At 68.5% G+C, this 56,691-nt stretch carries 56 protein-coding genes and 3 tRNA genes (1 of these 59 only partly in view); 23 read left to right on the forward strand and 36 right to left on the reverse strand.

Going from position 1 to position 56,691, the window contains the following annotated elements; genetic code table 11:
* Positions 1-1,116, reverse strand: the 5' portion of a protein-coding gene (locus VYI76_RS11315) for a pectate lyase family protein (RefSeq protein ID WP_326524847.1). 270 nt of this gene lie to the left of the window's left edge; the window shows 1,116 of its 1,386 coding nt (coding positions 1-1,116); its start codon is at positions 1,114-1,116; its stop codon lies off the left edge, out of view.
* A gap of 290 nt (positions 1,117-1,406) precedes the next feature.
* Here VYI76_RS11315 and VYI76_RS11320 point away from each other — a divergent pair, with 290 nt between their 5' ends.
* On the forward strand, positions 1,407-4,307 hold the full coding sequence (locus tag VYI76_RS11320; protein WP_443018930.1) for a TonB-dependent receptor: 2,901 nt from the start codon (positions 1,407-1,409) through the stop codon (positions 4,305-4,307).
* 61 nt (positions 4,308-4,368) lie between these two features.
* On the opposite strand, the gene VYI76_RS11325 is transcribed toward VYI76_RS11320, so the two are convergent.
* The 12 genes from VYI76_RS11325 to VYI76_RS11380 all read right to left on the reverse strand — a co-directional run bounded on the left by VYI76_RS11325 (position 4,369) and on the right by VYI76_RS11380 (position 14,081).
* Complete coding sequence (locus tag VYI76_RS11325) at positions 4,369-5,007, reverse strand: glutathione S-transferase family protein (RefSeq protein WP_326524848.1); 639 nt, start codon at positions 5,005-5,007, stop codon at positions 4,369-4,371.
* Between the two features lie 14 nt (positions 5,008-5,021).
* Entirely contained in the window at positions 5,022-5,894 is an 873-nt protein-coding gene (locus tag VYI76_RS11330) for a dienelactone hydrolase family protein (protein WP_326524849.1), read from the reverse strand.
* A gap of 159 nt (positions 5,895-6,053) precedes the next feature.
* Entirely contained in the window at positions 6,054-6,734 is a 681-nt protein-coding gene (locus tag VYI76_RS11335) for a DUF1013 domain-containing protein (protein WP_326524850.1), read from the reverse strand.
* Positions 6,735-6,832: 98 nt separating this feature from the next.
* Positions 6,833-7,852, reverse strand: coding sequence for a glycosyltransferase family 4 protein (locus VYI76_RS11340; RefSeq protein WP_326525101.1), 1,020 nt, complete (start codon positions 7,850-7,852; stop codon positions 6,833-6,835).
* Positions 7,852-8,724 carry a UDP-2,3-diacylglucosamine diphosphatase gene (locus tag VYI76_RS11345; RefSeq protein WP_326524851.1) on the reverse strand — a complete coding sequence of 291 codons (873 nt, stop codon included), beginning with the start codon at positions 8,722-8,724 and terminating at the stop codon, positions 7,852-7,854. The genes VYI76_RS11340 and VYI76_RS11345 overlap by 1 nt, the downstream gene beginning before the upstream one ends.
* A gap of 92 nt (positions 8,725-8,816) precedes the next feature.
* Entirely contained in the window at positions 8,817-9,428 is a 612-nt protein-coding gene (locus VYI76_RS11350) for a glutathione S-transferase family protein (RefSeq protein WP_326524852.1), read from the reverse strand.
* On the reverse strand, positions 9,425-11,152 hold the full coding sequence (locus VYI76_RS11355) for a flotillin family protein (protein WP_326524853.1): 1,728 nt from the start codon (positions 11,150-11,152) through the stop codon (positions 9,425-9,427). The genes VYI76_RS11350 and VYI76_RS11355 overlap by 4 nt, the downstream gene beginning before the upstream one ends.
* Before the next feature lie 12 nt (positions 11,153-11,164).
* Complete coding sequence (locus VYI76_RS11360) at positions 11,165-11,767, reverse strand: YqiJ family protein (RefSeq protein ID WP_326524854.1); 603 nt, start codon at positions 11,765-11,767, stop codon at positions 11,165-11,167.
* Positions 11,768-11,842: 75 nt separating this feature from the next.
* Positions 11,843-12,136: a hypothetical protein gene (locus VYI76_RS11365; protein ID WP_326524855.1), complete on the reverse strand. Its 294-nt coding sequence runs from the start codon at positions 12,134-12,136 to the stop codon at positions 11,843-11,845.
* Positions 12,137-12,403: 267 nt separating this feature from the next.
* Entirely contained in the window at positions 12,404-12,886 is a 483-nt protein-coding gene (locus VYI76_RS11370) for a DUF192 domain-containing protein (RefSeq protein ID WP_326525102.1), read from the reverse strand.
* Positions 12,887-12,897: 11 nt separating this feature from the next.
* Complete coding sequence (locus VYI76_RS11375) at positions 12,898-13,440, reverse strand: cold-shock protein (protein WP_326524856.1); 543 nt, start codon at positions 13,438-13,440, stop codon at positions 12,898-12,900.
* Positions 13,441-13,562: 122 nt separating this feature from the next.
* Positions 13,563-14,081, reverse strand: coding sequence for a regulatory protein RecX (locus VYI76_RS11380; protein ID WP_326524857.1), 519 nt, complete (start codon positions 14,079-14,081; stop codon positions 13,563-13,565).
* 171 nt (positions 14,082-14,252) lie between these two features.
* On the opposite strand from VYI76_RS11380, the gene VYI76_RS11385 reads away from it, so the two are divergent.
* From VYI76_RS11385 to nusG, 6 genes are all read left to right on the forward strand, one after another.
* Entirely contained in the window at positions 14,253-16,028 is a 1,776-nt protein-coding gene (locus VYI76_RS11385) for a fatty acyl-AMP ligase (protein ID WP_326524858.1), read from the forward strand.
* 141 nt (positions 16,029-16,169) lie between these two features.
* A complete protein-coding gene (locus VYI76_RS11390; protein ID WP_326524859.1) occupies positions 16,170-16,661 on the forward strand; it encodes a hypothetical protein in 492 nt (163 codons plus the stop codon).
* 127 nt (positions 16,662-16,788) lie between these two features.
* Complete coding sequence (locus VYI76_RS11395) at positions 16,789-19,149, forward strand: putative bifunctional diguanylate cyclase/phosphodiesterase (protein WP_326525103.1); 2,361 nt, start codon at positions 16,789-16,791, stop codon at positions 19,147-19,149.
* Between the two features lie 57 nt (positions 19,150-19,206).
* A tRNA-Trp gene (locus VYI76_RS11400) sits at positions 19,207-19,283 on the forward strand.
* 247 nt (positions 19,284-19,530) lie between these two features.
* Positions 19,531-19,728 (forward strand): preprotein translocase subunit SecE, encoded by a 198-nt coding sequence (secE, locus tag VYI76_RS11405; protein WP_326524860.1) that lies wholly within the window; start codon positions 19,531-19,533, stop codon positions 19,726-19,728.
* A 10-nt stretch (positions 19,729-19,738) separates the two neighbouring features.
* The gene (nusG, locus tag VYI76_RS11410; RefSeq protein ID WP_326524861.1) at positions 19,739-20,275 is read left to right on the forward strand and encodes a transcription termination/antitermination protein NusG; all 537 of its coding nucleotides are present in this window, start codon (positions 19,739-19,741) and stop codon (positions 20,273-20,275) included.
* 159 nt (positions 20,276-20,434) lie between these two features.
* Here nusG and VYI76_RS11415 read toward each other — a convergent pair whose 3' ends face one another.
* The 8 genes from VYI76_RS11415 to VYI76_RS11450 form a co-directional block, all read right to left on the reverse strand.
* Positions 20,435-22,225: a monovalent cation:proton antiporter-2 (CPA2) family protein gene (locus VYI76_RS11415; RefSeq protein ID WP_326524862.1), complete on the reverse strand. Its 1,791-nt coding sequence runs from the start codon at positions 22,223-22,225 to the stop codon at positions 20,435-20,437.
* Between the two features lie 75 nt (positions 22,226-22,300).
* Positions 22,301-23,716, reverse strand: coding sequence for a mannitol dehydrogenase family protein (locus VYI76_RS11420; RefSeq protein WP_326524863.1), 1,416 nt, complete (start codon positions 23,714-23,716; stop codon positions 22,301-22,303).
* A complete protein-coding gene (gene uxaC / locus VYI76_RS11425; protein ID WP_326524864.1) occupies positions 23,713-25,128 on the reverse strand; it encodes a glucuronate isomerase in 1,416 nt (471 codons plus the stop codon). Before uxaC ends, VYI76_RS11420 begins: the two co-directional genes overlap by 4 nt.
* Positions 25,129-25,214: 86 nt before the next feature.
* A complete protein-coding gene (locus tag VYI76_RS11430; RefSeq protein ID WP_326524865.1) occupies positions 25,215-26,243 on the reverse strand; it encodes an ABC transporter ATP-binding protein in 1,029 nt (342 codons plus the stop codon).
* Between the two features lie 11 nt (positions 26,244-26,254).
* Positions 26,255-27,844 carry an ABC transporter permease gene (locus tag VYI76_RS11435; RefSeq protein WP_326524866.1) on the reverse strand — a complete coding sequence of 530 codons (1,590 nt, stop codon included), beginning with the start codon at positions 27,842-27,844 and terminating at the stop codon, positions 26,255-26,257.
* A complete protein-coding gene (locus tag VYI76_RS11440; RefSeq protein ID WP_326524867.1) occupies positions 27,835-28,881 on the reverse strand; it encodes an extracellular solute-binding protein in 1,047 nt (348 codons plus the stop codon). Before VYI76_RS11440 ends, VYI76_RS11435 begins: the two co-directional genes overlap by 10 nt.
* 111 nt (positions 28,882-28,992) lie before the next feature.
* A tRNA-Gln gene (locus VYI76_RS11445) sits at positions 28,993-29,067 on the reverse strand.
* A 51-nt stretch (positions 29,068-29,118) separates the two neighbouring features.
* Positions 29,119-30,201 carry a branched-chain amino acid aminotransferase gene (locus VYI76_RS11450; RefSeq protein ID WP_326524868.1) on the reverse strand — a complete coding sequence of 361 codons (1,083 nt, stop codon included), beginning with the start codon at positions 30,199-30,201 and terminating at the stop codon, positions 29,119-29,121.
* 58 nt (positions 30,202-30,259) lie between these two features.
* Here VYI76_RS11450 and VYI76_RS11455 point away from each other — a divergent pair, with 58 nt between their 5' ends.
* Positions 30,260-30,757, forward strand: a complete 498-nt coding sequence (locus tag VYI76_RS11455) for a MarR family winged helix-turn-helix transcriptional regulator (protein ID WP_326524869.1) — start codon at positions 30,260-30,262, stop codon at positions 30,755-30,757.
* A gap of 88 nt (positions 30,758-30,845) precedes the next feature.
* Here VYI76_RS11455 and proC read toward each other — a convergent pair whose 3' ends face one another.
* The 6 genes from proC to VYI76_RS11485 form a co-directional block, all read right to left on the reverse strand.
* Positions 30,846-31,649, reverse strand: a complete 804-nt coding sequence (proC, locus tag VYI76_RS11460) for a pyrroline-5-carboxylate reductase (protein WP_326524870.1) — start codon at positions 31,647-31,649, stop codon at positions 30,846-30,848.
* On the reverse strand, positions 31,646-32,152 hold the full coding sequence (locus tag VYI76_RS11465) for a YbjN domain-containing protein (protein ID WP_443018947.1): 507 nt from the start codon (positions 32,150-32,152) through the stop codon (positions 31,646-31,648). Before VYI76_RS11465 ends, proC begins: the two co-directional genes overlap by 4 nt.
* 102 nt (positions 32,153-32,254) lie before the next feature.
* Complete coding sequence (locus VYI76_RS11470) at positions 32,255-32,527, reverse strand: accessory factor UbiK family protein (RefSeq protein ID WP_326524872.1); 273 nt, start codon at positions 32,525-32,527, stop codon at positions 32,255-32,257.
* Between the two features lie 14 nt (positions 32,528-32,541).
* Positions 32,542-33,096 carry a TspO/MBR family protein gene (locus VYI76_RS11475; protein WP_326524873.1) on the reverse strand — a complete coding sequence of 185 codons (555 nt, stop codon included), beginning with the start codon at positions 33,094-33,096 and terminating at the stop codon, positions 32,542-32,544.
* A gap of 32 nt (positions 33,097-33,128) precedes the next feature.
* On the reverse strand, positions 33,129-33,896 hold the full coding sequence (locus tag VYI76_RS11480; protein ID WP_326524874.1) for a TlyA family RNA methyltransferase: 768 nt from the start codon (positions 33,894-33,896) through the stop codon (positions 33,129-33,131).
* 18 nt (positions 33,897-33,914) lie between these two features.
* Complete coding sequence (locus tag VYI76_RS11485) at positions 33,915-34,769, reverse strand: outer membrane protein assembly factor BamD (RefSeq protein ID WP_326524875.1); 855 nt, start codon at positions 34,767-34,769, stop codon at positions 33,915-33,917.
* Positions 34,770-34,893: 124 nt separating this feature from the next.
* On the opposite strand from VYI76_RS11485, the gene VYI76_RS11490 reads away from it, so the two are divergent.
* Together VYI76_RS11490 and VYI76_RS11495 are read left to right on the forward strand one after the other, a co-directional pair.
* Positions 34,894-35,733, forward strand: a complete 840-nt coding sequence (locus tag VYI76_RS11490) for a class I mannose-6-phosphate isomerase (RefSeq protein ID WP_326524876.1) — start codon at positions 34,894-34,896, stop codon at positions 35,731-35,733.
* Positions 35,734-35,813: 80 nt separating this feature from the next.
* Positions 35,814-36,380: a glycine zipper 2TM domain-containing protein gene (locus VYI76_RS11495; protein WP_326524877.1), complete on the forward strand. Its 567-nt coding sequence runs from the start codon at positions 35,814-35,816 to the stop codon at positions 36,378-36,380.
* Between the two features lie 58 nt (positions 36,381-36,438).
* Here the strand turns inward: VYI76_RS11495 and VYI76_RS11500 are convergent, their stop codons facing one another.
* Positions 36,439-36,660 (reverse strand): hypothetical protein, encoded by a 222-nt coding sequence (locus tag VYI76_RS11500; protein ID WP_326524878.1) that lies wholly within the window; start codon positions 36,658-36,660, stop codon positions 36,439-36,441.
* 94 nt (positions 36,661-36,754) lie between these two features.
* On the opposite strand from VYI76_RS11500, the gene VYI76_RS11505 reads away from it, so the two are divergent.
* Genes VYI76_RS11505 through VYI76_RS11535 form a run of 7 tightly spaced genes read left to right on the forward strand, consistent with a single transcriptional unit; the run spans position 36,755 to position 41,393 of the window.
* Positions 36,755-37,492 carry a hypothetical protein gene (locus VYI76_RS11505; RefSeq protein WP_326524879.1) on the forward strand — a complete coding sequence of 246 codons (738 nt, stop codon included), beginning with the start codon at positions 36,755-36,757 and terminating at the stop codon, positions 37,490-37,492.
* Positions 37,493-37,549: 57 nt separating this feature from the next.
* Positions 37,550-37,924 (forward strand): fluoride efflux transporter CrcB, encoded by a 375-nt coding sequence (gene crcB / locus VYI76_RS11510; RefSeq protein ID WP_326524880.1) that lies wholly within the window; start codon positions 37,550-37,552, stop codon positions 37,922-37,924.
* A complete protein-coding gene (locus tag VYI76_RS11515; protein WP_326524881.1) occupies positions 37,921-39,198 on the forward strand; it encodes an RluA family pseudouridine synthase in 1,278 nt (425 codons plus the stop codon). Before crcB ends, VYI76_RS11515 begins: the two co-directional genes overlap by 4 nt.
* A complete protein-coding gene (locus VYI76_RS11520) occupies positions 39,198-39,800 on the forward strand; it encodes an FMN-binding negative transcriptional regulator (RefSeq protein ID WP_326524882.1) in 603 nt (200 codons plus the stop codon). The genes VYI76_RS11515 and VYI76_RS11520 overlap by 1 nt, the downstream gene beginning before the upstream one ends.
* On the forward strand, positions 39,797-40,483 hold the full coding sequence (locus VYI76_RS11525; RefSeq protein ID WP_326524883.1) for an HAD-IA family hydrolase: 687 nt from the start codon (positions 39,797-39,799) through the stop codon (positions 40,481-40,483). The genes VYI76_RS11520 and VYI76_RS11525 overlap by 4 nt, the downstream gene beginning before the upstream one ends.
* Complete coding sequence (locus tag VYI76_RS11530; protein ID WP_326524884.1) at positions 40,480-40,701, forward strand: hypothetical protein; 222 nt, start codon at positions 40,480-40,482, stop codon at positions 40,699-40,701. The genes VYI76_RS11525 and VYI76_RS11530 overlap by 4 nt, the downstream gene beginning before the upstream one ends.
* Positions 40,698-41,393, forward strand: a complete 696-nt coding sequence (locus tag VYI76_RS11535) for an ATP12 family chaperone protein (RefSeq protein WP_326524885.1) — start codon at positions 40,698-40,700, stop codon at positions 41,391-41,393. The genes VYI76_RS11530 and VYI76_RS11535 overlap by 4 nt, the downstream gene beginning before the upstream one ends.
* Positions 41,394-41,800: 407 nt before the next feature.
* Here VYI76_RS11535 and VYI76_RS11540 read toward each other — a convergent pair whose 3' ends face one another.
* Positions 41,801-43,840, reverse strand: coding sequence for a S9 family peptidase (locus VYI76_RS11540; RefSeq protein ID WP_326524886.1), 2,040 nt, complete (start codon positions 43,838-43,840; stop codon positions 41,801-41,803).
* A gap of 118 nt (positions 43,841-43,958) precedes the next feature.
* On the opposite strand from VYI76_RS11540, the gene dinB reads away from it, so the two are divergent.
* Positions 43,959-45,038: a DNA polymerase IV gene (gene dinB, locus VYI76_RS11545; RefSeq protein ID WP_326524887.1), complete on the forward strand. Its 1,080-nt coding sequence runs from the start codon at positions 43,959-43,961 to the stop codon at positions 45,036-45,038.
* 6 nt (positions 45,039-45,044) lie between these two features.
* On the opposite strand, the gene VYI76_RS11550 is transcribed toward dinB, so the two are convergent.
* The 3 genes from VYI76_RS11550 to VYI76_RS11560 form a co-directional block, all read right to left on the reverse strand.
* A complete protein-coding gene (locus tag VYI76_RS11550; protein ID WP_326524888.1) occupies positions 45,045-46,289 on the reverse strand; it encodes a hypothetical protein in 1,245 nt (414 codons plus the stop codon).
* 110 nt (positions 46,290-46,399) lie between these two features.
* Positions 46,400-48,727, reverse strand: coding sequence for an ATP-dependent Clp protease ATP-binding subunit ClpA (gene clpA / locus VYI76_RS11555; RefSeq protein WP_326524889.1), 2,328 nt, complete (start codon positions 48,725-48,727; stop codon positions 46,400-46,402).
* Positions 48,728-48,859: 132 nt separating this feature from the next.
* Positions 48,860-49,054 (reverse strand): DUF1192 domain-containing protein, encoded by a 195-nt coding sequence (locus VYI76_RS11560; RefSeq protein WP_326524890.1) that lies wholly within the window; start codon positions 49,052-49,054, stop codon positions 48,860-48,862.
* Positions 49,055-49,136: 82 nt separating this feature from the next.
* Here VYI76_RS11560 and VYI76_RS11565 point away from each other — a divergent pair, with 82 nt between their 5' ends.
* Positions 49,137-50,117 (forward strand): NAD(P)H-quinone oxidoreductase, encoded by a 981-nt coding sequence (locus tag VYI76_RS11565; protein WP_326525104.1) that lies wholly within the window; start codon positions 49,137-49,139, stop codon positions 50,115-50,117.
* Between the two features lie 285 nt (positions 50,118-50,402).
* Here the strand turns inward: VYI76_RS11565 and VYI76_RS11570 are convergent, their stop codons facing one another.
* The 3 genes from VYI76_RS11570 to VYI76_RS11580 all read right to left on the reverse strand — a co-directional run bounded on the left by VYI76_RS11570 (position 50,403) and on the right by VYI76_RS11580 (position 52,628).
* On the reverse strand, positions 50,403-50,615 hold the full coding sequence (locus tag VYI76_RS11570) for a DUF1289 domain-containing protein (RefSeq protein WP_326524891.1): 213 nt from the start codon (positions 50,613-50,615) through the stop codon (positions 50,403-50,405).
* A gap of 8 nt (positions 50,616-50,623) precedes the next feature.
* Positions 50,624-52,042, reverse strand: a complete 1,419-nt coding sequence (locus VYI76_RS11575; RefSeq protein WP_326524892.1) for a DEAD/DEAH box helicase — start codon at positions 52,040-52,042, stop codon at positions 50,624-50,626.
* A gap of 88 nt (positions 52,043-52,130) precedes the next feature.
* Positions 52,131-52,628 (reverse strand): hypothetical protein, encoded by a 498-nt coding sequence (locus tag VYI76_RS11580; RefSeq protein ID WP_326524893.1) that lies wholly within the window; start codon positions 52,626-52,628, stop codon positions 52,131-52,133.
* An 83-nt stretch (positions 52,629-52,711) separates the two neighbouring features.
* Between VYI76_RS11580 and VYI76_RS11585 the strand changes: the two genes are divergently transcribed.
* Together VYI76_RS11585 and VYI76_RS11590 are read left to right on the forward strand one after the other, a co-directional pair.
* The gene (locus tag VYI76_RS11585; RefSeq protein WP_326525105.1) at positions 52,712-54,145 is read left to right on the forward strand and encodes an FAD-binding oxidoreductase; all 1,434 of its coding nucleotides are present in this window, start codon (positions 52,712-52,714) and stop codon (positions 54,143-54,145) included.
* Between the two features lie 64 nt (positions 54,146-54,209).
* Positions 54,210-54,770, forward strand: coding sequence for a cytochrome b (locus VYI76_RS11590; RefSeq protein WP_326524894.1), 561 nt, complete (start codon positions 54,210-54,212; stop codon positions 54,768-54,770).
* A gap of 170 nt (positions 54,771-54,940) precedes the next feature.
* On the opposite strand, the gene VYI76_RS11595 is transcribed toward VYI76_RS11590, so the two are convergent.
* A complete protein-coding gene (locus VYI76_RS11595) occupies positions 54,941-55,789 on the reverse strand; it encodes an N-formylglutamate amidohydrolase (protein ID WP_326525106.1) in 849 nt (282 codons plus the stop codon).
* A gap of 107 nt (positions 55,790-55,896) precedes the next feature.
* On the opposite strand from VYI76_RS11595, the gene cpdR reads away from it, so the two are divergent.
* A complete protein-coding gene (cpdR, locus tag VYI76_RS11600) occupies positions 55,897-56,274 on the forward strand; it encodes a cell cycle two-component system response regulator CpdR (RefSeq protein ID WP_326524895.1) in 378 nt (125 codons plus the stop codon).
* 56 nt (positions 56,275-56,330) lie between these two features.
* Positions 56,331-56,405: transfer RNA gene (locus VYI76_RS11605), tRNA-Val, on the forward strand.
* The last annotated feature ends 286 nt before the right edge of the window (positions 56,406-56,691 follow it).

Consider the following 56,691-nt stretch of genomic DNA (forward strand, 5'->3'; position numbering starts at 1 on the left):
CGTCTCGACATCGCGCGCGGGCAGCACCGGCAGGCCGGGCCACCATACCACCGGTTTCTCCACCTCGATCAGCTTTGCCCTGGTCTCGCCGTAGCGGCCGAACATCGGCAGCGGCTCGCCATGCAGGTCGACGGCGATATTGTCGCGTCCGTGGTAGCGCAGGTCGCCGTCGCCGCCGAGCATCAGGAACGGCACCCGCCCCTTGGTTGACGGGCCGCCGCGATAGACGTTGCCGACCGCGCTGATCTCGCCCGTCACATAGGGTTTCCCCTCCCACTCCAACGCCATCAGATTGTAGTGGAGCGCGCGGTAGCCGGGATCATAGACCAGGTTGTTGACGAACACGCCCTGCGCGCCGCCCTTGAACAGCGCGTTGCGCTCCACATTGTGGGCGTAGAGGTTGCGCCAGATGACGATGCCGGTGGCATTGTCGTGGATCAGCGAGCCCTTGGAATGTTCGCCCTTGGGGTGCGAACTGTCGGCCAGCCCTTCATAGGCGGCGTTGTAGCTGAAGGTGATGTTGCGGCTGGTGCCGTTGCGCCAGTCTTCCACCGTATTGCCGGTGAAGCGCGGGCCCGACGCCGACATGTTCTCGTCGACCGCCCAGCTGAAGCTGTTGTGGTCGAGGATCACGTTGCGCGCGGCGACCGTGGAGAGAGCATCGACCTCCCAGCCCGACCTTTGCGCCTCGCCGTTCGCGCCGGTGCGGATGCGGATATGACGCATCACCACATCGTGGGTGCGGATATCTATGCCGCCCTTGATGAGCGTGATGCCGGGCGACGGCGCGGTCTGGCCTGCGATGGTCACGAAGGGTTCCCTGATGTCCCAGGCCTTCATGCCCATGTCGATCACGCCGCCGACCTCGAACACCACGATGCGCGGGCCCTTGGTGTCGAGCGCCGCCTTGAAGCTACCGGGGCCATCGGCGTTGAGGTTGGTCACGCGGATGATGCGGCCGCCGCGCCCCCCCGGCGTCGTCGCGGCCGGGCCGACCGCGCCGGGAAAGGCGAGCTGCGGCGCGGCGGGCTGAGGAGCGGATCGAGGCGCGTGGGCGGATACCGCGGGCCCGATCCCGATAGCCAGCGCCATCCCGCAAATCATCGCCTTGGCCATCGCCCACTCTCCCGAAACATGATTTCCGCGCAGCTTGACATGTCGCGCCGCCGGTTCCAAATGCGTGACTGACACCGGTTTCCAAAAAAGACAAGGGCCGGCGATCGAGAGCGCGGGAAACGCGCCGGGCGAGAGGGTGGCTGACGATCGTGCCCCTTGGGCGCATGCTCCCCCGACCGACCGGACGCGTAGCAACGACGCTGTCGACGACCAGCCTGCGGCGATTCCGCCGCCACCGGTGTCAGAAACTTGCCGGCGCGGCCGGATATGGGACCGGGAGGAAAATGGGCATGGCGAAGGACACGACATTGCGGCGCTGCGGCGCGGTTTCCCTGGCGGCGCTGGCGATCGCGCTGGCGATGCCGGCGACGGCGCAGACCGCCCAGCCCGCCCCGCCGCAGGAGGAGGACACCAGCGGCGACGTCGTCGTCACCGGCTTCCGCGCCTCGCTCGACGCAGCGCTCGACGTGAAGCGCGATTCGATCTCGGCGGTCGATGCGATCGTCGCCGAAGATATCGCCAAGTTCCCCGACCAGAATCTGGCCGAATCGCTACAGCGCATCCCCGGTATCTCGATCCAGCGCGACGGCGGCGAAGGGCGCGCGATCACCGTGCGCGGCCTCGGCTCGCAGTTCACCCGCGTCCGCGTCAACGGGCTGGAGACGATCGCGACATCCTTCGACGGCCAGGCATCCAACCGCGACCGCGCGTTCGACTTCAACGTGTTCGCGTCCGAGCTGTTCAACTCGATCGTCGTCCACAAGACCGCTTCGGCCGGACTCGATGAAGGGTCGCTGGGCGCGGTCGTCGACCTCAACACCGGCAACCCGCTGGGCGGCAAGACCGGCTTCACCGTCGTCGGATCGGCCAACGGGTCGTACAACGATCTTGCGAAGACCTGGGGGCCACGCGTCGCCGGGCTGCTCAGCTGGAAATCACCGTCGGGGTCGTTCGGCGTCGCGGTGTCCGCCGCTTACCAGAAGCTCAAGACACTCGAACTTGGCAACAATACTGTGCGGTGGAGCCAGGCCTATTTCGACTCGGTGGGCGGGACGCCGTGCTTCCGTAACTCGACGAGAGACCAGACAACCGGCGTCGTCACCTACACCACCGCCGCATCCAATTCCGGCGGCAGCTATTTCCCGAACGCAGCCTGCGATCAGGCCGCACTCGCCTTCCACCCCCGTATTCCACGTTACGGGGAAGTCGCACACACACGTGATCGCTTGGGTCTTACCGGCAGCGTGCAATGGGCACCTTCGGACGCCACCAAGGTGTCGATCGACGGGTTGTTCTCACGTTTCAAAACCGCCCGCGAGGAAAAGTGGGGCGAGGTGCTGCTGCGCTCCAACGAACGCTCGATCGACATCACCAACCCGGTGTATGATTCGAACAACAACATGATCGCGGCGACGCTCAACGACGCCTGGGTCCGCACCGAACATTATCTCCGTCAGACCAGCACCAAATTCTATCAGCTCGGCGGAACCTGGGACCAGGATGTCGGCGACAATTTCCGCTTCACCCTGCTCGGCGGCTTCTCCAAGTCCGATGCCGACGTGCCGCGCGAAACGACCTTCGTCTTCGACGACCGCGACGCGCAAGGATACAGCTACGACTATCGCGACATGCGCTTCCCGAAGTTGACCTTCGGCACCAGCGTCACCGATCCGGCCAATTTCCAGCTCGCCGAAATCCGCGACCGTCCGTCGAACGTCGCCAACAAGTTCCGCACGGCGCAGCTTCGCACCGAATGGGACCTGGTGCCCGACGCCCTCACGGTGAAGACCGGCGCGGTCTATCGCAAGTTCAGCTTCGCATCGCAGGCGTTCACCCGCGATACCGTGGTGTGCGGCAACGGCGGCGTCGATCGCGTGCTCGGCACGCTGACCTGTTCGGCGTCCAGCCTGTTCGGCCCGACCGCGGTTTACGGCTTCCCCGCCGGCACCATGGGCGAGCTGTTCACGATGCGCGATGCCGGCCAGCCGAGCGGCACGACCAACCAGTTCCTGATCCCGAACCTCCAGGCGTCGGCCGACTTCACCAAGCTGTACAGCCGCACCCCGGCTGTCGACGCGGGCAACACCCGCAGCGTGTCGGAAGAAGTGAAGGGCGGCTACCTCCAGTTCGATGCCAAGGGCGAGCTGCTGGGCCTGCGCTTCGCCGCCAACGCCGGCGTCCGCTACGTGCACACCGACCAGTCCTCGACCGGCCTGTCGAGCGGCACGGCAGTGACGGTCGGCCGCACCTATGACGACTGGCTGCCGTCGATGAACGTCGCGCTGTTCCCGCACAAGGATTTCATCATCCGCGGCGCGATCGCCAAGGTCATCACCCGGCCGTCGCTCGGCAGCCTGACGCCGGGCGGATCGGTCGACGGATTCAACTACAACGTCAGCTTCGGCAACCCCTTCCTGCTGCCGTTCCGCGCGACCGCGTTCGATCTGGCCGCCGAATGGTATTTCGCGCCGCAATCGATCTTCTCGGTCGCGTTGTTCCAGAAGGATGTCGAAAGCTTCCCGATCGGCCAGACGCGCAGCGGCACCTTCGCCTCGACCGGCCTGCCGACGTCGATCATCCCGCCGTCGAGCCCCGCCGCGATCAATCCCGAAGGCCGGCTGTGGAACATCACGTCGATCACCAACGGGACCGGCGCAACGCTGAAGGGCGTCGAGGTTGCGCTGCAGCTGCCCTTCACCTTCCTGCCGGGTATCCTCAGCAACTTCGGCGGGATCGTGAACGCGACCTTCATCAAGTCGGACGCCACCTACCGCGTCAACGGGCCGATCCAGAACGTGTGCGTGCGCAATGCGACGACCGGCCTGTGCGCGCTGGGCCCCAACGTGCAGGCCGATCGCACCTCGACGTTGTTCGGCGTGTCGAAGAAGGCGTTCAACGGCACGCTCTATTATGAGGACAAGAAGTTCTCGGCCCGCGTCAGCGCGTCGTATCGCGGCCCCTATGTCGACGCCAATTCGGCGACCGGCAACGTGTTCGAAGGCTATGGCAGCACGGTGAACGTCGATGCGTCGGTTCGCTACAAGCTGACCGACTGGGTCGAAGTGTCGGTGGAGGGCGTCAACCTGACCGACGAATACCGCTATCGCTACACCGATTTCGACGCGCAGCGGAACTACGAGAACAACCACTTCGGCCGCACCCTGCTCGTCGGCGCGCGCTTCAAGCTGTGATCTGAGCGACTCCTCGTGAGCCCAGCGGGCGCGCCTTCGTCAGGAGGGCGCGCCCGTTTTTCTACGCCGAAGCGGCTGCCTTCATCCCCGCCACCAGCGCGTCGTCGATCTCGGCCGCGCGCCTTGCCGCCGGCCGGGCGTTGACCCGCTCGACGAACGCCATGAAGGCGTCCCGCTTCGGGATCGTGCCGAAGCCCGTCCCCCACGTCAGGTGCGCGCCGACATACAGGTCGCAGGCGGTGAAGTGATCCGCCGCCAGCCAGCCGTCGCTGGCCGCCTTCACCGCGCCTTCCAGCGCGTCGACAACGCGGTCGTAATCGCCGAAACCAAACATTCGCTGCTGCTCGGCGGTCGGCGTCCAGCCGGCTGTACGACTGGTGACAGCCTGTTCGAGCGGGCCGGCGGCGAAGAACAGCCAACGGTAATAGTCGGCGCGTGCATCGGTTGCGGGGGCCAGCCCGGCGTCGGGAAAAGCGTCGGCCAGATAGGCGCAGATCGCCGCGCATTCGGTGACGGTGCGCCCCTCGTGAACGATCGCCGGCACCTTGCCCATCGGGTTGATCGCCAGATAGTCGGCCGCCTTCATGCTGTCCTCATACCCGAGCAGGACGGTTTCATAGGGTTGCCCGACCTCCTCGAGCATCCAGCGCGCGATCCGTCCGCGCGACATCGGATTGGTGTAGAGGGTGAGATCGCTCATGATAGGGCCTTTCGTCAAAGCTGCGTCTTGAACAGGGCGAGCATCCGGTCCCATGCGCGATCGGCCTGGGCGGCGTTGTAGACCCGGCTATCCGGCGGGCACCAGCCGTGCATCGTGCCGATATAGACCTCGATCTCCGCCGGCAGCTTCGCCGCGGCGAACGCCTCGCGGACCAGCTCCTTTTCCTTCGGGTTGCGCTGGTCGTCGTTCTCGGCGACCGCGAACAGGAAGCCGGCCTTCATCTTCGGGACCAGCAGGTGCGGGCTGTCGGGCTTGTCGGTGGCAAGCCCGCCGCCGTGGAAGCTGGCCCCCGCCCTCACCCGGCCCGGATGGTCGGCGGCGGTCAGCATCACCATCGGCCCGCCCATGCAGTAACCGGTCGAGGCGAGGCCACGCTTCGAATCGACCTGCTTCTGCTTGTCGAGCCAGGTGATGAAGGCGCTCGCATCGCGCCGGGTGGCGTCCTGCGTCAGCGACGCCCGCCACGGCATGATCCTCGCGCGCACCTCAGGCTGGTCGAAGCTCTCACCCGCCTTCAGGAACGGCGCCTTCACCGATCGATAGAACTGGTTGACGGTCAGCACCGCATAGCCCGACTGGGCGAGCCGATCGGCCATCTGGCGGAAGGCGGGCCGTAGCCCCATGATGTCGGGCCAGACCAGCACCGCCGGATGCCGCCCCTTGGCGGGCGCGACGAAATAGGCGTCGCAGGTGCCGTCGGGCGTGGTGATCGTGACGTCGCGGCCGGAAATCGCCTGGGCATTGGCGGGCCGGGGCAACATCGCCACCAGCCCCGCCGCGCCGGCGATCGCGGCGAACCGCCGCCGGCTGACCGCTGCGTCGGTCAGGTAGAGTTCGTTGTCGTGGGCGGTGTGTTCGTCGCACATGCGCTCGCTCTCCCGGTCGCCGATGAGTCGGCGGATGGGGAAAGGCTAAAGCAGGAACATCGTTCCGTCACGCCACGCCGTCAGACGGGATCGCTTACGCGACCCCTCTGCCCGTCGTGGCGAGTCCGCGATTTGCTGGCGCAAATCGCCGGCCGCCCGTCAGTTCTTGAACAGCGTCTCCGCCGTGTGCTCGACCGGCGCGGCGACTTCGCCGTTCTCGGCCGCCTCGGCATCGCGGGCGGCCTGTTCGCGCTCGGCCCGCAGCTGTTCGAGCAGCGCCTCGCGGTCGCCCTCCAGCCGGGTGTCGGTCGGCGCTTCCATGCCCGCGGCCTTCGCCGCCTTGGTGACCAGCGCGTCGAGTTCGCGCTGGCTGGTCAGGCCGAGCGTCACCGGATCCTTCGCCACGATGTTGGCGATGTTCCAGTGGGTCCGGTCGCGGATCGCCGCGATCGTGGTGCGGGTGGTGCCGATCAGCTTGCCGATCGCGCCGTCCGAAATCTCCGGGTGGTTCTTGATGATCCAGGCGATGCCGTCGGGCTTGTCCTGGCGCTTCGAAACCGGGGTGTAGCGCGGCCCCTTGGTGCGGCGGACCTGTTCCGGCCCCTTCAGCATCACCAGGCGGTAATCGGGATCGGCCTGGCCCTTCTCGATCTCGTCCATCGTCAACTCGTGCGCGCGCACCGGATCGCGGCCGGTCAGCTTGGTCGCGGCGGTATCGTCGGCGATCGCCTGCACCTCCAGGATGTGGAGGCCGCAGAAATCGGCGATCTGCTCAAAGCTGAGCGCGGTGTTGTCGACCAGCCAGCTGGCGGTCGCATGGGGCATGAGCGGCTGGGCCATGCGGAGTTCTCCAGAAACGATAAGGGCCGCCCCATCGAAGGAGCGGCCACATTGCCCGATGCGACTTAGTGCGGATGACCGCGCTAGGCAAGGCGCGATCAGGCCGCCCGTGCGATCGCCGCCGGAACCAGCCCTGCCAGGAACTGCCGGGCGCTGGCGGCCCAGGTGAAGCCCGCGGCATGGTCCGCGCAGGCCGCGCGGTCGCAGGTCAGGGCAGCGGCGATCGCCGCATCCAGATCGGCGTCCATCGCGCCGACATCCGGGGTCAGTACGTCGATCGGGCCGGCCACCGGATAGGCGGCGACCGGCGTGCCGCAGGCCATCGCCTCGATCATCACCAGCCCGAAGGTATCGGTGCGGCTGGGGAAGACGAGCACGTCCGCCGCTGCATAGGCGCCGGCCAGCGCCTGACCGAACAGCGCCCCCATGAAGATCGCGTCCGGGAAGCGCGCTTCGAGCCCGGCGCGTGCCGGGCCGTCGCCCACGACGATCCGGGTGCCCGGATGCCCGCTTTCCAGGAAGGCGGCGATATTCTTTTCCACCGCGACCCGGCCGACGCAGAGCTGGATCGGCCGCGGCAGATGAAGCAGCGCGGGATGCGGCGCGACGCCGGGATGGAAGGCGGCGAGATCGACGCCGCGCCCCCAGTGCGCGGCATGATGCAGGCCGTGCGCCGCCAGCGTCGCGCGGATCGACGGGGTCGAGGTGAGGATCGCCGCCGCGGGGGCGTGAAACCAGCGGATGTAGCGCCAGATCCACTCCGCCGGAATCCCGGTCCGCGCCGATACATAGTCGGGGAACTGGGTATGATAGGCGGTCGTGAAGGTCTGCCGCCGCGCCAGGCACCAGCCGCGCGCGGCGAGGCACAATGGCCCTTCGGTCGCGAGGTGCACCGCATCCGCGCCGAATTCCGCCAGCATCGCGCCGACCGTCGATCGCCGCGCGAAGGCCAGACGGATTTCGGGATAGGTCGGACACGGCATCGACGCGAAACGATCGGGCGACACGATCAGGACGGCATGGCCCATCGCCTCCAGTTCGGCGCGCACCGCCGTCAGCGTGCGCACCACGCCGTTGACCTGCGGCGCCCAGGCGTCGGTGACGATCGCTATGCGCATCACGCCGCCAGGGCTACGACCGTAGCCGCCTCGCGCGCGGCGATCTCTTCGGCCCAGTGGAGCAACTCCATGCGGCCGTCGTGATGCTCGACCAGCGCGGTGCAGCCCTCCACCCAGTCGCCGTCGTTGTAATAGGCGATCCCGCCAATCTCGCGGATCTCGGCGGTGTGGATGTGCCCCGCGACGACGCCGTCGACGCCGCGCCGCCCCGCCGCTTCCGCGACGACATCCTCAAAGCGCGAGATGAACTCGACCGACTTCTTGACGCGGTGCTTGGCGTGCTTGCTGAGCGACCAATAGGGCAGGCCCGCGCGGCGGCGATAGGCGTTGACCCAGCGGTTCGCCCACAGCGCCAGTCCATAGGCCGCGTCGCCCAGATGCGCGAGCCAGCGGTGCGACAGCATGATCGCGTCGAATTCGTCGCCGTGCAGCACCAGCAGGCGGCGGCCGTCGGCGGTCTCGTGGATCGCCTGGCGCCGGATCGAGACACCGCCGAAGCTCAGCCCGGTAAACTGGCGGAACATCTCGTCGTGGTTGCCGGGGATGTAGACGATGCGGGTGCCGCGCTTCGCCCGTTTCAGGATGCGCCACACGATGTCGTTGTGCGCATCGGGCCAGTAGAATTTCCGCTTGAGCCGCCAGCCGTCGATGATGTCGCCGACGAGGTACAGAGTATCGCTGTCGACATGGTCGAGGAAGTCGATCAGCAGTTCGGCGTTGCAGCCGCGCGTGCCGAGATGGACGTCGGAAATCCAGATCGTGCGGTAGCGCCGCCGCGCGACGTCGCGTTCCGGCGTGCGGGGCCGCGAATTGGCGAAATCGGCGATGCTCGATACGTCGCCGTCGAAAGGAAACGTCAGGATTCCGCTCATGGCTCACCCCCTGCCGGTCGGTCCTGGGGCGGCAATGCCTTGGCGATGTTACGCTTTTATGCGGACGCCGTCATCGCACCGTCATGATCGCGTCAGAAATTTGGCACCCCGGGCAGCGATGCCACCCGGCGAAGCCATGCCTGCACCGCGGGATAGCGGTCGAGATCGAAGCCGCCCTCTCCTGCCCGCGCGGTATAGGGATAGAGCGCGATGTCGGCGAGCGTCACGCCGTCGCCGACGAACCAGTCGCGGGCGACGAGATGTTCGTCCATCAGCGCCAGAGCCGCGTCGCCGGCCGCCCGCTTGCCGTCGAGCTGCGCGGCCTGCGCGGCGGAGAGGTTGTCGAGCCCGACCCATCCGGTCCAGAACCTGAGCGTCGCCACGTTCGGCTCGTGATTATATTGTTCCCAGAACATCCAGCGCAGCATGTCGGCGCGGTCGAAGGCCTCCGCCGGGACCAGCGCGGTGCCATCGGCCAGATAGACACACGCCGCATTGCTTTCGGGCAGGAAGCGGTCGCCGACCTGCAGCACCGGAATCCGGCCGTTGGGGTTGACGGTCGCGAGGAACTGCGGCGTCCGCGTCTTGCCCTTCACGATGTCATATTCGCGCCGCTCGATCGCGCGCCCGGCGAGCGCGGCGGTGGCGCGGATCTTCCAGCAATTCCCCGACGCCGCATATTCATGCAGGATCAGCGTGGTCACGCCGCCCCGCCCTTCCTTTCCTGGGCCGGCTTCGAGGGCTTGACGAGATCGGCGGCCGATTTCGGCACCGATGCCGCTGCCGCGCCCGACACCAGGCTTTCGAGCGACCCGCCGTCAAAGCCCAGTTCCTTCATCAGCCCGTCGATCACCGGCGCCTGCGCGCGGTAGCGCAGCGCCGCGCTGACGGCGGAGCTGGCGAGGTTCCGGTCGCCGCCATCGCCAGCGCCCGCTTCGGCGGTGGCGGCGGTGCCGCCCTGTCCGGTCAGGCCGTCGACCTGCACGATGCGGATGCTGTCGATCGCCTCCATCGGCTTGGCCGCCTCGCGCACCACCTCGGGCAGCACCTTGAGCAGCGCGAGCTTGGTCTGGAGCGAGATCTGGTCGGACGACAGCAGGTTCGCCGCCTCGTTCACCGCACGCTGACCGGCGGCCTCCACCTCGAAACGGACGCGGTCGGCCTCGGCACGAAGCTTGGCGGCCTCCGCCTCGCCCTCCGCGACCAGCCGCACCGCCTCCGCACGGTCAGCGGCGGCGGCCTTCTCCGCCTCGGCCTGGACGCGCAGGCCGATCGCGGCGCGTTCCGCCTCGCGCGCGGCGTCGATCAGTTCGATCCGCTTGGTACGTTCGGCGATCTCGGCATCGCGGGCGGTGACCACCTCTTCCTCGGCCACCACGGCTTCGGCGCGGGCGCGATCGGCCTCGGCCTTGGCCTGGCTTTCCTCACGGCTCTTGTTCTGCACCGCGATCTGCTGTTCCTGCCGGGCAAGTTCGAGCGCCTGGGTCTGCGCTATCTGAGCCTCCTTAACGGCGCGATCGGCCTCGATCTGCTGGCTGTCGACCAGCTTCTTGGCCTCGATCCGTGCCTGATCGGATTCCTGAGAGCGCAGCGCCTGCTCGCGCGCGACCTCGGCGGCCTGCACCGCGCGCCGCATCTCGACCTCGCGTTCCTGTTCCAGCCGGGCGAATTCGGTATCGCGGCTGATGAGGAACGACTGGCGCTGCGCCTCCAGGTTCTTGCTCTCGATCTGGACGCGGGTATCCTGCTCGATGTCGTTGCGCGCCTTCTTGCGCAGTTCGATCTGCTCGGTCAGCTTGGTGAGACCCTCGGCGTCGAACGCGTTGTTGGCGTTGAAATGCTCGATCGACGTCTGGTCGAGCCCGGTCAGGGAGACCGATTCGAGTTCCAGCCCGTTCATCGCCAGATCGACCGATGACACCTGCTGCACCTTCTGGACGAAATCGCTGCGCTGCTCGTGGAGCTGGGCCATCGTCATCCCGGCGGCGACCGATCGCAACGCGTCAACGAACTTGCCCTCGACCAGTTCCTTCAGCGCGTCGGGGTTCATCGTGCGCATGCCCAATGTCTGCGCGGCGATCGCGATCGATTGCGCGTCGGGGCGCACCCGCACGTAGAATTCGGCCTTCACATCGATGCGCAGCCGATCGAGCGTGATGAGTGCGTCCATGTTCTTGCGCTCGACCGCCAGGCGCACGGTGTTCATGTTGACCGGCATCGTTTCGTGGAACACCGGCAGCACCAGCGCGCCGCCGTTGATGACGACCTTTTCGCCGCCCAGCCCGGTGCGGACAAAGCCGATCTCCTTCGACGCGCGGCGATAGAGGCGCGCGAGGATCAGCCCGAGCACCAGCAGCGTGCCGAGTCCGATGCCGGCATAGATCAGATAGGGGATCATCGAGCTTCCCTGCGTCGCGACTTCATTCATTCGGCATCATCCTCAAAGCGTCGGCAGGCGGTGGTCGCCGCGGGTGATCGCGCGGAAGGCGTCGCCTTCGCGGCGGACGAGCAGGACGGTTTCGCCCTCCTCGAAAGACTGGCCGGGATTGTCGGGCTCGACCATCACGAAATGGGGCTGGCCGTGGCGATCCTCCGCGCGGGCGCGGGCCGGCGATCCCGGCGTCGCGCGGCCGGTGACGATCACCGCGCCGCGCCCTATCAGGTCCTCGATATCGATCGCCGTCGTATGATCGCGCGGCAGGACGCGGCCCAGCAGCCGCGCCGCGATGCCAGTCACCGGCAGCGCGACAACGGCGGCGGCGGGCCCGGCGAGCCACAGCGGCTGGAGCGTGCCCAACAGATCGGCCGACAGCTGCTGCCCGACCAGCCCGATCAGCCCGAAGGCGGCGAGATAGACGACCAGCAGCATCAGCAGCGGCAACCGCCCGACGCCAAGCCACGCGAGCGGCGCGGCGTCGATGTCGGCATCCGCGCCCACGTCGAAATCGCCGAGCCCGATCAACTGGACGACGCCGATCAACACGGTCAGCAGGATCGCGGCGGAAAAGAGGACGTTCGGCGCCGCACCCAGGAATTCAAGCAATTTGCCCCTCCGATTCGTCGGGAGGATAGGGGCGGCGCGGCGACGCCTCCAGAGGAATCGGGAGGGCCCGCGCCGCTATCGCGGCTGCCCCTCGACGGTGTTGACGTCGGCGGCCGGCGGTGCGCTGGGCGCGACGCCCAGTTCGGCCAGCGGCTCGTTGGCAGTGACGTTGGCGACCGGGCCGGTCGTCATGTTGGCGACGACATCTGGCTTGGCCGCGCCGATCGCAGTGACCGGCGGCTCGTCGCTGGCATAGTTGAACACCGCGCTGGCCACGCCGATCAGCAGGATGACCGCCGCCAGGCCGGTCATCGCCACCCGCACACGCTGCATCGACTGGGACGCTTCGGAACTGTTGGTATCTGGCACTGTGGCAGAAATGTAACGCAAGACCCACGCGCTGTCGAGCCGTTGCTTGGTGGTGGAGCGGGACATAGAGATTGGGACCGGGTCACGTTTACCGATTGGGGCAGCGCGGCTACATCGCAAGGATCTGGACCCAGGACCCAGGCCGGCTCATCGTCAACCCGATCCACCAGATGACGGGGCTGAACAGCTAACGCCGTTTCTCATGTCAGCGATTGAAACGTTTGCCGAGCCGCCGCTGCAGAGCAGACATTCGCTCAGCCCACGCCCCTACCGCGGCCACTCCACCTTGTCGCCCTCGCCGATCCCCAGCTCCGCCGCGCGGCCGCCCAGGATTTCCAGCACCGCCGCGACCGGCTCGCCGCTGGGGATCGGATCGCGCGAGAATGGGACGGTGTTCTCCGCGATCCGCGCGATCGTGCCGTCGGCGCGGATGTAGACGATGTCGAGCGAGGTCGGCGTGTTCTCCATCCAGAAGCTCGCCTCGCGCGGGGGGCCGCCCTCGGGTGGATAGGGCGCGAACAACATGCCGCCGTCCTTCGCGATATCGGTGCGGTACATCAGCCCGCGCTGCTGTTCGGCGGCGGTCTTCGCCACCTCGACCCTGAAGGCGTGCGCGGCGCTCGCCGTGCGGATGGTGACGGTGACCTGCCCGGCCTGCGCGCCCTGCGTCGCGGCGGCATCGCCGCCTTTGCACCCCGCGCTCGCCAGCACCAGCCCGAGCGCGACGAACGCCGCCGGCACGATCCGCATAGCCATCGATCCTATTCCTTCTCGACCGCGACCGCGAGCGGCCCCTTCTCGCCCTCGACGATGCGAACGCGCATGCGGTCGTCGGGCTCAGCTTCGTCGATGCCGGCGCGGCGCAGCGTTTCCATGTGGACGAACACGTCGCCCGGCACCGCGTCGCGGATCAGGAAGCCATAGCCCTTCAGCCGGTTGAACCATTTGACGGTCGCGCCCTCGAACGGGCCGGCGTTCTCCACCGCCTTCAGCCGGTCGATCCGGTCGCCGCCGGCGCGCCCGCGCACAGGCTCTATCGCGGAGGACAGGTCGATCGACAGGATCGCGTTGGCCTGGACGCCGCGCTCGCGCCGCACCGTCTCGCACACCACGCGCGCGCCTTCGGGCAGGCTGCGGCGACCGTGATCGTGGAGGACGGAGAAATGGACGAGGATATCGCCGACCAAAGGATCATCGGCGACGACGAACCCGAAACCGCGCGTGACGTCGAACCATTTGACGACACCGCCGTGGACGTCGGACGCGGCGTGTTCAATCGCGGCGCCGGTGGCCAGATCCGCCACGACTTCGCTTCGACCTTCGCCGGACTCACGCAACTCTGTACGCATCCTACTTCCCCCGGATGCACATCTAACACACAGCGGCCAAAGCCTGCAAAGTCTTTGGTCTGCCCCCGATCCGGCGGTTATGGCTCGTTCTGATCCAGATCGTCGGCGGTCAGCGCCAGGATTCGGCGGCTGCGGTCGATGTCATGGCCGGCGCGCAGCATCGCGGCGAAGGCGCGCGCCTGTGCGTCACGGTCCATGGCCACGCGGGCGAAGGGGCCGATCCGGCGGCGGCGGGCGAAAGCGAGCGCGCTGGCCTCTGCCGCTTCGTCGTCGAGCGTCGCCCGATCCTCCTCGGCGATTCCCGCCGCGTGCATCGCCAGTGCAATCCGCCGCGCGCCCAGCCCGCGCCGGCCCATCGCCGCCGCTCGCGATTCAGCGAAGCCGCGGTCGTCGATGTAGTGCAGCTCCGCCATCCGCTCGGCCAGCGCGGCGACATCGGCCTCCCCCTCCCCCGCCCAGCCGCGTTCGCGCAGCTTGCGGTTCAGGTAATCGCGCAACCTGCCCCGCGTTGTCGCATATCGTTCGACATAACGCAGCGCGAGCCGCTCCAGCGCGGCGCTCTCCAGCGGTGTCGGCGGTCGGCGATCACGGGGCATGCGCCATGATTGTGCCACAGTGGGAACCGAATTTGAACGCCGGGACGGAGCAGGGCGAAGCGTTGACGTGCGCGTGACCGACCGTATCGGGACCGCGCGGGAGCGATTTTGCACGGCTCCGGATACGAGACCGGACAATTGGGCCGGATATAAGGGACGCGAGAACGATCGATGATTTCGGCTGATCTGGCCAAGGATGCGGACACCGCACTGGCGCCGACCCCGACCGAGGACGCGCAACCGCGCCGCTTCGCCGACTTCGCGACGCTGGGCGACGCGCTGGATTATGCCGCGAACGGCGATCGCGGGCTGAACTTTCACGACGCGCGCGGCGCGCTGACGCGGCCCTATCCGTTTGCCGAACTGCGCGAAGATGCGCTGGCGATGGCGCGACGGCTGGTGGCGATGGGCGTGCGGCCACAGGATCGCATCGCGCTGATCGCGGAGACGGCGCCGGAATTCGCCTCGCTGTTCTTCGGCACGATCTACGCCGGTGCCTGGCCGGTGCCGCTGCCCCTGCCGACCAGCTTCGGCGGGTCGCAGTCGTACATCGATCAGTTGCGCGTCCAGCTCGACAGCTGCGATCCGAAGCTGCTGTTCTTCCCCGCCGAGCTGGAGGCGATGTGCGGCGAGGCGGCGCGTGTCGCGCGCGTCGATGGCCTGTCGTTCGAGGCGCTGGCGGAACGCGCCGCGCCGGCCGTCGAACTGCCACGGGCCGGCACCGACGACATCGCCTATCTGCAATATTCCAGCGGATCGACCCGTTTCCCGCATGGCGTTGCGATCACCCACCACGCGCTGCTCAACAATCTCGCCGCGCACGCCCACGGCATGAAGCTGGAACCGGCCGATCGCTGCATATCCTGGCTGCCCTGGTATCACGACATGGGGCTGGTCGGCTGCTTCCTGTCGCCGGTCGCCAACCAGGTCTCGACCGATTACCTGAAGACCGAGGATTTCGCACGACGCCCGCTCGCCTGGCTCGACCTCATCAGTCGCAATCCGGGGACATCGCTCAGCTATTCGCCAACCTTCGGCTACGATATTTGCGCGCGGCGCATGTCGAGCCAGACCAAGGCGAGCGACCGGTTCGACCTGTCGCGCTGGCGCGTGGCGGGGAACGGCGCCGACATGATCCGGCCGGACGTGATGCAGTCGTTCGTCGACGCGTTCGCCGACGCGGGCTTCAAGGCCAGCGCGTTCCTGCCCAGCTATGGCCTCGCCGAGGCGACGCTGGCGGTCTCGATCATGCCGCCGGGCGAAGGGATCATCGTCGAGCTGGTCGAGGAAACCCAGCTGTCCGGCGTCGCCGCGGGCGAGGACAGGCCGCAGCGCTTCCGCGCGATCGTCAACTGCGGCAAGCCGGTACGCGACATGACGGTCGAGGTGCGCGAGGAGGACGGCACGCCGCTCCCCGAACGCGCCGTCGGCAAGGTGTGGTGCAAAGGGCCGAGCGTGATGGTCGGCTATTTCCGCGATCAGGCGGCGACCGACGCGTGCATGACGCCCGACCCTGCCGGCGCCGGCGTCTGGCTCGACACAGGCGACATGGGGTATCTCAGCGACGGCTATCTCTACATCGTCGGCCGCGCCAAGGACATGATCATCGTCAACGGCCGCAATCATTGGCCGCAGGACATCGAATGGGCGGTCGAGCAGCTGCCCGGCTTCAAGCAGGGCGACATCGCCGCCTTCGCGATCACCACGCCGGGCGGCGAGGAAACGCCGGCGGTGCTGGTGCAATGCCGCACATCGGACGACGACGAGCGCGTCCGCCTGCGCGATGCCATCCGCGAGCGGGTGCGCGCGGTGACTGGAATGCACTGCGTCGTCGAACTGGTGCCACCGCGCACCCTGCCGCGCACGTCGTCGGGCAAGCTGAGCCGGGCCAAGGCGCGCAACTTGTACCTGACGGGCGAGATCAAGCCTTACGCGATCGCGGCGTGATCGTGCCCGGATTTGCGTGAGCAAATCCGGGACCCGACACACACACACGGGCAGCGGGGCGGCGCAGCCGTCCCGTCTGACGGGCGCGGTGCCGGTCCTATCGCTCAATTGCGGATATTCGGCCTCGCGCTACAAAGAGGAATGGGGGACACTCTCAACTGGCTCGATGAAGTGGTTGTCCTGAATGAGAGCCGCGACGAGAACGTCCCGGGCGATGTCTCGATCTATCGCAGTGAAGGCGAGGCTTTCTCCAAAATCGAAGATTGGTGGATAGAGAATGGCGAAGGCTTTGCCTTCACCGCCACCGGTGTACGCTTGGTCTTGGGGGTCGATGGCGGCGTCGCGACCGTGATTTGTCGAGAACAGTGCGCCGATGGCCAGGCTATCGTTCTGAATTGGTTGCAAGCACTTGCGCAGACGACCCTGGCGGCGCGTAACCGGGCAGCCCAAGGTCAAGGGGCCATTCTCAGCCAAGCCGAGGAAGACGGAGCTTTGCCGACAAGCGTCGAAGGCCTGATTGGTTATATCGGCTTTCCGTGGGTGGCTCCCCGCAACCGGTTCATGCCCGGCTGCACCGTGTTGTCAGCGCTCATTGCGTTGTTTGCGGCGGTCGTCCTGGTGAAGCTGCTCTAACATTCGCTTCCACCCCAATCCCCGCCCCGCGGTCAGCCGAGGCGAGTCCGCGATTTGCTCGCGCCAATCGCCGGCAGCCCGCTCCTAACCATCCGTCAACCTCCGCTCCCTAAACCGCCTCCCCGTGATCGCGTCGCCACCCACCTCTCAATTCGCGGCCCCGCGCATCGACGCGCGGGCGCTGCTCGGCCTCTATGATCCTGCCGATGCGACCGACTGGGCGCCGATTCGGGCGGCGCAGATGAACGCGGGCTCGCAGCTCGCGCTGTTCATGCTCGGCGCCAATCTGATCGGTGCCGCCCTGGTGGTGATGATCTTCGCGCAGGCCGCGCCGCTGTGGCAGATCGCGGGATGGAGCGTGCTGCTCGGCGTCGTCGCGACGGCGGTCGCCGTGCGGCGCCTCGCCTCGCGCCATCGCACCGCCAGCGACGCCAGCCTGTCCGACGTCCGCGACACCTTCATCGACGGCATCGCGCTCGGCGCGGTCTGGTCGGTCGCGCCGCTCCTGTTCGGCACCGATTCGGATCACGGCGCGCTGCTGGGCCTGTACAGCGTGCTCGCGGTGCTGATGGCATCGGCAGCGGTCGCGATGGCCGCGTTGCCGCTCGCGACGCTGCTGTTCCTCGGCATCGTGGGCGGCGCGACCACCGCGTCGTTCATCGTCATGGGGCTGGAGAGCGTCGCGGCGACCACCACGCTGTTCACCGTGCTGTTGATGATCGGCTGTTTCGCGCGCGGCCGCGCCCTTGTGGTCATTCGCGCGGGCGAGATCGCGCTCGCCGAGCGTGACGAGACGGTCAGTCTGCTGCTGCGCGAGACCGAGCAGGAGAATAATGCCGACTGGCTATGGGAGATCGACGCGCAGCGTCGCGTGGTGCGCGCCAGCCCGCGTTTCGCCCGGTCGATCGGCGTCGATCCCAATTCGATCAACGGCCGCGGCTTTCTGGAGATCCTTGCCGGCCCCACCTGGGAGGCGGGGAATTTCGCGGGCGGCCTGCGCGACCTGGCCGGCAAGCTGAAGGCGCGCGAGGCGTTCCGCGACCTGTTGCTGCCTGTCTATGTCGATGGCGAGGAACGCTGGTGGGAAATGTCGGCGAGCCCCCGCATCGCCGAGGATCGCGGCTTCATCGGCTTCCGCGGCGTCGGATCGGACGTGACGGAGCGCCGCGCGTCGGCCGACAAGATCACCCGCATGGCGCGCTACGACACGCTCACCGGGCTGCCCAACCGCCTGCTGATCCACGAATCGCTTGGCCACGCGATGGCCGAGGCCGAGAAATGGGGCTCGCGCTGCGGCTTCATGATGATCGACCTCGATCGGTTCAAGGCGGTCAACGACACGCTTGGCCATCCGGTCGGCGACCGGCTGCTCGGCCGCGTATCGGAACGCCTGAAGCTGTTGATGACCGACAATGAGATGATCGGCCGGCTGGGCGGCGACGAGTTCGCGGTCGTCATCCGTGACGCGTCCGACAGTACCGCCATTGAGCAGCTCGCCCGCACGATCATCACCTCGCTCAGCGAGCCCTATGACGTCGATCAGTACACGCTCTACATCGGCGCGTCGGTCGGCGTCGCGGTCGGTCCGCGCGACGGGCGCACGCCGGAAATGCTGATCCGCTCGGCCGATCTCGCGCTCTATCGTTCAAAGGATGCCGGCGGCGGCACCTTCCACGCCTATGAGCCGCATCTCCACCTGCAGGCCGAGGAACGCCGCGTGCTGGAAATTGCGCTGCGCGGCGCACTGGACAAGAACGAACTGCACCTCGTCTACCAGCCGGTGGTCGATGCCGGCACCGGCCTGCTGACCGGATTCGAGGCACTGCTGCGCTGGACCCACCCCGAACTGGGCCCGATCAGTCCGGGCAAGTTCGTGCCGCTGGCCGAGGACGCCCGGCTGATCGTGCCGATCGGCGAATGGGTGCTGCGCACAGCCTGCGACGAGGCGGTGCGCTGGAGTTCCGACGTGCGCGTCGCGGTCAACGTCTCGGCCGAACAGCTTCACGATCCGGGCTATGTCACGGTCGTCGCCCAGGCGCTGGCGCAATCCGGCCTGCCCGCCAACCGGCTGGAGCTGGAAGTGACCGAGAGCGTCTTCATGCGCGAGGGCACGAATGCGACCAGGACCCTCGAGCGGCTGCTCGACCTCGGCATTCGCCTCAGCCTCGACGATTTCGGGACGGGCTATTCCTCGCTGGGCTATCTCAGCCGCACGCGCTTTTCGACGATCAAGATCGACCGCAGCTTCGTCCAGGGCGCATCGAAGGGCGTGAAGGAAGCGCTGGCGATCATCCGCGCGGTGGTCGCGCTGGCGCAGTCGCTGGGCATGGCGACGACGGCCGAGGGCGTGGAGACGGAAGACGAACATCTGATGGTCCAGCAGCTCGGCTGTACGAAGGTACAGGGCTTTTATTTCGGCCGCCCCCTGCCCGTCGCGGAGGCGCGTGCGCTGGCGGTCGATCCGGCCAGCACCGCGCGGGCGGCGTAACCCGGCCGATTCCCCGTTGCCCCCCGCGGCCCGGATCGCTACATCGCCGATCCGCACAGGGGCGTAGCTCAGCTGGTTAGAGCGTCGGTCTCCAAAACCGAAGGCCCTCGGTTCGAATCCGAGCGCCCCTGCCACGCCGAGCGCGGCAGAGCCTGCGCGAACGGCCGGCGGACGCGGCATCGCCGCGATCCACGTCACGGGATTTACTCCCGTGACGGCTCCCTCCCGATCCTGCCCCCTCCCCGCTTGCGCACCGCCCGCGCACTCGCTAGATACCCGGCCCAATCCTACAGCGTGGATGGACTGGCCGGTTCCCGAAAAGGGACCGGGCAGAGAGCCCATGTCCGCTGAAAGGCAACGATTTTTGAAGCGAGGCCAGCAGTGGCGAAGATCAGCCCCGTCGAGTTCATCAACCAGGTGAAGGCAGAGACCAAGAAGGTCGTGTGGCCCACGGGCAAGGAAACCTGGATGACCGGCGTCATGGTGATGATCATGACGACGCTGCTCGCGCTGTTCTTCCTGGGCGTCGACAGCGTGTTCCGCACGATCGTCGATTTCCTTCTCGGCATGGCGAAATAAGGGGTTAGCAATGGCGCGCTGGTACATCATCCACGCCTATTCGGGTTTCGAGAACAAGGTTCGCGACCAGATCCTGTCCGACGCGACGCGCCTGGGCCTGGAACAGCTGGTCGAGGCGGTCGAGGTTCCCGTGGAAACCGTCACCGAGGTGCGCCGCGGCAAGAAGGTGCAGTCGGAACGCAAGTTCTTCCCCGGCTATGTCCTCGCCAAGCTGGCGATGACCGACGACGTCTACCACCTCGTCAAGAACACGCCGAAGGTGACCGGCTTCCTCGGATCGTCGGGCAAGCCCCAGCCGATCAGCGAGGCCGAGGCCGCGCGCATCCTCAACACCAAGGAGGAAGCCGCCGCCGCGCCCAAGCAGCAGATCAAGGTCGATTACGAGATCGGCGATTCGGTCAAGGTGCTGGACGGTCCGTTCGCGACGTTCAACGGCCTGGTCGAGGAACTCGATTTCGACAAGGGCAAGGTCAAGGTCGCGGTGTCGATCTTCGGCCGCGCGACGCCTGTGGAGCTGGAGTTCGAGCAGGTCGAACGCTCGAAGTGAGCAACGCTCACGTCCGCACGTAAATAGCGGCGCTATTTACGAGACGGGCGAGCGACGGCTGGCGGCGCGCCAGCGCCGACCGACGAGGCGCCGAATTCACTTCGGCGCCGCCGCCCCTAACAAGATTTGGTCCCGCGCTTTCGCCAGGATACCGCGACCTCAGGCCGCCTCACCCTTTGGCGGCGGGAAGAACGGCTCCGGCTCGGGCGTCGTCATGTTCCCGCGCAGCATCTTACGGCCTGCCTCCAGCCCGCCGACCAGTTCCAGCTCGACCCGCTGCTCGTCGCGTTCGCGGACGTCATCGACCGCGTCGCGCGCCTGATCCTCGTCAAAGCCGAGCCCGGTCAGCACCTCGTGCCCGAAGACGAGCGCCGATTCGAACAGCTCGCGAATCTGGAATTCGACGCCGGCCTTGATGAGTCTCAGCGAGTGGCCACGATCGAAGGCGCGGACGTAGAGCTTGGCGAGCGGAAATTCCGAACGGCACAGCTCGACGATGCGGTCCGCGGCCTCGGGCTTGTCGACGCACACCAGAATCGCCTCCGCCGTCGCCGCGCCGGAGGCGTGCAGCACGTCCAGGCGGGTGCCGTCGCCGTAATGGATCTTGAACCCGAAATTGCCGGCGGCGCGGATCATGTCGACGTCCGTCTCGATCAGCGCCAGTTTGACGCGCCGGGCAAGCAGGGTCTGGCTGACGACCTGCGCGAAGCGGCCGAAGCCGATCACCAGCACGCGCCCATGCAGGTCGCTTGCCGCATCGATCCCGTCCAGCGAGACCGGCGCCGCACGGCGCATCCGGTTCGAGACGATCAGCACCAGCGGGGTCAGGGCCATCGACAGGATGACGACCGCGCTCATGATCGCGCCTACCCGCGCATCGAACAGCCCGACGCCGAGCGCGGCGGCATAGAGCACGAAGGCGAACTCGCCGCCCTGCGCGAACAGCGCCGCGCGGTGGATCGCGTCGCGGTGCGTCGATCCCGCGATCCTCGCGATACCGTAGATGCCCGCCGCCTTCACCACCATGAACGCGATGACCCCGCCCAACACCAGCCGCCATTCGGCCACCACCGTGGCGAGGTTGAGCGACATGCCGACGCTAAGGAAGAACAGCCCCAGCAGCAGCCCGCGGAACGGCTCGATATCGGCCTCCAGCTGGTGGCGAAAATTTGATTCCGACAGCAATACCCCGGCCAGGAATGCCCCCATCGCCATCGACAGGCCTGCCGCCTGCATGAACAGCGCCGATCCCAGCACCACCAGCAGCGCGGCGGCGGTCAGCACCTCGCGCGCGCCGGCCCGCGCGATCAGGCCAAAGAACGGGTCGAGCAGCCAGCGCCCGGCCGCGATCAGCGCGGCGAGCGCCCCGAGTGCGATGCCCAGATCCATCCAAAGCGGCGTCGTACTCGCTTCCGCGCGGCCGTTGACGACCGCCCAAAGCGCGACGAGCGCGAGCAGCGGCACGATCGCCAGATCCTCGAGCAGCAGGATGGCGATCGCACGCTGGCCTTCGGGCGTCGCGGTCTCCCCCTCCTCCTCCAGCATCTGCATGATGACCGCGGTGGAGGAGAGGACGAAGCCCATCGCGCCGACCGCCGCCACCGCCGGCGACAGGCCGGCCGTCATGCCGATGAGGGTCAGCAGCGCGCCGCACGTCAGCACCTGGGCCGCACCAAGGCCGAATATCTGCCGTCGCATCTTCCACAGCTTGCGCGGACGCATCTCCAGCCCGATCACGAACAGGAACAGCACCACACCCAGTTCGGCGATATGCAGCAGCGTCTCGGGATCGTCGAACAGCTTCAGCCCGAACGGCCCGATCAGGAGCCCCGCGGCGAGATAGCCGAGCACCGATCCCAGCCCCAGCCGGCGGAAAAGCGGCACCGCGATAACGCCCGCGGCCAGCAGCACGACGGCATGGCCCAGCCCGAAACCCGACGCGTCGGCCATAGCGTATTCCCTCTTGTTCCGCAGGCCATCACCTTGGCCCGCGAGCGCCACTTCGCGCAACCCCACCCGCGTCGGTCAGCGAACTTCCGCGAGCGCCGACCCCAACGCCGCCCGCAGCCACGGATCGCCGGCCAGATCGCCGAAGATCGCACGGACGCCGAGCAGCGCGTCGACCAGTGCGGCATCGTCCGCCGCCTTCACCGCAAGCGTGGCAAGCTGCGCCGCCATCGGATCGTCGAGCGCGGCGCCCTGGCGGCGGACATGCGCCATCCACCCCGCCACGCCGCGCACCGCGGCGGCCGGGTGGATGCCCAGCCGCCGGCAATCGACGATCGTGCCGAGCAGCCGCTGGGGCAGCTTCTGCGACCCGTCCATCGCGATCTGGATCAGCCGGTGGCCAAGCGCGGGATTGGCGAAGCGATCGAGCAGGTCGGCGGCATAAGCGTCCGGGTCCAGCCCCGCGACCGGCGGCAGCGTCGGCGCGGCCTCGGCACGCATCAGCCTTTCCGCGGTCGCGCGGATCGCCGGATCGGCGACGGCGCGGTCGACCGTTTCATGCCCGGCCGCCAGCCCCAGATAGGCGATCGTCGAATGCGCGCCGTTGAGCATGCGCAGCTTGGCGAGTTCGAACGGACGGACGTCGGCGACGAACTGGACGCCGACATCCTCCAGCCGCGGGCGCGGGCCGGCAAAATCATCCTCGATGACCCATTGGGTGAAACGCTCGGCCTTGACCATGCCCTCGTCGCGCGCACCCAGCCGCGCCGCGAGCGCATCGCGATCCGCGTCGGTCGTCGCGGGCACGATACGATCGATCATCGTCGCCGGGCAGCGGACGTTCGCCGCGACCCAATCCGCCAGCGCCGGATCCGCCAGCGCGAGATAGTCGGCCAGCACCGCCGCCAGCACCGCGCCGTTGTGCGGCAGGTTGTCGCAGCTCAGCAGAGTCACCGGCCCGGCGCCCCCGATGCGCCGCCGCGCCAGTCCCGCCGCGATCAGGCCGATCGCCGACATCGGCATCCCGCTCGCCAGATCGGCGACGATCGCCGGATTGGCCGCATCGAGCCGCCCGGTCGCGGGGTCGTGGCAATAGCCCTTCTCCGTTACCGTCAGCGAGACGATGTGCGTCGCCGGATCGGCGATCGCGGCGATCGCGGCCTCCGCTTCCTCCCGCGCGACGATCACCCCCGCGACCGCACCGATCACACGCGGGCGATCGCCATCCGCGTCACGCTCGATCAGGGTGTAGAGCCCGTCCTGCGGCGCGAGCTGGTCGCGCACGCCGGGCGAACGCAGCGACACCCCGAGAATCCGCCAATCGCCGCCGTAGGCCGCCAGCACATCATCGACATAGGCTGCCTGATGCGCACGGTGGAACGCACCGATGCCGAGGTGTACGATGCCAACGCCGTGCGCGGCCGGATCATAGCCGGGCCGGGCGACGTCCCCAGGCAGCTTGTCCAACGTCGCCGCCGACAGCCGCCCGGTCACAGCCTGTACGCCTGCTTGGCGAGATTATAGGCGAGGTCGTGCGCCAGTTCGACCGCCTCGTCCTCCTCGATACGGTGATCGGCGACGAGGCTGGCGAGGAAGCCGCAGTCCATCCGCCGCGCGACGTCATGCCGCGCCGGGATCGACGGGAAGGCGCGGGTATCGTCGTTGAAGCCGACGGTGTTGTAAAACCCCGCTGTCTCGGTGACGCTCAGGCGGAAGCGCCGCATCCCTTCCGGGCTGTCGTGGAACCACCAGGACGGCCCCAGTTTCAGGCACGGATAATGGCCGGCGAGCGGTGCGAGTTCGCGGGCATAGACGCTCTCGTCGAGCGTGAAGAGGATCACCGACAGGCGGGGATCGTTGCCGAACGCATCGAGCAGCGGCCTCAGCGCGGTCACGAAATCGGTGCGGGTCGGGATGTCGGCCCCCTTGTCGCGCCCGTGACTGGCGAACAGCGCGGCATTGTGGTTGCGGAAACTGCCCGGATGGATCTGGAGCACCAGCCCGTCGTCCAGGCTCATGCGCGCCATCTCCGTCAGCATCTGCGCGCGGAACAGCTCGGCGTCGCCCGCCCGCATGCGATCACCCGCGACGCGGTCGAACAGCGCTTCCGCCTCGGCCGGCGACAAATTGGCGGTGGCTGCGGTCGGATGCCCATGGTCGGTCGAGGTCGCGCCCATCGACGCGAAGAACCCACGCCGTTCCCGGTGCGCGGCGAGATAGCCGCGCCACGTCCGCGTATCTTCGCCCGCCAGCTCGCCGAACGCGTCGAGATTGGCCTGAAACCCCTCGAAATCGGGGTCGACCACCGGATCGGGGCGATAGGCGGTGATGACGCGCCCCGGCCAGCCGCTGTCGCGGATCGCCCGATGATGATCGAGCGGGTCGAGCGGAGATTCGGTCGTCGCGATCACTTCGATGTTGAACCGTTCGAACAGCGCGCGCGGCCGATACGCGTCGGTCGCCAGCGCCGCCGCCATCCTATCATAGTACAGGTCAGCGGTTACCGGTGTCAGTCGCACATCCAGCCCGAACAGCTCGGCGAACACCCAGTCCAGCCACATCCGCGTCGGGGTGCCGCGGAACAGGTGGTAGTGGGCGGCGAACGTCCGCCACACCTCGCGCGGATCGGTGTCGGGCAGGCTGCCGTCGGCGCGCGGCACGCCCAGCGCGTCGAGCGCCACACCCTGCGAGTAGAGCATGCGGAAGATATAGTGATCGGGCGTGATGAGCAGCGACGCCGGGTCGGCGAATTTCTCGTCATAGGCGAACCAGCGCGGATCGGTGTGCCCGTGCGGCGACAGGATCGGCAGGCCAGCGACCTCCGCGTACAGCCGTCGCGCGATCGGCAGCACGTTGGCGTCGGTCGGCAGCAGCCGGTCGGGGTGCAGGGTCAGAGGTAAGGACACGGCAGGCTCCGGGCGGCGAGGGGAACATTTGCGCCATCCAGCCATCCCCCATCCGGGCTTGGCCGGTCAAGCCGGGCCACCGCCGATCAGTCACGAACCAGATGCAGGCAGGCGCGCTCGGGGTCGAGCGCCAGCGCAATCCCGGAACCCGGCGCGGGCGGCCGGACGATCGTGCGCACGCTGATCGCGACCCCCTCGACTGTCGCCTCGATCCGGTATCCGGCCCCGGCGAACCGCACCGCATGGACCCGCGCCGCGACACCCGCCGGATCGATGCGCAGCCCTTCGGGGCGGATCAGTGCGCGGGCCGGGCCGTCCGCCATCCCTTCGGCCGCAAAGCGCCCCAGCGCCGTCTCCGCCACGCCCCCGGCAATGATTGCCGGCAGCACGATTGCTTCGCCCAGCAACCGCGCGGCGGCCTCCGATCGCGGGCGGCGATAACAGTCCTCGGGCGACCCCGTCTGAACCACGCGGCCGTCCGCCATCAGGATCAGATCGTCAGCGACCGCCATCGCCTCATCGGGATCGTGCGTGACGATCAGTACCGTCGCCCCCGCCGCACGGAGGTCGGCCAGGACGGAGGCACGGACCCTATCGCGCAGATGGCCGTCCAGCCCGGAGAAGGGCTCGTCGAGCAGCAACAGCGCCGGCTCGCGCGCCATCGCCCGTGCCATCGCCACACGCTGCTGCTCGCCGCCCGACAGCGTGTGCGGCCAGGCATCGACCAGCGCCTCGGCGTGGAACCGGCCGAGCAGGGCGACGGCGCGGGCGCGGCGATCGGCGCGCGACAGCCCGGACAGGCCGAACACGACATTGTCGGCGACGGTCAGATGGGGGAACAGCGCGAGATCCTGGAACACCAGCCCGACGCCGCGATCCTCCGGCGGCACCGCGCGACCGGGCGCGGCGACCTCCCGCCCGTCGATCGCGATCGTGCCGGCATCGACACGGTCAAGCCCGGCAATCATCCGCAGCACCGTGCTCTTGCCGCAGCCGGAAGGGCCGAGCAGGCAGGCGATGCGCCCGGCGGCCAACGCAAAGCTGACACCGTCCGCCGCGACGCGATCACCGAACCGGCGCGAGACGGCACGGACGTCGAGAACCGAGAGCTGCATCGCGGACACCGCTACGTACCCGGCCGCGCCAGCGCAATCCGCCGCGTCAGCCACATCACCGCGGGCACCGCGAGCAGGACGATCAGGATCGACGGCAGCCCCGCCGCGCCCAACCGCTCGTCGAGCGCATAGTTGCTGGCGATCACCGCCAGCGTATCGAAATCGAACGGGCGCAGGATCAGCGTCGCGGGCAGTTCCTTCAGCACGTCGACGAACACGATCAGCGCCGCCGTCAGCATCGTGCCCCGCGCAACCGGCAGTTCGACCGCGAGTGCCGCCCCACCCTCGCTGCGCCCCAGAGTACGCGCGGCGTGGACCATCGACGGGGTGACGCGGGTCAGCCCGGCGTCGATCGGCTCGAGCGCCGCCGCCATCAGCCGCGCGGCATAGGCATAGATCAGCAGCGCGACGCCGATCGCGGTGCCAGAACCGGGAAATACCGCCCAGATCGCGCCCGCCGGCGCCAGCAGGCCGATCGCCATCACCGCGCCCGGCGTGGCATAACCGAGGCTCGCCAGACGCCCCGCCAGCGGCAGGCGCCGGGTGCCGAGAGCGAGCATCGTCGCCAGCGTGACGGTGACGATAGCGCCTGCGGTGCCCAGGAACAGGCTGTGTCCGGCGGCGCGGGCGAGGCGCGGCCAGTCGGGTGAAGTCTCCGTCAGGCTCCAGGCCAGCCAGCCGACCGGCAGGATCAGCCCGGCCACGACCAGCGCCGCGCAAAAGGCCGTCGCCCCCCACGCCGCCACGCCGCCCAGCGGCTGCGCCTCGATCGCGCGCCAGCGCCCGCGTCCGCCCTCATGCGCCACCCCGCGCCGGCCACGCCGCTCGATCCACAGCAGCAGCGCGGCGGCGGCGAGCAGCGGCAACGCGAAGCGCGCGGCGCTGACGGTCGATCCATAGACCGACCACGCCCGCACCACGCCCGTCGTCAGCGTCTGGACGCTCAGGAACTGGACGGCGCCGTAATCGGCCAGCGTCTCCATCACAGCCAGCGCTACTCCCGCCGCCAGTGCAGGCCGCGCCATCGGCAGCGCGACCCGCCACAGCGCGGCGCGGCCGCCGCACCCCAGCATCCGCGCCGCCTCCAGCACGTTGACCGACTGGTTCAGGAATGCCGCGCGCATCGCAAGATAGACATAGGGATAGAAGGCGCAGGACAACACAAACGCCGCCCCGCCGGTATTGCGCATCCCGAACGGCAGGTCGAACCCCGCGGCGGCGCGCAGCCACACCCGCAGCGGACTGGCGACGTCGAGCAGGTCGGCATAGCCATAGGCGAGCGCGAAAGCCGGCACCGCGAGCGGCAATGCCAGCGCCCAGGCGAACAGGTCGCGCCCCGGAAACCGGTGCATCGCGACCAGCCACGCGGCGACTGTCCCGACCACCGCCGTCGCCAGACCGACCAGCAACGCCAGCCATGCCGAGGACGCGGCATAGCGCAGCACGTCGCGCGGGGCGATATCGGCGGTGCCCGCCCCCATCGCCGCCGCGACCACGCCGGCCAGCGGCAACGCCACCGCCAGCCCCGCCAGGATGGCGAGGACGACGGGAAGCGACGGGCGCGGATGGCTGTGGACGGCAGGCGCCGTCGTCAGCGCCACCCCGCCGCGCTCATCAGCGACTGCGCCTCGGGCTGACGCGCGGCGAAGGCGGCGGCGCTCATCGGATGCGCGGTGAACTTCGCATAGGCATCGACCGGCGCGGGTGCCGGCACATCGGGAGATGCCGGATATTCATTGTTGTTCTGCGCGATATGGCGCTGGCTTTCGGCCGAAGCGAAGAATTCGAGTAGGCGGACGGCGTTGGCCTTGTTCGGCGCATTGGCCGCGACGCCGCCGCCCGACAGGTTGACGTGCGATCCCTGGCCTTCGAGGCTGGGGAAGCCGAGCTTGACCTTCTGGGTCACCTTGCGGTCCGCCGCGTCGCCGCCGGTCGCCATCCGGACGTAGTAATAGCTGTTGGTCAGCGCGATCTCGCACACCCCGGCGCCGACGGCGCGGATCTGGTCGCGATCACCGCCTTCGGGCGGGCGCGCCATGTTGGCGACGACGCCCTTGGCCCACGCCTCGGCGCGCGGACGGCCCCAGGCCTCGATCAGGGCGCCAACCAGCGACAGATTGTAGACGCTGTCCGACGACCGCACGCACAGCTTGCCCTTGAAGCGCGGGCCGGCGAGCTTGGCGTAGTCGTCGATCTCCTCGGGCTTCACCTTCGCCGCGTCATAAGCGACGACGCGCGCGCGGCGCATGAAACCATACCAGTTGCCGCCGGGCTCACGCAGGTTGGCGGGAATGCGCGCGGTCAGCGTCTCCGACTGGATCGGCTGGAACAGCCCGGCCTGCTGCGCGCGCCACAGCGCCCCGGCGTCGGCGGTGATGAACAGATCGGCCGGGCTGGTCTTGCCCTCGCTGCGCATGCGCGCGATCAGTTCGTCGGGCCGGCCCTCGATCCGATTGATGCGGATGCCCGTCTCGCGCGTGAAGCGGTCGTACAGCGCCTTATCGCTGTCATAATGGCGCGCGGTATAGAGGTTGACGACCTGCTCCCCCGCTTTCGCCCCCGCATCCTTCGCCCCTTCGGAACAGCCGGCGGCGAATGCCAGCAGGAAAGGGAGGGCGAGAAGGCGCGATCGGGACACGACGGGGATCCTTTCGGTGGCTTCGGGGAGAAGCCGGACCCTATCCCAATTGCAAATTATTCTCAACAATACGCCACGATCGCTTGCTGCACGGCGTTCGATCGGGCGGCCTGGCTGGGGCGGAAGGATTCGAACCTTCGGTACACGGTACCAAAAACCGTTGCCTTACCACTTGGCTACGCCCCAGCAGGAGCGCGGGCTTATAGCGGGCTGCGCGCGTCTGAAAAGGCCCGAGGTTCAGGCGATCCGCTGCAGCCAGCCGTGCGGGTCGGGCGCGCGGCCGCGCTGGAGGTCGCTGAGGCGCTGGAGCAGGCGCGCGGTCGTCTGGCCGGTGCCCCCGCTACCGATGGTGAAGGCGTAATCGGGACCCGCGACCTTGCCGATCGGCGTCACCACCGCCGCCGTCCCGCAGGCGAAGCTTTCGGCCAGCGCGCCGCTTTCGGCATCGGCCCGCCACTGGTCGATCGAATACATCTCCTCACGCACCACCAGCCCTTCATCGCGGGCGAGCTGGATCAGCGAGGCGCGGGTGATGCCGGGCAGGATCGTACCGGTCAGCGGCGGCGTCACCAGGCTGCCGTCGGCCATCACGAAGAAGATGTTCATGCCGCCCAGTTCCTCGATCCAGCGGCGCTCCGCCGCGTCGAGGAACACGACCTGATCGTGGCCGCGCTTCACGGCCTCGGACTGGGCGACGAGGCTGGCGGCGTAGTTGCCGCCGCATTTGGCCTCGCCCGTCCCGCCGGGCGCGGCGCGAGTGTAATCATGGCTGACCCACAGCGAAACGGCGCGCGCGCCGCCCTTCCAATAGGCGCCGACCGACGACGCCAGCACGCAATAGAGATATTCGCTGGCCGGCTTGACGCCCAGGAACACCTCGCTCGCGATCATGAACGGACGCAGATAGAGCGCGCCGCCGTCGATTGCCGGGATCCAGTCGCGATCGGCCAGCACCAGCTGGCGGCACGATTCGACGAACAGTTCCTCCGGCAGATGCGCCATCGCCATCCGCTCGGCCGAGGCGCGGAAGCGCGCGGCGTTCGCATCGGGCCGGAACAAGGCGATGCCGCCATCATCGAGGGCATAGGCCTTCAGCCCCTCGAAAATCTCCTGCGCATAATGGAGCACGGCCGTCGCCGGATCGACCGTCAGCGGAGCCCGCGCGACGATCTTCGCATCGTGCCAGCCCGCGTCGGCCGAATAGCGCACCACCGCCATGTGATCGGTGAAGACCCGGCCAAAACCCGGATCGGCAAGCATCGCCGCACGATCGCTGACGCTCACGGGGGTGGGCGTGGGTTCGAACGCGAAGGCGGTCATGGCGTGTGTCTCCAGGATGCTTGCATCGCGGGTATCGGCGGTGGCAGAACAGGTCAACATGGCTGGCCAAAATCCCGACGCGGCGCGCGCCTCTCCGCTGTTCCTGACCGAGCCGGAAATTCGGCGCGGGATCGAGTTGCTGTATTTCGGGCACAGCCACCTCACACGCTCGATCGACGCGGGGCTGGCGGAGCAAGGGCTGGGCCGCGCGCACCACCGAGCGCTCTATTTCATCGCGCGGAAACCCGGGCTGGCGATCGGCGACCTGTTGCAGTTGCTGGCCATCACCAAACAGGCGCTGAACCGCGTGCTGACCGATCTGACGGCGCGCGGGCTGGTCGAGACGCGCACCGGCGACCGCGACCGGCGCCAGCGGCTGCTGCGGCTGACGGCGGAGGGCGCGACACTCGAACGCGAGTTGTTCGCCGCGATGAGCGCACGGATGGCGCAGGCCTATTCACGCGCAGGGCAGGAGGACGTCGGCGGCTTCTGGGCGGTACTGGAAGGACTGATCCCGGAACGGGAGCGCTCGCGCGTGGCGGCGCTGGGGCGGTAGAATAAACAGGGGCGTTAGCGCGGAGGTGCGGAGCGCGGGCATATGGCACGCTCCCTCCCCGCGCTCCGCACCTCCGCGCCAACAAACCTCATCGCGCCGCCGACGCCAGCTCCTCGCTACGTTTCGTGGCAGCCGTCAGCGTCGCGGCGACCAGCGCCTTCATCGCGTCGCCGTCGTCGAGCACGTCGAGGCCGGCACGGGTGGTCCCGCCGGGGCTGGCGACACGATTCGCGAGCGTCGCGGGGCTGTGTTCGGATACGGCGGCAAGCGCGGCGGCGCCCTCTACCGTCGCTATCGCGAAACGCTGCGCCTGATCCGCGGGGATGCCGAGCGCCGCGCCAGCGTCGGCCAGCGCCTCGACGAAGCGATATACGAAGCCCGGCCCCGACCCCGACAGCGCGGTTATGGCGTGGAACAGGCTTTCATCATCCAGCCATTCGACAAGCCCAAGCGGCGCCATCAGCGCTTCGGCGGCGGCACGCGCTTCCATGCTCGCGTCGGACGAATGGAGGGCCACGACGCCCTTGCCCAGAGACACCGGCAGGTTCGGCATCGCGCGTACGATCGCGCCGGCGGAAAAACGCGCGGCGAGCGCAGCTTCCTCGACACCCGCCAGGATCGACAGCAGCAGGCGCGGTCGCACGGACGCCAGCGCCGGCGCGACGGTATCGAGCAATTGCGGCTTGATCGCCAGCAGCAGCACATCGGGACGTTCATCGCCCGGCGGCGCATCGACCAGCCGAACACCCTGCGGCACGACGGAATCGCCTGGATCGATCGCGGTCACCGCATCGGGCGGAACGACGCCGCCGGCGATCCATCGATCCAGCATCGCGCCGCCCATATTGCCGGCGCCGACCAGCCACACCCGGCCGATCGCCTGCACGCTCACGCCTCGCCCTGCGTCTCGATCAGCGCGGCGGCAAGCGCTTCCTTCGGCGATTTGCCGCCCCACAGCACGAACTGGAACACGGGATAGAATCGCTCGCATTCGTCGATCGCGCTCTCGACCAGCAGTTCGGCGCCCGACAGGCTCATCTGCGCCTCGTCCTCGCCGTCCACCATCGCGGCGTGGCGATAGAGCAGGATGCCGCTGGCCGACCACAGCTCGAAATGGCCGATCCACAGCTGTTCGTTGACCAGCCCGATCGCCTCGTACATCGCCGCGCGCCGCTCGTCCGCCACGCGGACATCGGGGAAGGCGAGGAACTGGAGAACCGATTCGTCCTCGCGCCAGATCGCGCGCAGCTCATATTCGGTCCAGCTGCCCTTCACCTTGGCGACGATCTCGTCCTCGTCGCGGCTGTGGGTCCAGCCATGCGCGGCGTAATAGCGCTCGAGCATGTCGATCGGCGCACCGTCGTCGCGGTGGTCCTCAAGTTCGTCGAGCATCAGTGGGTCACCCGGTCCATGCGCGCGCAAAATGCCAAGCGGCGCCGCGGCGCACAAGCACCGGCGACGCCGCCGAAGGCACGAAAGCTGTGGAAAATCGCCGCGTCAGCCCGCTTTCGGCGTCTTGATGGGCTTGGCGAGCTTTGCCTCCAGCGCCTCGATCCGCGCCTTCAGCGCCTCATTCTCGTCGCGCGCGGCGGCGGCCATCGCCTTCACCGCGTCGAATTCCTCGCGGGCGACGAAATCCAGCCCGCCGATCCAGCTCTTGGCGTGTTCGCGCGCGCTCTCGCCCGCCTCGCGGCCCACGCCGGCCATCGTGCCGGCCGCGCCGTTCATGAACTTGACGAAATCGTCGAAGAAGCGGTTCTCGCTCTGCATGTCGGGAAATCTCCTCAGATCTCGATCTGGGTGGTCGAGGACGCCGGCACAAGGTCTTCCGCGTCGGGATTAAGCTGGTGGATGCCCAGCGTCAGCATGCCGGCGAAGCTGATCCATACCATGTAGGGCACCATCAGCCACGCCGCCGCCTTGCGGATACGCGCGAACAGGAACGTCACGCCGATCGAAAGCACCAGCATCGCGCCGATCAGCGCGGCCGCCGCCACCACCTTGTGCGCGCCGAAGAACAGCGGCGTCCAGGCGAGGTTCGCGGCGAACTGGAGCGCGAACAGCGCGATCGCGATGCCCCGCCCCCGCGCGCCGCGCGCGTCGGCGATCATCGCCAGCGCGAGGCCCAGGCAGACATAAAGGGTGGTCCACGCGACAGGAAAAACGAAACCCGGCGGGGTCAGCGCGGGCTTGACGAGGGCGGCATACCACGCGTTCTCCTCACCCGAGGGCACCAGCCGGCCCGAGGCGAAGCCCAGCAGCAGGATCAGCGGCACGGTTACCATCGCCCAGCGCAGGAACGACATCCGCAACTGACCCCTGGACGCAATCTCGCTCACCGGCTGCTCCTTACAGATCGTTTCGCGGGCGGTTAGTGGCCCGGCGCGGACGACACAACGCCCTCCGCGCTCTTTCGTGCCGAAATGAGGAATTCGACATTGCCTTCGGGGCCGGTGATCGGGCTTTCTGTCACCCCCTCGACCTGCCAGCCGCTTGCCGTCAGCCAGTCCGCCACCTCGCGGCAGACGCGCTGGTGGACGGAGGCGTCACGCACCACGCCGCCCTTCCCCACTTCCTCGCGGCCCGCTTCGAACTGCGGCTTGATGAGCGCGACGAGGCGCCCCCCGGGAGTCACGAAGCCGAGCGGCACCTCCAGCACCTTCGCCAGGCCGATGAAGCTGGCGTCGCACACCACCAGATCGACGGCTTCGGGGATGTGCGCGGGGGTGAGGATGCGCGCGCTGGTCTGTTCATGCACGACGACGCGGTCGTCCTGCCGCAGCTTCCACGCGAGCTGGTTGGTGCCCGAATCGACCGCATAGACCCGCGCCGCATCGTTCGTCAGCAGCACGTCTGTGAAGCCGCCGGTCGACGAACCGACATCGATGGCGACCGCCCCGCGCACATCGATGCCGAAATGCGCCAGCGCATGCGCCAGCTTGATCCCGCCGCGCGACACCCAGGGATGGTCGCGGCCCTTCACCTCGATCGTGGCGTCGTCGGGCAGCATCTGGCCGGGCTTGTCGATCTTGCGGTCACCTACGAAGGCGAGGCCCGCCATCACCAGCGCCTGCGCGCGCGTACGGCTTTCGGCCAGCCCGCGATCGGCGATCAGCTGGTCGGCGCGGACCTTCGCCACCGTCCGCGTGCCCGCGATTCAGCTCGCCGGCTTGGGCGGGGCGCCGGCGGGCGCGCCATCGGCGACCGGCGACTGGGCGGCCTGGGGCGGGAGCACCGGATGTTCCTGCACCAGCTTGTAGGCGCGCTCATACCATTCGCTGCCGGGGTAGTTGGCGCCGAGCACGGCGGCCGACTTCTTCGCTTCCTCGCGCACGCCCAGCGCCAGATAGGTCTCGACCAGCCGCATCAGCGCCTCGGGCGTGTGCGTCGTCGTCTGATATTCGTCGATGACCGTGCGGAACCGCATCGACGCCGCCAGCCACTGGCCACGGCGTTCATAGAAACGGCCGATCTCCATCTCCTTGCCCGCCAGGTGATCGCGCACCAGGTCGATCTTCAACCGCGCGTCGGCGGCATAGCGGGTGTTCGGATAGCGCCGGGTCAGCTCGCCCAGCGCATCGAGCGCCTGCTGCGTGATCTTCTGGTCGCGGGTTACGTCGCTGATCTGCTCGTAATAGCTGAGCGCGATCAGATAATAGGCATAGGGCGCGTCGCGGTTGCCGGGATGGACCGACAGGAAGCGCTGGGCGGACTGGATCGCCTGGGTATAATCCTGGTCGAGGTAATAGCTGAACGCGCCCATCACCTGCGCGCGGCGCGCCCAGATCGAATAGGGATGCTGGCGCTCGACCTCGTCGAACAGCGCGGCGGCTTCCTTATACTGGTTGCGATCCAGCCGATCCTTCGCCGCAGTGTAGAGCGTGCCGACGTCGCGCGCGACATAGGGGGTGTCGGCACGGTTGCCGCCGCCACGGCCGGCGCAACCGACGACCGCGAGCGAAGCGACTACGAGGGTGCCGGTCAGCGCGGCACGGGACATGGGGATACGCATCGCCGCCGCATCTACCCCAGCCGCCGCGCCGCTCAAAATGTTTTTGGCGGGCGCCCGCAACACGGCTTGCCCGACACGCGTTGTGCAGGGCACAAAAGTCCATCCCTTCGCTCCGGGAGCCTTCATGCCGGTCACCAAGCTCGCCACCCACCGCGTCGAAAAGCCCTGGGGCCGCCACCGCCTGTGGCCGGGCTTCGCCGATCCCGCGCCGGGCGGCGAACCGATCGGCGAGGTGTGGTTCCAGGCGCCGGGCGACAGCGAGCCCGACCTGCTGGTCAAATATCTGTTCACCTCAGAGAAGCTGTCGATTCAGGTCCACCCGGACGATGTTCAGGCGCGGGCGCGCGGGCTGCCGCGCGGAAAGGACGAATGCTGGCTGATCCTCGACGCCGAACCCGATTCCACCATCGCGGTGGGCACGCGCGAGCCCGTCGATCACGCGACGCTGCGCCGCGCCGCGCTCGACGGGTCGATCGAGCAACTCGTCGACTGGAAGCCGGTCAGGGCCGGCGACTTCCTCTATTCCGCTTCTGGCACGATCCATGCGATCGGCGCCGGGCTGACGCTGATCGAGGTGCAGCAGAATTCGGAAACCACCTACCGCCTCTACGATTACGGCCGCCCGCGCGAACTCCACCTCGACGATGGAATCGCGGTGAGTGACGCGGTGCCTTACGTACCGATCATCAGCCCCGGTGATGCCGGTGGCGGACGGACGATACTGGTCGAAGGGCCGAAGTTCGTGCTCGAACGCTGGACGGAAGGCACCCGTCGCCTGTCGCTGCCAGCAGATACGACGGCATGGCTGGTCCCCGTTACCGGAACCGGGGAGGCGGACGGCACAAGCTTCGCGGCGGGCGAATGCCTGACCGTGACAAGCGACGTCACGATCTCCGCCGCGCCAGGCGCGGACCTGCTCGTCGCCTATCCGGGCACCCGGCGGATCGACCTGTCGGGCAGGTGAACGCGAGGTAGTTTTGGGTTCACGCAACCTCCGCGATCGGGCCGGCGTTCTTGCGCCATATCCGTTCACAGGAGGATGTAATGCGTATCGCCTTTCTTGCCGCGGCACTGGCCGCAACCGGGCTGACCGCGGTTCCGGCAGCCGCGCAGTCCAATCCGCGCGATGCCGCGCGCGAATATAACCGCGATGTCCGCGACGCACAGCGTGACTATCGTCGCGACCTGCGCAATGCCGATTCGCGCCGCGACGTGCGCGAAGCGCAGCGCGACTATAGCCGCGACCTCCGCGACGCGCGTCAGGACCGCAACCGTGCCGTCCGCGACTGGCGCCAGTATCGCAGCTATGACTACAACCGCTACGAACGCGGCCAGAACCGTTATTACGCCGATCGCTATTATCGCGACGGGCAATATTACCAGACGCGCCGCCTGACGCGGAACGACCGCGTCTATCGCGGCAACGACGGCCGCTATTACTGCCGCCGCGGCGACGGCACCACGGGCCTAATCATCGGCGGCCTGGCCGGCGGCCTGCTCGGCAATGCGCTGGACAATGGCGGCTCAGGCCTGCTCGGCACGCTGCTCGGTGCCGGTGGCGGCGCGGTGATCGGGCGTGAGATCGACCGCGGCAACGCCCGCTGCCGCTGACCTATCCGCAGCGTGACAACGACGGGGCCCCGGCGAGCGATCGCCGGGCCTTTTCGTATCAGATGAACCCGCCGCCCAGCGACAGGCGCACCACGGCGAAGATCAGGATCACGATGTTGAGGTTGCGGCCGGCGTTCTTGCTCGACAGCACGCCCAGCACCAGGCCGACCAGCGCGATGGGCAGCGCCAGCCAATTGGCCCAGCCGAGAAACGGGACGACGCCCGGTATCACGAAGATCAGCGATACCAGGCCGGTGAGGATCGAGAGGATGTTGAGCATGACGCCAATATGCTTTCCTGCGGGTGTCTTGGCAAGATAAGACGCCCATCCCGCTCCACGGTTCCTTAACCATGGCGCATGCAGGGTCGTGCCGATGCCCCCTATCCGGACCCGCCTCGCCCTCCTCGCCCTGCCGCTGGCGCTCGCCGCCTGCGGCTCGGAGCCCGCAGTGGAGGATGCGGGAGGCGCCCTTGACGCGGAACTGGCGACAGGCGGCAGCGACCCTCTGCTCGCCGCGGCGGTACAGGACCCGCTGATGACCGATCCCCAGCTTTCGACACGGTCCAACGCCGACGCGATCCGCCCGCCGAGCCAGCCCTACGCCGCACCGATTCCCGCAACCGATGTTGTGTCGGCGCCCGACACCGACGACCGCGATCTGACACCGGCACCCAAGCCAGACGCCGCCTGCCCGCAATGCGCAACGGTCGGCGAGGCCCTGACCCTCGCCGCGATCGCCGCGCGCCAGCCCAACCCGGCGATGCGCCGCTGCGCGCCCACGCTGCGCTATGCCGCCGGCTGGGCATGGCGCCTGCCCGCCGACCTGCCACTGCACGACGGCGCCCGCGTCGTCGAGGCAGCCGGCAGCGATACGCCGCAGTGCCGCCTGCGCGCTGCCAGCGTCATTGTCGCCCGCCCTGTGGCGCAAGTGGTCGACTGGTATCACGGCCGCGCCACCGCCGCCGGCTATGCCAGCAGTCATCAGGCTGATGCGCGCCGCCATATCCTTACGGGGCACCGTGCACGCGACGGGGCGAACTATGTCGCCGTGCTGCGCGAAACCGGCACGGGCGGCACCGCGATCGAACTGGTCGTCGGCGCCGGCGGTTAGGCCCCTGTAGCGCGAAGGGGTGACGCGCGCGGCGTGTCGCGCTACCGCTCGCGAATAATGGGCAATCTTCTTCTCGTGATGGCTGGTGGCGCGCTGGGATCGGGCGCGCGGCACCTGTTCGGCCGCTGGACGCTCGCGGCGTTCGGCCCCGATTATCCCTATGGTACGCTGGGCGTGAACCTGATCGGCGGCCTCGCGATGGGGCTACTGGTTGGCGTGCTGCTGCGCGGCGAGGCCGGCGAACCGGCGCGGCTGCTGCTCGGCGTCGGCGTGCTGGGCGGCTTCACCACCTTTTCCGCCTTCAGCCTCGACGTCGCGCTGATGCTCGAACGCGGCGAACTCCTCGTGGCTCTGGGCTATGTCGCGGCGTCGGTGATCGGATCGGTGGTCGCGCTGTTCGCCGGTCTCTCGATCATGCGGAGCGTGGCATGAGCGAAGTGCGCGAATTCACCGTCGGCGCCGACGACGACGGCATCCGGCTCGATCGCTGGTTCAAGCGGCACCAGCCGGACGTCAGCTTCAACCTGGTCTCGCGCTGGGCGCGCACCGGCCAGTTGCGCGTCGATGGCGGCCGTGCGCAGCCGGGCGACCGGCTGGCGGCGGGCCAGGTGCTGCGCGTGCCGCCGAACGAGCCCGAACCCGCCACCGCCCCGCGCCCGAAGCGCACCCGCCCGCCGCTGTCGGCCGAACAGACCGCGCTGATCCGCTCGATGGTCGTCCACCAGGACGATCAGGCGTTTGTGCTGAACAAGCCCCCCGGTCTCGCGACGCAGGGCGGGACCAAGACGACCGAGCATGTCGATCACCTGCTCGACGGCCTGCAATATGATCTCGAAGGGCGGCCGAAACTGGTCCACCGGCTCGACAAGGACACGTCCGGCGCGCTGCTGGTCGCGCGCACCTCGCGCGCTGCCGCCTATTTCGCCAAGAGCTTCTCGGGCCGCACCGCGCGCAAGATCTACTGGGCGCTGGTCGTCGGCGTGCCCGACATCGAGGACGGGCTGGTCGACCTGCCGATCGCCAAGCAGCCGGGCACCGGTGGCGAGAAGATGCACGTCAGCGAGCATGACGGCCAGCCGTCGCGCAGCCGCTACAAGGTGATCGAGCGCGTCGGCAATCGCGCCGCCTGGGTCGAATTGCAGCCCTTCACCGGCCGCACCCACCAGTTGCGCGTGCATATGGCGGCGATCGGCCACCCGATCGTCGGTGACGGCAAATATGGTGGCGCGGACGCGTTCCTGACCGGTGGGGTCAGCCGCAAGATGCACCTCCACGCGCGGCGCATCCGCATCGACCATCCCGACGGCGGCCGGGTGGATGTGACAGCCGACCTGCCCGAGCATTTCGCCGAGAGCATGACGACGCTGGGTCTCGACCTGTCGCTCGGCGACCGTCCGCTGCCCGACGAAGGCCCGCCCCCGACTCGCGCCGAGCAGAAGGCGGTGGCGAAGCAGCATGCCAAGGCGATCCGCAAGGACCGCAAGGGCGAGCGTCGCACGCGCGGGGCGCCAGAGCGACCGGACCGGCCGAGCACCAGCACGCGCAAGACCGCGCCCGCCAAGGCCCCGGCCGCAAAGCGCGGCGGGAAGCCCGGCACCGGCAAGCCGGGGTCCGACAGGCCCGCTCGTCCCACGTCCGCCGGACGCCCCCCGCGCGGGAAGCCCGGCGGCGATCGTCCGGGCGGAGCACCGCGCGGGCGGCGCTGATGCACCCCGCTCCGGCATTCCGCTGGGAAGACCGCGACGCGATGCGCGCCTTCGTCCGCGACGTGACGTTCGGCCAGCTGTTCGCCGCCACGCCAGACGGGCCGCGCGTCGCACAGGTTCCGGTGATCTGGCTCGACCACGATACGCTCGGCCTGCACGTCGCGCGCGGGAACGGGATCTCACGGCATCTGGACGGTGCCGCCGCGCTGTTCACCGTGCTCGGGCCGGAGGGCTATATACGGCCCGACTGGTATGAGCTTGGGCCCGATCAGGTGCCGACCTGGAACTATCTGGCGGTCGAGCTCGAAGGGACCGCGCGCCGCATGGACCGCGACGCGCTGGCCGCGCAGGTCGATGCGCTGACCGCGGAGCAGGAAGCGCGCCACCCCGCCCCGGCCTGGACGCGCGACAAGCTCGATCCGCGCGCGTCCGACAAGCTGCTCGACGCGATTATCGGCTTCCGGCTGGAAATCACCGCGTGGCGCGGCACGGCCAAGCTCGGCCAGAACAAGCCCGACGCCGCCCGCCTCGCCGCCGCCGACGCGAGCGAGGCCGCCGGCCGCCGCGCGATCGCGCAGCTGATGCGGGCGTGGCGGCGATGAACCGGCTCGCGCTGTTCGACTGCGACGGCACGCTGGTCGATTCGGCCGCAAACATCTGCCTGGCGGTCGAGCGCGCGTTCGACGCCCACCGCCTCGCCCCGCCGCCGCGCCCCGCGATCCACCGCATCGTCGGGCTGAGTCTGGTCGAGGCGATGGCGGCTTTGCACCCGGATGCGGAGGGCGATTTCCACGCGGTGCTCGCGCAATCCTACAAGGACAGCTTCATCGCGATGCGCGGCACGCCTGATTTCGCGCACGAACCGCTCTACCCTGGTATCGCGGATGCCGTCGCGGCACTCGACGAGGCCGGCTGGATGCTCGGGGTGGCGACCGGAAAGTCGGATCGCGGCCTGGCCATCATCCTCGACGTCCACGGACTGCGCGACCGGTTCGTCACGCTCCAGACCGCCGATCGCCACCCGTCCAAGCCAGATCCCGCGATGGCGCTGGCGGCGATTGCCGAGGCGGGCGCGGCGCCGACGACGACGGTGATGATCGGCGACACCAGCTATGACATGGCGATGGCCCGCGCCGCCGGCGCGCACGCGGTCGGGGTCGACTGGGGCTATCACGCGCCAGAGGATCTGCACGCGGCCGGCGCGTCCCATGTCATCGCCGATGCCGCGCGACTGGCGGACACGCTGCTTGCCTGCGTCGACGGCGCGCCTATCTCGGCACGATGACCCCGGACGACGCCCTCGCCCGCAAGCGCTGGTTCGCGCTCGTCGCCACCCGCCTTGCGGCGACGGCGGGCGCGGTGCTGGGCGTGATCCTGATCGCGCGCGCGACCGACTGGCCGGACAAGGCGCTGGGCGTCGCGATCGTGCTCGCCGCGATATACCTGATGGCGGTGGTGCCGCTCGCGCTCGCCCGGCGCTGGCGCAGCGGAGGCGATGCGTGAAGCGCTTCTGGAAGGACGTGACCGTCGCGAGCGAAGGCGACGGCTTCGGCATCGCGCTCGACGGCAAGCCGATCCGCACTCCCGGCCGCGCGCGCCTCGCCGTGCCCACCGCCGCGCTGGCGGAGGCGATCGCGGACGAATGGCGCGGCGTTGACGGCGATATCGATCCGCGCGCGATGCCGCTCACCGGCCTCGCCAACGCGGCGATCGACCGGATCGCGTCGGTACGACCCGACTTCGCCCAGAGCCTCGCCCGTTACGGCGAAAGCGACCTGCTCTGTTATCGCGCCGCCGAACCCGAGCCGCTGGTCGCGCGCCAGCAGGCCGCGTGGGACCCGCTGCTCGACTGGGCGCGCGGGCGTTACGACGTCCATTTCGAGATAGCGGCGGGCGCGATGCACACGCCCCAGCCCCGCGCCACGCTCGTCCGGCTGGATGAAGCGGTGGCGGCGCGCGATGCGTTCGAACTGGCCGCGCTCCACCACGTCGTCACCGTCACCGGATCGCTGGTGCTGGCGCTCGCGCTGGTCGAAGGTGCCGCCGATCCAGACACGATCTGGCGCGCCGCGCGGATCGACGACGACTGGCAGGCCGAACAATGGGGCGAAGACGCGCTGGCCGTCGCGGCGACCGCCGCCCACCGCGCCGATTTCGACGCCGGTGCGCGTCTGCTGGCGCTGCTGACGAGCTAGGGTCAGGACCCATTGACTGCGACGGTCGTGACGGAGCGGATTTAGGTTCAGGACTAGAAGCGAGGAGCGGAGCGATGCTTGTGCATCGTGACCGAGGAGCGACGACGCCCTGGGCCGAAATCCGCCCGCCGCTTGTGCGGTTGCCCGGACGCGCCCGCCGGTCTGCGTCGCGAGCCTTGCGCGTAGCGCCGCTACGCGCTGCGCCCCGCTCCTTGCCGGACGAACACGTCCGGGCAATCATGACCCTCGCAGTCAATGGGTCCTGACCCTAGAACGACCGGCCGACGCGCCGGGTATCGTGCGCAACATCGTGCGCTCGACCGGCGCCAGCGCGTACCGCCGTACGGCGTCACCTTGCTGACCTCGTTGCGTACGCCGGTCAGGATCGCTGACGCCTTACTCCTGCGTCAGTCGTTCGCCGCCGCGGCGGCCGGGGGCCGGCGATAGCGATCGAACCAGGCGAGGATCGCCGATGCCTTGGCCGCCGACTGGCTTGGCCGCGCGGTAAAACCGCCGTGGCTGGCGCCGGGCACCTTGACCAGCATCGTCGGCACGCCCTTGATCTGGAGCGCGGCGTAGAGCTGCTCGCTCTCGCTGACCGGGGTGCGGTAATCCTCGCTGCCCACCACCACCAGCGTCGGCGTGGTGATGTTGCCGATCAAGCTGAGCGGCGAGCGCGCCCAATAGTGCATCGGATCTTCCCACGGCTTCTTCTCGAACCAGTAGCGCGAGGTCATCAACGTGTTGTCCATGGTCAGCGCCTCGCTGATCCAGTTGATGACCGGCTTCTGCGCCGCCGCCGCCCGGAAACGATTGGTCTTGCCGACGATCCAGGTGGTCAGCACCCCGCCGCCCGAGCCACCGGTGACGAACAGGTTATCAGGATCGGCGACGCCCGCCGCGATCGCGGCATCGACCGCGGCGATCAGATCGTCATAGTCGGGGCCGGGATAATTCTTGTCGATCAGGTTCGCGAAATCGGCGCCGTAGGACGTGCTGCCGCGCGGGTTGGTATAGAGCACCGCATAGCCGCCGGCGGCATAGAGCTGGACGTCGGTCGAGAAGGTCGGGCCATATGCGGAGTGCGGCCCGCCGTGAATTTCCAGGATCAACGGCACCCGCGTACCCGGCCGATAGTCGGGGGGCGTTACCAGCCATGACGGCACATCACGCCCGTCAGGCGCCCTCACCGCCAGCTCGCGCGCCTGCCCCAGGCTCTTTGTGCCCAGCAGGTCGTCGTTCAGCCGCGTCAGCCGCCGCCCGCCGACGAACACATCCGCCGGCCGCTGGGTGTCGCCACCGGTATAGGCGACGGTACCGCGTGCTGACACGCTGAACTCGCCCCCGGTGTACGGCCGGTCGAGCCCGCCGCCGGCAAGCCCGGCGGCGATCGGCGACAACGCACCGTCCATCCCCAGCCGTGCGACCTTCTTCACCCCCTTGTCGTCATAGCTGACGATCAGCGTACGCCCATCCGGCGCCCACACCATGTCATCGATGCTGCGATCCAGGTTCGGGGTCAGCGCGCGGACGTTCGATCCGTCGCGGTCCATCACATAGGCATGGGTCAGCATGTGGCTGACGCGCTTGTCGTCATAGCCGAGATAGGCGATGAGCCGTCCGTCCGGCGACACGCGCGGTTTGGCGTCCGGGCCATAGCGCTTGGTGAGCGGGGTCAGCGCCCCGCTCGCCACGTCGAGCGCGATCACTTCCGAATTGCGCGGCTCCTGTTCCCAGTCGGACGTGCGGACGGCGGAGAACAGGATCGTGCGGCCATCGGGCGTCCAGGACAGCGGCCCGTCGTCGTGGAACCGCCCGAACGTCAACTGACGCGGCGCCCCGCCCTCGGCCGAAACGACGAAGATATGGTTGTAGCCGGGCTTGAGATAGCCGCCCGCATCCGTGCGGTATGTGACCTTGTCGATCACCTCCAGCGCGGGCGCCCATTTCGCGCCTTCGGGCCTGGGCGGCGCCTTGCCCAGCTTCGTCGCCTCGTCGGGCACCAGCATGACATAGGCGAGCCGCGTGCCGTCGGGCGACCACTCGATCGCGCTTGGCGCGGTGGGCAGGCCGGTGACCCGCGCGGTCGCGCCGGTCGCCACCCAGCGCACGTAGAGCTGCGCGCCCGATCCCTCGTTGGCGACATAGGCGATCCGCCCGCCGTCGGGCGACCAGCGCGGGCTGGAGCCGCTGGCCACCAGCGGCGTCTGCTTGCCCGACGCGACATCGACCAGCCAGATCGACGGGCGCATGGCGTCGGCCATCACGTCGCCGGTGCGGCGGACATAGGCGACCTTCGACCCGTCCGGGCTGATCCGCGGATCGCTTGCCTGCTCCAGCCCGAACAGGTCGCTGCCGGTGAAAATGCGCGTTGGCCCTTCCACCTGCTGGGCAATGGCAGCCGGCGCGGCGAGCAGCGCCAGCGCGACAATGGACGAACGGAACATGCGGCAATCCCCCTGTCTTTTCGTGCTGTCTTTTCGTGGCGCCATGGTGTCCGCCAGAGGGCGGCCAGGCAAGCGCCGTTCTTGCGCGCGCCTGCGAAAAGACTAGGCCGAAGGCGCCATGACCGCCCCGGCGCCGCGCAAGATCATCCACATCGACATGGACGCCTTCTATGCGTCGGTCGAGCAGCGCGACGATCCGGCGTTGCGCGGGAAACCGGTGGCGGTCGGCTCGGCCTCGTCGCGCGGAGTCGTCGCCGCCGCATCCTATGAGGCACGCGCGTTCGGCGTGCGATCGGCGCTGCCGTCGGTCACCGCACTACGGCGATGCCCGACCCTGCTGTTCGTCCGCCCGCGATTCGACGTGTACCGCGCGGTTTCGCGCCAGATCCATGCGATCTTCGCCGACTATACCCCGTTGATCCAGCCGCTGTCGCTCGACGAGGCGTATCTGGACGTGACCGACAATCTGCGCGGCCTGCCGACCGCCTGGGCGACGGCGAAGGAAATCCGTGCGCGCATCCTGGCGGAAACCGGGCTGACCGCCTCCGCCGGCATCTCGTACAACAAATTCCTCGCCAAGCTGGCGTCGGACCACCGCAAGCCTGACGGCCAGTTCGCGGTGACGCCCGACATGGGCGAGGCTTGGGTGGCGACCCTGCCCGTCGCTCGGTTCCACGGTGTCGGCCCGGTCACCGCGCGCAAGATGGAGCGGCTGGGTATCGCAACCGGCGCGGACCTGCGCGCGCAGACGGTCGACTGGCTGCGCGCGCATTTTGGCGGTTCGGCCGAATGGTATCACGCGATCGCGCGCGGACGGGACGACCGGCCGGTAAATCCGGATCGCGAACGCAAGTCGTCGGGATCGGAAACCACGTTCAACCGCGACCTGCTCGTCGCCGCGGAGATCGAGGCCGGCGTGCTCGGGATGGCGGACGACGTCTGGGCGTGGTGCGCGAAGGCCGGCGCCTATGGCCGCACCGTGACGGTGAAGATCAAATACGCCGATTTCCACATCATCACGCGCAGCCGCACCGGCACCGCCCCTGTCACTGACCATGACCGTCTGCGCGACACCGCGCTGGCGCTGATCCGGTCGGTGCTGCCGACCGAACAGGGCATCCGGCTGGTCGGCGTCACCGTATCGAACTTCGCGGCGGCGGAGGACGTGTCGCTGCCGCTGTTCGATCCCCCGGCCTGACCCGGCTCAGCAGTCGGTGGGCACGCCGATCGCCTTGCCGAGCAGCCCGCCGAGGCCGCGCTTCTTCGGCGTGCAGTCGCGCGGCTTGGCCGGACGATCGTCGTCCGCCGCTGCGCCCATCATCGCGCCCATGTCCATGCCGGCCAGCGTCATCGCCTGCGACTTGTAGCGGACCTTGGCGGTCCATTCCGGACGCCACGGCACCTTGGGATCGGCCGGGCGCGGCGGGTGGACGAAATTCGCTTCGGGGCCATAGGCGGTCAGCGTTGTCATCAGCACGGGGCCGGCGGCTGCCTTCACCTCGGCGGGGATGGTGCAGCTGGTCTGCGTCGGCGGCATCACGATCTTCTGCCCGATCAGCCGCGCGACGGTGGCCGGGGGCAGGTAATCGGTCAGCCCGCCGCCGAACTCACGCGAGTTGGACGACGCCCACCACACGATGTCGAGACTGTCGCCGCCGCCCTGGCCCATCCCGCCGATCGCCAGCGCATAGAAGCCGGTCGCGCCGGTCACCGGCTGCCAGTTCAGCGCGACGCCGCCGGCCGGGGCGGCCGCGCTGCGCAACTGCACGCCCGGCATGAAATCCTGGTTCAGCGCGAAGCCGATCTCCGGCGCGTAATTGCCGGCGACGCGGTGCTGGCCGATCAGCGACGCGGCCGAGTGCAACGGCTTGCGGTTCCGGTCGAGCGTATTGGGCCAGTGGCCATAGGTGCGGCTGTTGGCACGGCTCGGTCCCTGTTCGACCGGAACCTTTGCGGTCCAGAAATTGGGCGGAAACTGCCCGGCCGCGACCTTGGCGAAATCGATCACCACCGGCTGGCCGGGCGCGACGCGATCACCGCAACCCCAATAGACGCGCAGCCGCCCCTTGGGCCGCTGCATGTCGGTCGGGCGCGCATCCTCTTGCGGCCTTGGCACCGGCGTTTCGAGGGGGACCGACTGGCCGAGTCGCAGGACGGGCGGCACGAAATGGTCGGCCTTGGGTGCACCGCCGGTCGGCGCCTGGGTCGATCCGAGCCGGAACAACAGGCTGCGCTGCGCCGAATTGCCGCCGCCGCGCCCGGTGAGCATCGCCATCGGGTTCATCCCGGCGCCCATCCCGCTGGTCGTTTCCGCATCGATCCAGTAGCGGGCCTTCGGGCCGGCCGCAGGCTGTGCCTCCCCGCCCTGCGACAGCGCAAAGCCGCCAATCGCCACGCTGCCGACAACGCCCAACGCCAATCCGAAACGCCGCATGATCGCCCCCGCCATGACTCGCCCTGTATCGTCCGAGTCCTAGCCGATTTCGCGCAGTTGGACAAAAGAAACGGCGCGACGGGATGCCCGCCGCGCCGATGTGTTTCCTGCCAAGGACTTGGCGGTTATTCGGCCTTGGCCGGCGCGGATTTGCGACCGCTCCTGGGCTTGCCGGCCTTCTTCGGTGCGGCAGGCTCTATCGCGAACGAAAGTGCGTTGTCCTTCAGCCGCACCGTGACCTCGCCACCATGGACGAGCTTGCCGAACAACAGTTCCTCGGCCAGCGGCTGCTTGATCTTCTCCTGGATCAGGCGACCCATCGGGCGCGCGCCATAAAGCTTGTCATAGCCGCGTTCCGTCAGCCACGCCTTGGCTTCGTCATCCAGCCGAATGTGCACGCCGCGATCGGCCAGTTGCAGTTCGAGCTGGAGGATGAACTTCTCGACCACGCGGCCGACCACTTCGGGCGGCAGATAATCGAAAGGAACGATCGCATCGAGCCGGTTGCGGAATTCAGGGGTGAAGAGCTTCTTCACCGCCTCTTCCTGCACATCCTCGCGGGTGATCTGGCCGAAACCAATCGATTCCTTCGCCATGTCCGACGCGCCGGCGTTCGTCGTCATGATGAGCACGACGTTGCGGAAATCGACGGTCTTGCCGTGGTGATCGGTCAGCTTGCCGTTGTCCATCACCTGGAGGAGGATGTTGAACAGGTCCGGGTGTGCCTTCTCGATCTCGTCGAGCAGCAGCACCGAGTGCGGCTGCTGATCGACCGCGTCGGTGAGCAGCCCGCCCTGATCGTAGCCGACATAGCCCGGGGGGGCGCCGATCAGCCGGCTGACCGAGTGGCGCTCCATATATTCGGACATGTCGAACCGCTGGAGCGGGATGCCCATGATCTCGGCCAGCCGCCGCGCGACCTCAGTCTTGCCGACGCCGGTGGGGCCGCTGAACAGGTAATTGCCGATCGGCTTGTCGGGATCGCGCAGGCCGGCGCGGCTCAGCTTGATCGCCGACGACAGCACCTCGATCGCCTTGTCCTGCCCGAACACGACACGCTTCAGGTCGGTGGTCAGGTTGGCCAGCGCCCTGGTGTCGTCACTCGACACCGTTTTCGGCGGGATGCGCGCCATCGTTGCGATGACCTGTTCGATCTCCTTGGGAGTGATCGTCTTCTTGCGCTTCGACGGGGCGACCAGCATCTGCATCGCGCCGACTTCGTCGATCACGTCGATCGCCTTGTCCGGCAGCTTGCGATCGTTGATGTAGCGCGCCGACAGTTCCACCGCCGACTTGATCGCGTCGGGGGTGTATTTGACGCTGTGGTGGCTCTCGAACGCGGTGCGCAGCCCGGTGAGGATCTTGATCGTGTCCTCGATCGTCGGCTCGTTGACGTCGATCTTCTGGAACCGGCGCAGCAGGGCGCGGTCCTTTTCGAAATGGTTGCGGAATTCCTTGTAGGTGGTCGATCCGATGCAGCGGATCGTCCCGCCGCTCAGCGCGGGCTTGAGCAGGTTCGACGCGTCCATCGCGCCGCCCGACGTCGCACCCGCACCGATGACGGTGTGGATCTCGTCGATGAACAGCACCGCATGGGGCAGCTTCTCAAGCTCGTTCACGACCTGCTTGAGCCGTTCCTCGAAATCGCCGCGATAGCGGGTGCCGGCGAGCAGCGCGCCCATGTCGAGCGAGTAGATGACGGCTTCCTTGAGCACGTCGGGCACCTCGCCCTCGACGATCTTGCGCGCCAGCCCCTCCGCAATCGCCGTCTTGCCGACGCCGGGATCGCCCACATAGAGCGGGTTGTTCTTGGAACGGCGGCACAGGATCTGGATCGTGCGATCGACCTCCGGCCCGCGACCGATCAGCGGATCGACGCGGCCTTCCTTCGCCTTTTCATTGAGATCGACGGTGAACTGCTTGAGCGCGCTCTCGCCCTTGCCCGATTTCGCATCGCCCTTGGCGGGCTTTTCCTCGTCGGCGCCCTTGGGCGTGGACGCCTCGGCCGGGGTCGCCCCCTTGCCGACGCCGTGGCTGATGAAGCTGACCGCATCCAACCGGCTCATGTCCTGCTGCTGCAGGAAATAGACGGCGTAGCTTTCGCGTTCGGAGAACAGCGCGACCAGCACATTGGCGCCCGTCACCTCGTCGCGGCCCGACGACTGGACATGCAGGATGGCGCGCTGGACGACCCGCTGGAACCCGCTGGTCGGCGACGGATCGGTGGCCGACTGCACCTTCAGCGCGTCGAGTTCGGTATCCAGATAATGCGCGACGGTAGTCTGCAGCTCGCCCAGATCGACACCGCAGGACGACATCACCTTCGACGCATGCTCGTCGTCGATCAGCGCGAGCAGCAGATGCTCCAGCGTCGCATATTCATGGCGCCGCGACGACGCGGCCTTCAGGGCCTCGTGCAGCGTGTTCTCTAGCGCGGATGCGAAAGACGGCATTACTCTACTCCAGCGAGCCCGTGCGGATGCGCGGCCCCTTTCCAACTATGTCGGAAGTCATCGGCCGCTCATCAAGCGCGGCAGCCCAGCACCGGTTGGTTCGCCGAAGCGCCCGGACCGGTGCCGCCGCGCTCACGACTTGAATAGCGCGTCGGCGCTTGCACGATGGTTAACGGCGCGTTCAATTTTTCGGCGGGCCCGCGCGACCTCCGCCTCCAGCGCGGCAATGCGCTCGCGCAATTCCTCGACCGACAGCGGGTCGAGATCCTGTCGGGCCAGCTCCGCGAGCAAATCGCGGGCGCGCCGGGGAAGGTCTTCGGCGTCCATGGCCGCAATCGTTGACGCGAGCGGACCGGGTGTCAATAACCGGCAGCGACGAACGGGGGTGCGCGTGACCTTGCCAGCGACGATGACGGCGATCGACCCGGAGGCACCCGGCGGGCCGGAGGTGCTGGTGCCCGTCACCCGTCCGGTCCCACAGCCGGGCACCGGCGAAGTCCTGATCCGCGTCGCCGCCGCCGGGGTGAACCGGCCCGACGTGCTCCAGCGCAAGGGCGGTTATGCACCGCCGCCGGGGACGAGTTCTATCCCCGGACTTGAGGTGGCCGGCGAGATCGCCGCGATCGGCGACGGCGTGCAGCGCGAATTGCTGGGCCAGCCGGTCTGCGCGCTGGTAGCGGGCGGCGGCTATGCCGAATATTGCGTCGCCCCGGTCGGCCAGTGCCTGCCGGTGCCGGCCGCGCTGTCGATGGTCGAGGCGGCGGCGCTGCCCGAGACGCTGTTCACCGTGTGGACCAACCTGTTCGAGCGCGGCTTCGCGAGCGAGGGCGATACGGTGCTGGTGCACGGCGGGACCAGCGGCATCGGGACGATGGCGATCGCGCTGTGCGGCCTCTTCGGCGTCGGGATCATCGTGACGGCCGGATCGCGGGAGAAGGTCGCGGCGGCGCTGGCGCTCGGCGCTACCCATGCGATCGACTACCGGGCCGAGGATTTCGTCGAGCGGGTGCGCGAGATCACCGGCGGGCGCGGCGTGCAGGTGGTGCTCGACATGGTCGGCGGCGATTATGTGCCGCGCAACCTGAAATGCCTGGCGGAGGACGGCCGCCACGTCTCGATCGCGGTGCAGGGGGGGATGACCGCGACGATCCCGATCTTCGACGTCATGCGTCGCCGCCTGACGCTGACCGGATCGACGCTGCGCAATCGCGACGTGTCATTCAAGACGCTGGTCGCCGACGAACTGGCGCGGACGGTGTGGCCGCATGTCGAGGCCGGGCGACTGAAGCCGGTAATGGACCGCAGTTTTCCGCTGGCCGGGGCGGCCGACGCGCACCGCCGGATGGAAGCGGGCGACCATGTCGGCAAGATCGTGCTGACGGTCGGGTGAGCCGCGCAAAAGTTGCGGTAAACGCGTCAATTCGCCCACCTTTGTAAACTTTGCCGCCGGAGGGCGGTGGGCATATCGGTGGCTGGGAAAGAGCCGGCGCCAGCGCCGTGCCGACGAAGCAGGCGAAATCCTACATTGCAAGGGGCAGGACACCTCACGCGTCGCCCCGCGCGCACCCCTGTCACCCCCGCGAGGGCGGGAATCGATCGTCGCTGGATGAAGGAATGGAAGCGAGAGGCCGGCCGGAATGGATTCTCGCCCTTGCGGGAATGACGTGGCTGGGGTTCAGGCGGGGCCGCGCAGCCGGGCCATCCGGGGCGGGAGCGCGTCGAGGATAGCCTGCCGCCCCACGTCGCCCACGCTCGTCCAGCGGGCGATCTCGTCACCGGTGCGGCCGCAGCCCGTGCACCAGCCGGTCGTCGCATCGAGGCAACAGATGTTGACGCACGGGCTCATCACCCGCGCGGGTTCGACATATTCGAAGATGTCGTCGGCCAAGCCGCGCCTCAATCGGCGGGAAACAGCTTTATGTCGAGAAACGACGGGATCGGGCCGTTCCAGCCGACATCGGGACCGTCGTCGCGGGCATCGCGAGCGTCGCGGCGCGGACGGCGATCCTCGCGCTCGCGGCGCGGCGCGCGTTCCTCGCGAACCGGACGTTCCTCACGGGCGGGTCGTTCCTCACGGGCGGGGCGCGCATCCCGTGACGCGCGTTCCTCACGTGGCTGACGATCCTCGCGGGCTGCACGTTCGCGGCGGGCGGGGCGTTCGCGCGGTTCGTCGCGGCGGGCGTCGCGCGGCGCATCGGCCGTAACCTCCTCGCGCTGGATCTTGTGGCCGGTCAGCTTCTCGATGTTGTCGATGTTCTCGGCATCGTCGGGGGCGACCAGGGTATAGGCCACGCCCTTCGCGCCCGCACGGCCGGTGCGGCCGATGCGGTGGACGTAATCGTCGGGATGCCAGGGCGCATCGAAATTATAGACGTGACTGACGCCCTTGATGTCGAGGCCACGCGCGGCGACGTCGGAGGCGACCAGGATGTTGATCTCGCCCTTCTTGAACAGGTCGAGTTCGGCCAGCCGCTGCGGCTGTTCCATATCGCCGTGGATCTCGCCTGACTTGAAGCCATGACCTTTCAACGACTTGTTGAGTTCGCGCACCGTCGTCTTGCGGTTGCAGAAGATGATCGCGGTCTTCACCTCGTCGCGCGTCAGCAGCGTGCGCAGCACGTCACGCTTGCGATCGGCGCGGGCGACGGGGACGACCCACTGGGTGATGTTGACGTTGGTCGATGCCGGGCGTGCCACCTCGATCGTCTTCGGGTTCGACAGGAAACGGTCGGCCAGCTTCTTGATCGGCGGCGGCATCGTTGCGGAAAACAGCAACGTCTGGCGACTGGCCGGCAGCTTGGTGCAGATTTCCTCGATATCGGGGATGAACCCCATGTCGAGCATCCGGTCCGCCTCGTCGATCACCAGCAAGTTGCAGCCCGTGAGCAGGATCTTGCCGCGCTGGAACAGGTCCATCAGCCGCCCCGGCGTCGCGATCAGCACGTCGACGCCCTTTTCCAGCGCCTTCACCTGATCGCCCATCTGCACGCCGCCGATGAGCAGCGCCATGCTGAGCTTGTGGTTCTTGCCGTATTTCTCGAAATTCTCGGCAACCTGGGCGGCGAGTTCGCGCGTCGGCTCCAGGATCAGGCTGCGCGGCATCCGCGCGCGGCTGCGGCCCTGGGCCAGGATATCGATCATCGGCAACACGAAACTGGCGGTCTTGCCAGTGCCGGTCTGGGCGATGCCGATCAGGTCGCGCATCATCAGGACGGACGGGATCGCCGCCGCCTGGATCGCGGTCGGTTCTGAATAGCCAGACGCCTCAACCGTGCGCAGCAATTCGTCAGACAGGCCGAGGTCGGCAAAGCTCATGCAGGTGTCCGGGCTAAGGGAAAGGCGCCGGGACAACGCCCTTCGCGGGTATCTGCGCGCTTGCGGATTTACCCGCAAAAGTCAAGCTTCAGCGTTCGGGAACCAGTGTGCGGAACGACTTGATCCGGCATTCGCCGCCCGATCGCGCGCGGATCGAATCGCGGCCGGCGCAGACCCGGCCGTCCGCCGGCATCTTCACGTAGAAGCCCGAGTAGAAATCCAGCGCCTTGCATTCGGAGCCGAAGCGCGCGCGCAGCCGCTTGCCGCCATTGAGCAGCAGATCGACGCTCTCCGCCTCCGTCACGGTCGCCGCGGCTAGCGACTCCACCGGCAGGCATTTGTCGGCCTTCTTCTCCACCCAGCGCATCGACGGCAGCGGAGCGAGGGCCATCGCCGTGGGCGAACGGCCGGCGGGCAGCCGCGGCACCCGGATCACCAGGCTCTGGCGCACCGTGAACGTCTGGGTAATACCGGGGTCGATGTCGCGCGGCGCCCTTTTCGTCGGCGCGCGCTGCTGCGCATCGACAGCGACGACGGGCGCGCTGGCGCAGATCAGGGCGAGAATGGGAAGGCGAAGGTCGGCCATTGGCTCCGGCGCGATGGATGGTCCCGATTGAACCGCCGATGAATTGGCGGGCGCGACACGGAGATGCTAGCGCAGCCGCCATGATGACGCCAGCGCAAGCCAGCCTGGTCGATCGCCTGACGTCCCGGTTCGGGCCGAAGACGGCGACGACCGACCTCGATGCCATCGCGCCGTGGACCAGCGACTGGCGCGGGCGATACCACGGGGCCGCATCCGCGCTGCTTTCGCCGGCAACGACCGAGGAGGTCGCCGCGATCGTCGGTCTGGCCGGCGAGTTCGGCGTGCCGCTGGTGCCGCAAGGGGGCAACACGTCGATGGTCGGCGGCGCGACGCCGCCCGCCGACGGATCGGCCCTGATCCTGTCGCTGCGCCGGATGAACCGCATCCGCCGCATGGTGCCCGACGAGGGACTGGCGGTGGCGGAGGCCGGGGTGATCCTGGCCGACCTCCACGACGCCGCGATCGCGGCGCGCGCGCGCTTCCCGCTGACGCTGGGCGCGCGCGGATCGGCGACGATCGGCGGGCTGGTGTCGACCAACGCCGGAGGCACGCAGGTGCTGCGCTGGGGTACGATGCGCGGGCTGGTCGCGGGACTGGAGGCGGTGATGCCCGATGGATCGGTCCACGACGGGCTGGCCCCGCTCAGGAAGGACAATCGCGGCTACGACCTGACGCAACTGCTGATCGGGGCGGAAGGGACGCTAGGCGTCGTCACCGCCGCCACGCTCAAGCTGGCGCCGGCGATCGCGGCGCGCGGGGTGGCTTGGGCGGCGGTCCCGTCGCCGCACGCGGCGCTGGCGCTGCTGCGCCGGCTGGAGGCGGCGACGGACATGGTCGAGAGCTTCGAGATCATCCCCGGCGACACGCTGGCACTGGTGCTGCGGCACATCGCGGGGACGCGCAGCCCGGTCACGGGGACGCACCACTGGCACGTGCTGGTCGAGGCGGTCAGCGCGACCGACGCTGGCGAAACGCCCGCCGCGATGCTCGAGCGCCTGCTCGGCGCGGCACTGGAGGACGGGGTGATCGACGACGCCGTGGTCGCCGCGAGCGAGGCGCAGGCCGACGCCTTCTGGCGAATCCGCGATTCGCTGTCGGAGGCCGAACGGACCGTCGGCCCGGCGATGCAGCACGACGTGTCGGTGCCGGTCGCCGGCATGCCCGATTTCATGATCGACGCCGCCCGCGCGGTCGAGGCGCGCTTTCCCGGCACCCACGCCACCGCCTTCGGCCACCTGGGCGACGGCAACGTCCACTTCCACGTCCACGCCCCGCCGGGCGTGGATGCGGCGGAATGGTATGCCGGGCACGCAACGGGCATCAGCGCCCATGTCCACGACCTGGTGGTCGCCGCCGGCGGATCGATCTCGGCCGAACATGGCATCGGGCAGATGAAACGCGGCGAGTTGCAGCGCCTGTCATCGCCCGCCCGGCTGGGCACGCTGGCGGCGATCAAGCACGGGCTCGACCCCGCCGGGCTGTTCAATCCCGGCAAGTTGATCCCGCCCGCGCGCTGAACGCTGGCGCGCGCTCGAGAGACCGGATAGTCGCACCCGCGTATCAACGCGAGGAATCCCCTACATGCGCAGCGCCGTCGTCCGCACCGACCGATATTCGACCGGTGCGATCGTCTTCCACTGGCTGATCGCGGTGGCGATCATCGTCAACCTGTGGCTGGGGATCGCGCACGACAGCCTGCCACGCGACTGGAAGGCCATGCCGGTACACAAGGCGCTGGGTATCACCGTCCTGGTGCTCAGCCTGGCACGGCTTGCATGGCGGCTGCGCCATCAGCCGCCGCCGCTGGTCGGCGACATGCCCGCGTGGGAGCGCGGCGCCGCGACGGCATCGCATTGGGCGCTCTATGCGCTGACCATCGCGGTGCCGCTGACCGGCTGGCTGATGGTATCGGGGGGGGCGGTGCGGCGCCCGCTCGACTGGTTCGGGCTGTTCCCCCTGCCCTATCTGCCGGTCGGCCGCGCGGCGGGCTCGTTCGGGCACGAGGCGCATGAAGTGCTGGGCTTCGCGCTACTCGGGCTCGCGGTGCTGCACGTCGTCGCGGCGCTTCGCCACCACCTGATTCTCCGGAACCCCACGCTCGTTCGTATGCTTCCGATCCTGCGTGGGTCAAACATCGATTAAGCCACCGGAATAAGGGCGAAAATCATCCCCTTGAAGCCTGCGCGCACCGTGCCTATATTCGTTTGGCACGGCTTCGTGTCCCCCCTTTCGCGGGGTCGTGCGGCACATCTTCGGATGTGCCTCCTCCCTGAACCTTGGCCTCCTCGGGGCGTGCTCCGAGGGGGCTTTTTTTATTCGGCGGCGATCGACGCGGGCAAGGCCTCGTCAGCTATCGCCGATATGATCGTCCGCAACAGCGCGGCGGTGCGGTCGAAACCCGGCCCCGGCATGTCAAGCGCGGCGTCGAGGTAGAGCGAACGGTCGATCTCCAGCTGGATCGCGTGCAGCCCCTTGCCCGGCGCCGCGTGGCGTTCGAGGATATGCCCCCCCGCATAGGGCGAATTGCGTCCGACGGTCAGCCCAAAGGCGCGCGCGCACCCTTCGATTCGCCCGACGAACCTCGTCGAGGCCGTTCGCCCGAACCGGTCGCCGATCACCAGCCGCGCCACATCCGCGCCGACGAGCGGTGGCATCGAATGGATGTCGAGCAGGACGGCGACGCCGAACCGCGCGCGCGCCGCCGCCAGCGCCTGCGCCAGCGCGGCGTGATAAGGGCGATGATCCACCGCGATCCGCGCCGCCACCTCCGCATCCCTCCAGCGGCGTCCCCACAGATCAACTCCGGCCGCCGCGCGCCGGGGCACCAGCCCGAGCCCGCCGCGGACCCGCGGCGACAGGATCGGCGTCACGCTGGCCGCCGCGCCCTCGTCGATGCGCGGATCGCGCTCGCGTTCGGCACGATTGAGGTCGATCCACGCACGCGGGTGCCGCGCGACCAGCATCGTCTCGCCGCCAAGCGCGGCGCGCGCCAGCGTGTCGACGTGCCGGTCCTCCAGCGGCAGCAGCGCCGATCGCGGCACCCGGAGCGCCGCGAGCAACTCCGGTGGATAGTCGCGCCCGGCGTGCGGCACCGACAGCACGACCGGACTGGCGGGATCGGCCGGGCCGAGGCTATCGAAGCTGGGCTGCACGCCGGCGATGCTATCCGCCCCGCCCCCGCCCCGCAACGCCGCGCGACGACTGGAAAATCTTAAGCCCTGATGGAATAAGGGATGGCGACGGGCGCGGAATGCGGCATGGGGGCCGGATGATCAGGATCTTGCTGGCGGAAGACGACACGGTGATGCGCGAGTATCTGACGCGCGCGCTGGAGAAGTCTGGCTATGCCGTCACCGCGGTCGATCGCGGCACGGCGGCGCTGCCGCTGCTGGAAAGCGAGCGGTTCGACCTGCTGCTGACCGACATCGTGATGCCCGAGATGGACGGCATCGAACTCGCCCAGCGCTGCGCCGACATCGCGCCAGAGACGCGGGTTATGTTCATCACCGGCTTCGCCGCCGTCACGCTGAAGGCCGGCAAGACGATGCCGCAGGCCCGCATCCTGTCCAAGCCGTTCCACCTGCGCGACCTGGTGCTGGAGGTCGACCGCATGTTCGAGGTGGGCAGCGCGACGGGCCTCAACTAACCGGCTTGCACAGGGGATGCCGGGCAGCTAAAGGCCCGCTTCCCGCAAGGGACCGTGGGCGTGTAGCTCAGTGGTAGAGCACTGTGTTGACATCGCAGGGGTCGCAAGTTCAATCCTTGCCACGCCCACCATTAAAAGCCTCGGAAATCTGCGGATTTTCGGGGCTTTTTTGTGCCTTGGGCAGATCCGGAAAGCCGCCTTTTCGCTCCATGACACAACGCCGACCCACCGGATGGGCGCTGGCGACAATTGCAAAGAGAAAACCCCGGCTGGTTCGCGCAGATTCGGAGGAAAGAATGCTGCACCGCCGCGTTCCTTGCCCGCCAGTTGGCTTGCGATTCCGCCATATCGGCGGCGGTTGCACATGTCGGCCTGTTGACTCGGCACCGATCGGCGCGCAAGTTGCGGCCTTCAGAA

The organism is Sphingomonas sp. (assembly GCF_035910975.1).
Taxonomy (GTDB): Bacteria; Pseudomonadota; Alphaproteobacteria; order Sphingomonadales; family Sphingomonadaceae; genus Sphingomonas.

Excerpts from the sequence above, each read along its gene's own strand:
- VYI76_RS11335 (WP_326524850.1), bottom strand. The coding sequence starts at position 6,734 with ATGGCCCAGCCGCTCATGCCCCATGCGACCGCCAGCTGGCTGGTCGAC.
- VYI76_RS11470 (WP_326524872.1), bottom strand. The coding sequence starts at position 32,527 with ATGCAGAGCGAGAACCGCTTCTTCGACGATTTCGTCAAGTTCATGAAC.
- VYI76_RS11505 (WP_326524879.1), top strand. The coding sequence starts at position 36,755 with ATGCCCCCTATCCGGACCCGCCTCGCCCTCCTCGCCCTGCCGCTGGCG.
- VYI76_RS11355 (WP_326524853.1), bottom strand. The coding sequence starts at position 11,152 with ATGAATGAAGTCGCGACGCAGGGAAGCTCGATGATCCCCTATCTGATC.
- VYI76_RS11585 (WP_326525105.1), top strand. The coding sequence starts at position 52,712 with ATGACGCCAGCGCAAGCCAGCCTGGTCGATCGCCTGACGTCCCGGTTC.
- VYI76_RS11550 (WP_326524888.1), bottom strand. The coding sequence starts at position 46,289 with ATGGCGGGGGCGATCATGCGGCGTTTCGGATTGGCGTTGGGCGTTGTC.
- VYI76_RS11330 (WP_326524849.1), bottom strand. The coding sequence starts at position 5,894 with ATGTGCGACGAACACACCGCCCACGACAACGAACTCTACCTGACCGAC.
- VYI76_RS11590 (WP_326524894.1), top strand. The coding sequence starts at position 54,210 with ATGCGCAGCGCCGTCGTCCGCACCGACCGATATTCGACCGGTGCGATC.
- VYI76_RS11525 (WP_326524883.1), top strand. The coding sequence starts at position 39,797 with ATGAACCGGCTCGCGCTGTTCGACTGCGACGGCACGCTGGTCGATTCG.
- VYI76_RS11540 (WP_326524886.1), bottom strand. The coding sequence starts at position 43,840 with ATGTTCCGTTCGTCCATTGTCGCGCTGGCGCTGCTCGCCGCGCCGGCT.
- VYI76_RS11415 (WP_326524862.1), bottom strand. The coding sequence starts at position 22,225 with ATGGCCGACGCGTCGGGTTTCGGGCTGGGCCATGCCGTCGTGCTGCTG.
- VYI76_RS11580 (WP_326524893.1), bottom strand. The coding sequence starts at position 52,628 with ATGGCCGACCTTCGCCTTCCCATTCTCGCCCTGATCTGCGCCAGCGCG.
- dinB (WP_326524887.1), top strand. The coding sequence starts at position 43,959 with ATGACCGCCCCGGCGCCGCGCAAGATCATCCACATCGACATGGACGCC.
- VYI76_RS11485 (WP_326524875.1), bottom strand. The coding sequence starts at position 34,769 with ATGCGTATCCCCATGTCCCGTGCCGCGCTGACCGGCACCCTCGTAGTC.
- VYI76_RS11490 (WP_326524876.1), top strand. The coding sequence starts at position 34,894 with ATGCCGGTCACCAAGCTCGCCACCCACCGCGTCGAAAAGCCCTGGGGC.
- VYI76_RS11345 (WP_326524851.1), bottom strand. The coding sequence starts at position 8,724 with ATGAGCGGAATCCTGACGTTTCCTTTCGACGGCGACGTATCGAGCATC.
- nusG (WP_326524861.1), top strand. The coding sequence starts at position 19,739 with ATGGCGCGCTGGTACATCATCCACGCCTATTCGGGTTTCGAGAACAAG.
- VYI76_RS11325 (WP_326524848.1), bottom strand. The coding sequence starts at position 5,007 with ATGAGCGATCTCACCCTCTACACCAATCCGATGTCGCGCGGACGGATC.
- VYI76_RS11520 (WP_326524882.1), top strand. The coding sequence starts at position 39,198 with ATGCACCCCGCTCCGGCATTCCGCTGGGAAGACCGCGACGCGATGCGC.
- VYI76_RS11515 (WP_326524881.1), top strand. The coding sequence starts at position 37,921 with ATGAGCGAAGTGCGCGAATTCACCGTCGGCGCCGACGACGACGGCATC.
- clpA (WP_326524889.1), bottom strand. The coding sequence starts at position 48,727 with ATGCCGTCTTTCGCATCCGCGCTAGAGAACACGCTGCACGAGGCCCTG.
- VYI76_RS11430 (WP_326524865.1), bottom strand. The coding sequence starts at position 26,243 with ATGCAGCTCTCGGTTCTCGACGTCCGTGCCGTCTCGCGCCGGTTCGGT.
- VYI76_RS11370 (WP_326525102.1), bottom strand. The coding sequence starts at position 12,886 with ATGCGGATCGTGCCGGCGGCGTTCGTCGCGCTCGGGCTGGTGCTGGCG.
- VYI76_RS11530 (WP_326524884.1), top strand. The coding sequence starts at position 40,480 with ATGACCCCGGACGACGCCCTCGCCCGCAAGCGCTGGTTCGCGCTCGTC.
- VYI76_RS11575 (WP_326524892.1), bottom strand. The coding sequence starts at position 52,042 with ATGAGCTTTGCCGACCTCGGCCTGTCTGACGAATTGCTGCGCACGGTT.
- VYI76_RS11565 (WP_326525104.1), top strand. The coding sequence starts at position 49,137 with ATGACGGCGATCGACCCGGAGGCACCCGGCGGGCCGGAGGTGCTGGTG.
- VYI76_RS11340 (WP_326525101.1), bottom strand. The coding sequence starts at position 7,852 with ATGCGCATAGCGATCGTCACCGACGCCTGGGCGCCGCAGGTCAACGGC.
- VYI76_RS11390 (WP_326524859.1), top strand. The coding sequence starts at position 16,170 with ATGGGGGACACTCTCAACTGGCTCGATGAAGTGGTTGTCCTGAATGAG.
- VYI76_RS11320 (WP_443018930.1), top strand. The coding sequence starts at position 1,407 with ATGGCGAAGGACACGACATTGCGGCGCTGCGGCGCGGTTTCCCTGGCG.
- VYI76_RS11560 (WP_326524890.1), bottom strand. The coding sequence starts at position 49,054 with ATGGACGCCGAAGACCTTCCCCGGCGCGCCCGCGATTTGCTCGCGGAG.
- cpdR (WP_326524895.1), top strand. The coding sequence starts at position 55,897 with ATGATCAGGATCTTGCTGGCGGAAGACGACACGGTGATGCGCGAGTAT.
- VYI76_RS11385 (WP_326524858.1), top strand. The coding sequence starts at position 14,253 with ATGATTTCGGCTGATCTGGCCAAGGATGCGGACACCGCACTGGCGCCG.
- VYI76_RS11495 (WP_326524877.1), top strand. The coding sequence starts at position 35,814 with ATGCGTATCGCCTTTCTTGCCGCGGCACTGGCCGCAACCGGGCTGACC.
- VYI76_RS11500 (WP_326524878.1), bottom strand. The coding sequence starts at position 36,660 with ATGCTCAACATCCTCTCGATCCTCACCGGCCTGGTATCGCTGATCTTC.
- VYI76_RS11450 (WP_326524868.1), bottom strand. The coding sequence starts at position 30,201 with ATGACCGCCTTCGCGTTCGAACCCACGCCCACCCCCGTGAGCGTCAGC.
- crcB (WP_326524880.1), top strand. The coding sequence starts at position 37,550 with ATGGGCAATCTTCTTCTCGTGATGGCTGGTGGCGCGCTGGGATCGGGC.
- VYI76_RS11380 (WP_326524857.1), bottom strand. The coding sequence starts at position 14,081 with ATGCCCCGTGATCGCCGACCGCCGACACCGCTGGAGAGCGCCGCGCTG.
- VYI76_RS11455 (WP_326524869.1), top strand. The coding sequence starts at position 30,260 with ATGGCTGGCCAAAATCCCGACGCGGCGCGCGCCTCTCCGCTGTTCCTG.